The 56,773-nt window shown below is 73.9% G+C and carries 48 protein-coding genes, 1 tRNA gene, 1 pseudogene and 1 riboswitch (1 of these 51 only partly in view); of the genes and pseudogenes, 27 read left to right on the plus strand and 23 right to left on the minus strand.

Annotation, left to right across the window (positions count from 1 at the left end; all coding sequences use genetic code 11):
* A partial coding sequence (locus ACFYYN_RS01970; RefSeq protein ID WP_500544334.1) for a hypothetical protein occupies nucleotides 1–464 on the plus strand: 464 nt, incomplete at its 5' end.
* A gap of 12 nt (nucleotides 465–476) precedes the next feature.
* Here the strand turns inward: ACFYYN_RS01970 and ACFYYN_RS01975 are convergent.
* Nucleotides 477–1,598, minus strand: a complete 1,122-nt coding sequence (locus ACFYYN_RS01975; protein WP_500544335.1) for an Ig-like domain-containing protein — start codon at nucleotides 1,596–1,598, stop codon at nucleotides 477–479.
* Between the two features lie 345 nt (nucleotides 1,599–1,943).
* Between ACFYYN_RS01975 and ACFYYN_RS01980 the strand changes: the two genes are divergently transcribed.
* Complete coding sequence (locus tag ACFYYN_RS01980; protein ID WP_500544480.1) at nucleotides 1,944–4,322, plus strand: DUF8508 domain-containing protein; 2,379 nt, start codon at nucleotides 1,944–1,946, stop codon at nucleotides 4,320–4,322.
* A 69-nt stretch (nucleotides 4,323–4,391) separates the two neighbouring features.
* Here the strand turns inward: ACFYYN_RS01980 and ACFYYN_RS01985 are convergent, their stop codons facing one another.
* From ACFYYN_RS01985 to ACFYYN_RS01995, 3 genes are read right to left on the minus strand one after another with little or no spacing between them, the layout of a single operon-like run.
* A complete protein-coding gene (locus tag ACFYYN_RS01985) occupies nucleotides 4,392–5,276 on the minus strand; it encodes a helix-turn-helix transcriptional regulator (protein WP_500533716.1) in 885 nt (294 codons plus the stop codon).
* 59 nt (nucleotides 5,277–5,335) lie between these two features.
* The gene (locus tag ACFYYN_RS01990) at nucleotides 5,336–5,989 is read right to left on the minus strand and encodes a hypothetical protein (protein ID WP_500544336.1); all 654 of its coding nucleotides are present in this window, start codon (nucleotides 5,987–5,989) and stop codon (nucleotides 5,336–5,338) included.
* Nucleotides 5,990–6,024: 35 nt separating this feature from the next.
* Nucleotides 6,025–6,186 (minus strand): hypothetical protein, encoded by a 162-nt coding sequence (locus tag ACFYYN_RS01995; RefSeq protein WP_500544337.1) that lies wholly within the window; start codon nucleotides 6,184–6,186, stop codon nucleotides 6,025–6,027.
* A 190-nt stretch (nucleotides 6,187–6,376) separates the two neighbouring features.
* Here ACFYYN_RS01995 and ACFYYN_RS02000 point away from each other — a divergent pair, with 190 nt between their 5' ends.
* From ACFYYN_RS02000 to ACFYYN_RS02015, 4 genes are all read left to right on the plus strand, one after another.
* Entirely contained in the window at nucleotides 6,377–6,745 is a 369-nt protein-coding gene (locus ACFYYN_RS02000) for an effector-associated constant component EACC1 (protein WP_500359181.1), read from the plus strand.
* Between the two features lie 53 nt (nucleotides 6,746–6,798).
* Entirely contained in the window at nucleotides 6,799–9,276 is a 2,478-nt protein-coding gene (locus ACFYYN_RS02005) for a caspase, EACC1-associated type (protein ID WP_500544338.1), read from the plus strand.
* Nucleotides 9,273–10,673 (plus strand): extracellular solute-binding protein, encoded by a 1,401-nt coding sequence (locus ACFYYN_RS02010; protein ID WP_500544339.1) that lies wholly within the window; start codon nucleotides 9,273–9,275, stop codon nucleotides 10,671–10,673. The genes ACFYYN_RS02005 and ACFYYN_RS02010 overlap by 4 nt, the downstream gene beginning before the upstream one ends.
* A gap of 217 nt (nucleotides 10,674–10,890) precedes the next feature.
* A riboswitch (cyclic di-AMP (ydaO/yuaA leader) is annotated at nucleotides 10,891–11,030 on the plus strand.
* A 323-nt stretch (nucleotides 11,031–11,353) separates the two neighbouring features.
* Nucleotides 11,354–12,310 (plus strand): M23 family metallopeptidase, encoded by a 957-nt coding sequence (locus tag ACFYYN_RS02015; protein ID WP_500544481.1) that lies wholly within the window; start codon nucleotides 11,354–11,356, stop codon nucleotides 12,308–12,310.
* Between the two features lie 123 nt (nucleotides 12,311–12,433).
* Here the strand turns inward: ACFYYN_RS02015 and ACFYYN_RS02020 are convergent, their stop codons facing one another.
* Nucleotides 12,434–12,715 carry a hypothetical protein gene (locus tag ACFYYN_RS02020; protein ID WP_499512596.1) on the minus strand — a complete coding sequence of 94 codons (282 nt, stop codon included), beginning with the start codon at nucleotides 12,713–12,715 and terminating at the stop codon, nucleotides 12,434–12,436.
* Nucleotides 12,716–12,826: 111 nt separating this feature from the next.
* Entirely contained in the window at nucleotides 12,827–13,591 is a 765-nt protein-coding gene (locus ACFYYN_RS02025) for a DUF6227 family protein (protein ID WP_500544340.1), read from the minus strand.
* A gap of 161 nt (nucleotides 13,592–13,752) precedes the next feature.
* Between ACFYYN_RS02025 and ACFYYN_RS02030 the strand changes: the two genes are divergently transcribed.
* Nucleotides 13,753–14,622 carry a PfkB family carbohydrate kinase gene (locus ACFYYN_RS02030; RefSeq protein ID WP_500544341.1) on the plus strand — a complete coding sequence of 290 codons (870 nt, stop codon included), beginning with the start codon at nucleotides 13,753–13,755 and terminating at the stop codon, nucleotides 14,620–14,622.
* Nucleotides 14,623–14,647: 25 nt separating this feature from the next.
* On the opposite strand, the gene ACFYYN_RS02035 is transcribed toward ACFYYN_RS02030, so the two are convergent.
* From ACFYYN_RS02035 to ACFYYN_RS02045, 3 genes are all read right to left on the minus strand, one after another.
* Nucleotides 14,648–14,878 (minus strand): hypothetical protein, encoded by a 231-nt coding sequence (locus ACFYYN_RS02035; RefSeq protein WP_500436940.1) that lies wholly within the window; start codon nucleotides 14,876–14,878, stop codon nucleotides 14,648–14,650.
* Nucleotides 14,879–14,894: 16 nt separating this feature from the next.
* Nucleotides 14,895–15,407, minus strand: coding sequence for a hypothetical protein (locus ACFYYN_RS02040; RefSeq protein WP_500544342.1), 513 nt, complete (start codon nucleotides 15,405–15,407; stop codon nucleotides 14,895–14,897).
* Between the two features lie 151 nt (nucleotides 15,408–15,558).
* The gene (locus tag ACFYYN_RS02045; RefSeq protein WP_500544343.1) at nucleotides 15,559–18,699 is read right to left on the minus strand and encodes a DEAD/DEAH box helicase; all 3,141 of its coding nucleotides are present in this window, start codon (nucleotides 18,697–18,699) and stop codon (nucleotides 15,559–15,561) included.
* Between the two features lie 107 nt (nucleotides 18,700–18,806).
* On the opposite strand from ACFYYN_RS02045, the gene ACFYYN_RS02050 reads away from it, so the two are divergent.
* A complete protein-coding gene (locus ACFYYN_RS02050; RefSeq protein WP_500322645.1) occupies nucleotides 18,807–19,190 on the plus strand; it encodes a hypothetical protein in 384 nt (127 codons plus the stop codon).
* 25 nt (nucleotides 19,191–19,215) lie between these two features.
* A complete protein-coding gene (locus ACFYYN_RS02055) occupies nucleotides 19,216–19,434 on the plus strand; it encodes a DUF2277 domain-containing protein (RefSeq protein ID WP_431959213.1) in 219 nt (72 codons plus the stop codon).
* 178 nt (nucleotides 19,435–19,612) lie between these two features.
* Here the strand turns inward: ACFYYN_RS02055 and ACFYYN_RS02060 are convergent, their stop codons facing one another.
* From ACFYYN_RS02060 to ACFYYN_RS02090, 7 genes are all read right to left on the minus strand, one after another.
* Nucleotides 19,613–21,589, minus strand: coding sequence for a DUF6114 domain-containing protein (locus ACFYYN_RS02060; RefSeq protein ID WP_500544482.1), 1,977 nt, complete (start codon nucleotides 21,587–21,589; stop codon nucleotides 19,613–19,615).
* A 20-nt stretch (nucleotides 21,590–21,609) separates the two neighbouring features.
* Nucleotides 21,610–22,266, minus strand: coding sequence for a DUF6230 family protein (locus ACFYYN_RS02065; RefSeq protein ID WP_500544344.1), 657 nt, complete (start codon nucleotides 22,264–22,266; stop codon nucleotides 21,610–21,612).
* 86 nt (nucleotides 22,267–22,352) lie between these two features.
* Nucleotides 22,353–23,003, minus strand: coding sequence for a DUF6230 family protein (locus tag ACFYYN_RS02070; RefSeq protein ID WP_500544345.1), 651 nt, complete (start codon nucleotides 23,001–23,003; stop codon nucleotides 22,353–22,355).
* A 41-nt stretch (nucleotides 23,004–23,044) separates the two neighbouring features.
* A complete protein-coding gene (locus ACFYYN_RS02075; protein ID WP_500544346.1) occupies nucleotides 23,045–24,619 on the minus strand; it encodes a PrsW family intramembrane metalloprotease in 1,575 nt (524 codons plus the stop codon).
* Nucleotides 24,620–24,698: 79 nt separating this feature from the next.
* Nucleotides 24,699–25,457 carry a tRNA (guanosine(46)-N7)-methyltransferase TrmB gene (trmB, locus tag ACFYYN_RS02080; RefSeq protein ID WP_500322651.1) on the minus strand — a complete coding sequence of 253 codons (759 nt, stop codon included), beginning with the start codon at nucleotides 25,455–25,457 and terminating at the stop codon, nucleotides 24,699–24,701.
* Nucleotides 25,458–25,469: 12 nt separating this feature from the next.
* The gene (gene lhgD / locus ACFYYN_RS02085; RefSeq protein WP_500544347.1) at nucleotides 25,470–26,690 is read right to left on the minus strand and encodes an L-2-hydroxyglutarate dehydrogenase; all 1,221 of its coding nucleotides are present in this window, start codon (nucleotides 26,688–26,690) and stop codon (nucleotides 25,470–25,472) included.
* 375 nt (nucleotides 26,691–27,065) lie between these two features.
* Entirely contained in the window at nucleotides 27,066–28,478 is a 1,413-nt protein-coding gene (locus ACFYYN_RS02090; RefSeq protein WP_500544348.1) for an NsdA family TPR-like regulatory protein, read from the minus strand.
* 772 nt (nucleotides 28,479–29,250) lie between these two features.
* On the opposite strand from ACFYYN_RS02090, the gene ACFYYN_RS02095 reads away from it, so the two are divergent.
* From ACFYYN_RS02095 to ACFYYN_RS02125, 7 genes are all read left to right on the plus strand, one after another.
* Nucleotides 29,251–31,287 (plus strand): asparagine synthase-related protein, encoded by a 2,037-nt coding sequence (locus tag ACFYYN_RS02095; RefSeq protein ID WP_500544349.1) that lies wholly within the window; start codon nucleotides 29,251–29,253, stop codon nucleotides 31,285–31,287.
* A gap of 145 nt (nucleotides 31,288–31,432) precedes the next feature.
* Entirely contained in the window at nucleotides 31,433–32,095 is a 663-nt protein-coding gene (locus ACFYYN_RS02100) for a hypothetical protein (protein WP_500544350.1), read from the plus strand.
* Nucleotides 32,096–32,775: 680 nt separating this feature from the next.
* Nucleotides 32,776–33,987: a DNA polymerase III subunit delta' gene (locus ACFYYN_RS02105; protein ID WP_500360661.1), complete on the plus strand. Its 1,212-nt coding sequence runs from the start codon at nucleotides 32,776–32,778 to the stop codon at nucleotides 33,985–33,987.
* 256 nt (nucleotides 33,988–34,243) lie between these two features.
* Nucleotides 34,244–35,266 carry a hypothetical protein gene (locus tag ACFYYN_RS02110; RefSeq protein ID WP_500544351.1) on the plus strand — a complete coding sequence of 341 codons (1,023 nt, stop codon included), beginning with the start codon at nucleotides 34,244–34,246 and terminating at the stop codon, nucleotides 35,264–35,266.
* Nucleotides 35,267–35,367: 101 nt separating this feature from the next.
* Complete coding sequence (locus ACFYYN_RS02115) at nucleotides 35,368–36,939, plus strand: alpha/beta hydrolase (protein ID WP_500322662.1); 1,572 nt, start codon at nucleotides 35,368–35,370, stop codon at nucleotides 36,937–36,939.
* Between the two features lie 113 nt (nucleotides 36,940–37,052).
* Nucleotides 37,053–37,129, plus strand: a tRNA-Thr gene (locus ACFYYN_RS02120).
* A gap of 286 nt (nucleotides 37,130–37,415) precedes the next feature.
* Nucleotides 37,416–39,821, plus strand: a complete 2,406-nt coding sequence (locus ACFYYN_RS02125) for a PA14 domain-containing protein (protein WP_500544352.1) — start codon at nucleotides 37,416–37,418, stop codon at nucleotides 39,819–39,821.
* 216 nt (nucleotides 39,822–40,037) lie between these two features.
* Here ACFYYN_RS02125 and ACFYYN_RS02130 read toward each other — a convergent pair whose 3' ends face one another.
* Nucleotides 40,038–40,604 (minus strand): FxLYD domain-containing protein, encoded by a 567-nt coding sequence (locus tag ACFYYN_RS02130; RefSeq protein ID WP_500544353.1) that lies wholly within the window; start codon nucleotides 40,602–40,604, stop codon nucleotides 40,038–40,040.
* Between the two features lie 214 nt (nucleotides 40,605–40,818).
* On the opposite strand from ACFYYN_RS02130, the gene ACFYYN_RS02135 reads away from it, so the two are divergent.
* The 3 genes from ACFYYN_RS02135 to gdhA all read left to right on the plus strand — a co-directional run bounded on the left by ACFYYN_RS02135 (nucleotide 40,819) and on the right by gdhA (nucleotide 43,404).
* Nucleotides 40,819–41,361, plus strand: a complete 543-nt coding sequence (locus ACFYYN_RS02135) for an RNA polymerase sigma factor (protein ID WP_500544354.1) — start codon at nucleotides 40,819–40,821, stop codon at nucleotides 41,359–41,361.
* A complete protein-coding gene (locus ACFYYN_RS02140) occupies nucleotides 41,358–41,867 on the plus strand; it encodes a hypothetical protein (RefSeq protein ID WP_499512569.1) in 510 nt (169 codons plus the stop codon). Before ACFYYN_RS02135 ends, ACFYYN_RS02140 begins: the two co-directional genes overlap by 4 nt.
* 190 nt (nucleotides 41,868–42,057) lie before the next feature.
* Entirely contained in the window at nucleotides 42,058–43,404 is a 1,347-nt protein-coding gene (gene gdhA / locus ACFYYN_RS02145) for an NADP-specific glutamate dehydrogenase (protein WP_500544355.1), read from the plus strand.
* Between the two features lie 73 nt (nucleotides 43,405–43,477).
* On the opposite strand, the gene ACFYYN_RS02150 is transcribed toward gdhA, so the two are convergent.
* Complete coding sequence (locus ACFYYN_RS02150) at nucleotides 43,478–44,008, minus strand: TerD family protein (RefSeq protein WP_499512567.1); 531 nt, start codon at nucleotides 44,006–44,008, stop codon at nucleotides 43,478–43,480.
* Between the two features lie 230 nt (nucleotides 44,009–44,238).
* Between ACFYYN_RS02150 and ACFYYN_RS02155 the strand changes: the two genes are divergently transcribed.
* From ACFYYN_RS02155 to ACFYYN_RS02165, 3 genes and pseudogenes are all read left to right on the plus strand, one after another.
* Nucleotides 44,239–44,760 (plus strand): SigE family RNA polymerase sigma factor, encoded by a 522-nt coding sequence (locus ACFYYN_RS02155; protein WP_499512566.1) that lies wholly within the window; start codon nucleotides 44,239–44,241, stop codon nucleotides 44,758–44,760.
* Nucleotides 44,753–45,595, plus strand: coding sequence for a hypothetical protein (locus tag ACFYYN_RS02160; RefSeq protein WP_500544356.1), 843 nt, complete (start codon nucleotides 44,753–44,755; stop codon nucleotides 45,593–45,595). Before ACFYYN_RS02155 ends, ACFYYN_RS02160 begins: the two co-directional genes overlap by 8 nt.
* A gap of 22 nt (nucleotides 45,596–45,617) precedes the next feature.
* Nucleotides 45,618–46,260: pseudogene (locus tag ACFYYN_RS02165) on the plus strand (L,D-transpeptidase family protein).
* Here ACFYYN_RS02165 and ACFYYN_RS02170 read toward each other — a convergent pair.
* Nucleotides 46,250–46,594 (minus strand): hypothetical protein, encoded by a 345-nt coding sequence (locus tag ACFYYN_RS02170; RefSeq protein ID WP_500544357.1) that lies wholly within the window; start codon nucleotides 46,592–46,594, stop codon nucleotides 46,250–46,252. The pseudogene ACFYYN_RS02165 and the gene ACFYYN_RS02170 sit on opposite strands and share 11 nt — an antisense overlap.
* A 16-nt stretch (nucleotides 46,595–46,610) precedes the next feature.
* Entirely contained in the window at nucleotides 46,611–47,408 is a 798-nt protein-coding gene (locus ACFYYN_RS02175) for a hypothetical protein (protein ID WP_500544358.1), read from the minus strand.
* Between the two features lie 320 nt (nucleotides 47,409–47,728).
* On the opposite strand from ACFYYN_RS02175, the gene rho reads away from it, so the two are divergent.
* The 3 genes from rho to ACFYYN_RS02190 all read left to right on the plus strand — a co-directional run bounded on the left by rho (nucleotide 47,729) and on the right by ACFYYN_RS02190 (nucleotide 50,070).
* Nucleotides 47,729–48,883 (plus strand): transcription termination factor Rho, encoded by a 1,155-nt coding sequence (gene rho, locus ACFYYN_RS02180; protein WP_500544359.1) that lies wholly within the window; start codon nucleotides 47,729–47,731, stop codon nucleotides 48,881–48,883.
* 26 nt (nucleotides 48,884–48,909) lie between these two features.
* On the plus strand, nucleotides 48,910–49,575 hold the full coding sequence (locus tag ACFYYN_RS02185; protein WP_500544360.1) for a histone deacetylase: 666 nt from the start codon (nucleotides 48,910–48,912) through the stop codon (nucleotides 49,573–49,575).
* Between the two features lie 87 nt (nucleotides 49,576–49,662).
* Nucleotides 49,663–50,070, plus strand: coding sequence for an STAS domain-containing protein (locus ACFYYN_RS02190; protein ID WP_500436916.1), 408 nt, complete (start codon nucleotides 49,663–49,665; stop codon nucleotides 50,068–50,070).
* Here ACFYYN_RS02190 and ACFYYN_RS02195 read toward each other — a convergent pair.
* A complete protein-coding gene (locus ACFYYN_RS02195; RefSeq protein ID WP_500544361.1) occupies nucleotides 49,972–50,958 on the minus strand; it encodes a sigma-70 family RNA polymerase sigma factor in 987 nt (328 codons plus the stop codon). The genes ACFYYN_RS02190 and ACFYYN_RS02195 overlap by 99 nt on opposite strands.
* Nucleotides 50,959–51,053: 95 nt before the next feature.
* On the opposite strand from ACFYYN_RS02195, the gene ACFYYN_RS02200 reads away from it, so the two are divergent.
* On the plus strand, nucleotides 51,054–51,458 hold the full coding sequence (locus ACFYYN_RS02200) for a VOC family protein (RefSeq protein WP_500322677.1): 405 nt from the start codon (nucleotides 51,054–51,056) through the stop codon (nucleotides 51,456–51,458).
* 12 nt (nucleotides 51,459–51,470) lie between these two features.
* On the opposite strand, the gene ACFYYN_RS02205 is transcribed toward ACFYYN_RS02200, so the two are convergent.
* Both ACFYYN_RS02205 and ACFYYN_RS02210 read right to left on the minus strand, forming a co-directional pair.
* Nucleotides 51,471–53,918 (minus strand): SpoIIE family protein phosphatase, encoded by a 2,448-nt coding sequence (locus tag ACFYYN_RS02205; RefSeq protein ID WP_500544362.1) that lies wholly within the window; start codon nucleotides 53,916–53,918, stop codon nucleotides 51,471–51,473.
* 122 nt (nucleotides 53,919–54,040) lie between these two features.
* Nucleotides 54,041–54,820 (minus strand): SDR family NAD(P)-dependent oxidoreductase, encoded by a 780-nt coding sequence (locus ACFYYN_RS02210; RefSeq protein ID WP_500544363.1) that lies wholly within the window; start codon nucleotides 54,818–54,820, stop codon nucleotides 54,041–54,043.
* Nucleotides 54,821–55,566: 746 nt separating this feature from the next.
* On the opposite strand from ACFYYN_RS02210, the gene ACFYYN_RS02215 reads away from it, so the two are divergent.
* On the plus strand, nucleotides 55,567–56,773 hold the 5' portion of the coding sequence (locus ACFYYN_RS02215) for a sensor histidine kinase (RefSeq protein WP_500544483.1). Its footprint extends 377 nt past the window's final position; 1,207 of the gene's 1,584 nt are visible here — the first part of the coding sequence; its start codon is at nucleotides 55,567–55,569; the stop codon falls past the right edge of the window.

The following is a 56,773-nucleotide window of genomic DNA, read 5'->3' on the forward strand; positions in this document are numbered from 1 at the left end:
CCGAGCCAGCGCCTGCCGCCGAGCCCGAGCCCGAGCCCGAGGCGGAAGCCGTCGCGGAGCCCGTGACGGTGGAGGCACCTGCTCCCGCCGAGGCGGAACCTGTCGCCGAGGCGCCGGTGGTCGAGGAGGCCCCCGTAGTCGAGCCCGAGCCCGAGCCCGAGGCGGAAGCCGTCGCGGAGCCCGTGACGGTGGAGGCACCTGCTCCCGCCGAGGCGGAGGAGGAGCCCGCCGCGGCGAACCCGGTCGGACGGCGGCCGCGGAAGCCGTCGATCACGCCGGGGAAGGCCGTGACGGCGTACTCGGCGGAGGAACTGACCGCGCTGGTGCGGTGGATCGACGGCGACGGCGAGAAGCGGTCGGACGACGAACTGCTGCGTGCCGCGATGAAGGAGCTCGGCTTCGCCCGGCTGGGGCCGCGTATCAAGGAGGCCCTCGGCGCCGCCGTGGCCGAGGCGCGCGGCTGACGCGGCCGCGCGTCATCCGGCGCGCGGCAGGGGTTTCGCGACGACCCGCACCAGGACGGTGCGGGTCGTCGCGTTGTGGCAGGCGTCGGTGATGGTGGCGGTGAACGCGTCGGTGCCGGAGAAGTCCTCGTACGGGGTGTAGGAGAAGAGGCCGTTGCCCTGCTGGACGACGACGCCCCGCACGGGTTCGCTGTGGGCGGTGACGGCCGTACCGCTGCCGCTGACGCCCTTGAGGACGTCGCCGGTGGCGTGGCCGTGCGGGCCGGAGGTGACGCGCAGCAGGCCCGGTACGAGGACGGGGCGGGGGACGACCCAGACGCGGTGGGCGGTGGGGTCGGAGACGTACAGCCGCCCGTCCGGGGCCAGGGCGGTGCCCCAGCGGGTGCGCGGGGAGGGGTAGAAGAGGGAGCCGTCCTCCGTGACCGCCAGCCCGTGGACCTCGCCCGAGGAGACCCGGGCGGTGCCCGGTACGGGGGTGACGCGGCCGTCGCGGTCGAGGCGCCGGACGCGGCCGTCGACGACGGCGTAGACGGTGCCGGCCCGGTCGGTGGCGAGGGCGTCGACGGTGGCGCCGGGGAAGGAGCGGACCGGTGCCTTGCCGCCGGGTGGGAGCCGCCGCAGTCCGCCGGCCACGCCGCCCGAGACGTACACGGAGCGGTCGCCGCCGACGGCGATGGCGTCGTGCCGTCCGGCCTCGGTGAGCAGCGTGGTCGTCCGGTGGCCCTCGGCACCCACGGAGACGGCCTTGCCCTCGCCGGAGACGTAGACCGTGCCGTCCGGGCCGACGGCCAGGCCGTACGGGGCGAAGTCGGTGGTCGCGAAGGTCGTGATGACGGGTGCGGCGCCGGCCGCGCCCGGGGTGACGCGGCGGACGGCGCGGCTGGCGGAGTCGGCGATGTAGAGGCGGCCCGCGGTGTCGGTGGCGAGCCCGGCCGGGTCGTGCAGGGTGGCCGCGGTGGCGGCGGCGCCGTCCCCGCCGTGGCCGGGCGCGCCGGTGCCGGCGTAGGCGACCGGGGCGCAGCCCGGGGCCGGGGCGGCGGTGCCGGGGGTGAGCAGGACGGTGGCGGCCGCGAGCAGGGCGGCGGCGAGGGCGGGCAGGTGGCGGCGGCCGGGCCGTCCGAGGGGTGGGCGCACGTCGGGCTCCGCGGGATGAGGTGGGGCGACCGGTACTGACGGGACGTCATCAATGTGGCAATCCCCGCCGGTCCCGGCGCGCCGGGTGACCCATCGGGGGGTCGCCCGAACGGTGGCGCGTCCGCGCCAGGGCCTCCACCGGTGGGTCCGGTGTCGCGGTTACGCCACGGCGGACTCGCAGAATTAACCTCATTGCCCTTGTCATGTCCGCTTCTACGCGCGTAACTTGAGCCGGTCCGCCGTGCGCTGCCCGTGGTTGACGGGCTGTTGGACCCGATAGGAGAAACCCTCGTGCCGATCGCCAGACCGAGCCGACACCGCAGCCGCGCCGCGGCGCTCGCGCTCATATCGACCGGAATCGCCGCGTCCGTCGTGCTGACCGGGCTGCCCGCCGCCCACGCGACCCCCTCCAGCGAGGCGGTCGTCGCCGAGGTGTACGGCGGTGGCGGCAACTCCGGCGCGACGCTGACCAACGACTTCGTGGAGCTCGCGAACGCCGGTTCGGCCGCCTACGACCTGGCCGGTTTCAGCGTGCAGTACCTGCCCGGTACGCCGTCCGCCTCCTCCAAGTGGCAGGCGACCGCGCTGGCCGGGTCGATCGCCCCCGGCGGCCGCTACCTCGTGTCGGAGTCCGCCGGCACCGGCGGCACGACGCCCCTGCCGGCCGCCGACGCCAGTGGCTCCATCGCCATGAGCGCCACCTCGGGCACCATCGCCCTGGTCAACGGCACCACCCCGCTGACCTGCATCACCGCCGCCGACTGCACCGCCGACCCGCGCGTGGTCGACCTCGTCGGCTTCGGCACCGCGGTCGTGCGCGAGGGCAGCGGCCCCGCCGCCGGCGCGAGCAACACCGCCGCCGTCGCCCGCGGCGCGTCCCTGGCCGACACCGACGACAACGCCGCCGACCTCACCGCCGGCGCGCCGACCCCGGTCAACGCCGCCGGGCAGACCCCGGGCGGTGGCACCCCGGACCCGACGCCCACCCCCGAGCCGACCGAGCCCGGCACCACCCGGATCCACGACATCCAGGGCACCACCCGGGTCTCCCCGCTCAAGGGCCAGACCGTCACCAGGGTCCCCGGCATCGTGACCGGCGTGCGGACCACCGGCTCCAAGGGCTACTGGATCCAGGACCCCGAGGCCGACACCGACGCCCGCACCAGCGAGGCCGTGTTCGTCTACACCGGCTCCGTCACGCCCACCGTCGCCGTCGGCGACAAGGTGCTGGTGACCGGCAAGGTCTCCGAGTACTACCCGGGCACCGGCAGCCAGTCGGTCACCGAGGTCACCGGCCCGACCGCCACCGTGCTCTCGGCCGGCAACGCCCTGCCCGCGCCCGTCACGCTGGACGCCTCCACCGTCCCGGCGGCGTACGCGCCCGACGCCGGCGGCGGCAGCATCGAGGGCCTGCCGCTCGACCCGGCCGGGTACGCGCTGGACTTCTACGAGGCCCACGAGGGCGAGCTGGCGCGGTTCTCCGACGCCCGCGTCGTCGGCGGCACCACCCAGTACCACGAGGTCTGGGTGACGGTGAAGCCGGCCGAGAACCCCACCCGCCGCGGCGGCACGGTGTACGGCTCGTACGCCCAGCCCAACACCGGCCGCATCAAGGTCATGTCGATCGGCGCGGGCACCGACGTCCCGACCGCCGACGTCGGCGACAAGCTGGCCGGCACCACCACCGGAGCGATCGACTACGACGGCTTCGGCGGCTACAACCTCCAGGCCACGCAGCTGGGCACGCTGGTCGACAACGGCCTCAAGCGCGAGGTGACCCGCAAGCAGAAGGGCGGCGAGCTCGCGGTCGCCACCTACAACGTGGAGAACCTCGACCCCGCCGACCCCGCGGACAAGTTCGCGCGGCTCGCCGACGGCGTCGTCACCAGCCTCTCCTCGCCCGACATCGTGGCGCTGGAGGAGATCCAGGACAACAACGGCGCCACCGACGACGGCACGGTGGCCGCCGACCAGACGGTGCAGAAGTTCATCGACGCCATCGTCGCAGCCGGCGGCCCCCGCTACAGCTGGCGCTCCGTGGACCCCACGAACGACACCGACGGCGGTGAGCCCGGCGGCAACATCCGCCAGGTCTTCCTCTTCAACCCGCACCGCGTGCAGTTCACCGACCGCGCCGGCGGCGACGCCACCACCGCGGTCAAGGCGGTCAAGACCCGCAAGGGCGCGGAGCTGTCGGTCTCCCCGGGCCGGATCAACCCGGGCAGCGAGGCCTGGAACGCCAGCCGCAAGCCGCTGGTCGGCGAGTTCCGCTTCCACGGGAAGCCGGTCTTCGTCATCGCCAACCACTTCAACTCCAAGGGCGGCGACCAGCCCCTGCACAGCGTCAACCAGCAGCCGGTGCGCAGCTCCGAGACCCAGCGGAAGCTGCAGGCCACCGAGGTCAACACCTTCGTGAAGTCGCTGCTCGCGGCCGACCGGGACGCCAACGTCGTGGTCCTCGGCGACCTCAACGACTACGAGTTCTCCGGCACGGTGTCCACCCTCACCTCGGGCGGCGTGCTGAAGGACCTGCTGACCACGCTGCCGAAGTCCGAGCGCTACACCTACGTCTACGAGGGCAACTCGCAGTCGCTGGACCACATCCTGCTCAGCCCGGCGCTGCGCGACTTCGACTACGACGTGGTGCACATCAACGCGGAGTTCGCCGACCAGGCGAGCGACCACGACCCGCAGATCGTCCGCATCAAGCCGGACGGCTGCTGACGCACCCCTGCCGAGGGCGGCACCGGCGCGACGCCGGTGCCGCCCTCGCGGCGTCACGGCGTCAGCGCGTCACCGGGGGTCGGGCTCCGGGTCGGGGAACCCGCTGGCGGGCGTGTCGGCGCCGGTCCAGGCGGCCAGCAGCTGCAGGGCCGCCTCGGAGGTGGAGCCGGGCTCGGCCGTGTGGATGCACACGAGCTGGTCGCTGTCGCCGGGAAAGAGGACGTGCTCGTACGACAGGGTGAGGTCGCCGACGACGGGGTGGTGGTAGAGCTTCACCCCGTGCAACCTCTGCCGCACGTTGTGGTCGGCCCACCAGGCGCGGAACTCGGCGCTCTTGATGGTCAGCTCGCCGACCAGCTCGGTCAGCCCGGGGTCGTCGGGGTGGCGCGCCGCGTCCAGGCGGAGGGCGGCGACCGCCTCGGCGGCGTGCTTGTCCCACTCCCGGTACAGGTCGCGGGCCGCGTCGTCGAGGAACATGAAGCGGGCGAGGTTGCGGTCGCGGTGCGGCAGCGCGTCGAAGTCGGTGATCAGCGTGCGGGCCAGCCGGTTCGCGGCCAGCACGTCCGTGCGGCGGCCGATGACGAACACGGGGGTGCGGTCGCCCAGCAGGTCCAGCACGCGGTGGACCTCGGGGCGCACCCGTTGCGGCCGCTGCGGCCTGCGGCGGGGCGGGGTGCGGTGCCGCGCCAGCTCGAAGAGGTACGCGCGCTCGGCCGCGTCCAGTCGCAGGGCACGGGCGACGGCGTCCAGCACCGCCTCCGAGACATTCAGGTGCCTGCCCTGCTCCAAACGGGTGTAGTAATCGGTGCTCACCCCGGCCAGCCGCGCCAGCTCCTCCCGCCGCAACCCCGGCACACGGCGCGGCGCACCGCTGACGGTGATGCCGGCGTCCTGCGGGCTCAGCCGGTTCCTGCGGGCCCGCAGGAAGTCCCTGAGCTCGGCGTTGTGCTCCATGTGTTCCAGTATGGGCGGCCGATCATGAGGCGGCCCGGCGCGGCCGGACCCGCCGGCGGCTACCCGGACGGAGGCCTCTCCTCCAGGCGGTCCAGCCGTTCCAGCCGCTCCTGGAAGCGGTCCAGCACCTCCCTGAGCCGTTCCGCCTCCACCAGCAGCTCCTCGTGCAGCGGTTCCTCGTGCAGCGCTTCCTCGGCGGCGCCCGGCCCGGGCGGTTCGCCGGTCACGTTCACCCAGGGCCCGGCCAGCCGCGCGAACTCCGCCGGCCGCAGCACCCACAGCCCCGCGGCGCAGCGCCGGCAGGACGCCGTCAGCGCACGCCAGCCCGGCAGCCCGGTGCCGTCGCGCACGAACACCCGGGCGGCCCGCCCGCACCGGCAGGCGCCCATGCGCACGGTGCGCACCCGCTGCCGGGCGTAGCGCGTCCCGCGCTCGTACCGGGTGTACGCGCCCAGCACGCTCACCTGGAGCACCACCGCGTCCCGGCAGTCCGTCGCGCAGGTCAGGGCCTGTGCCTCGGCGGCCGTGTGCAGGCAGTAGAACCCGCAGTCGCAACCCCGGGCCGGGCTGCCGTGCCGCCGCCCGTAGCCGCACACGGCGTCGTCGAGGGCGCCGTACACGATCCGCCCGCCCAGCGACACGCCCCGGAAGCCCACGCGGGCGCCGTCGTGCGCCAGCATCGGGAAGGCCAGCTTGTACCCCGTGGGGGGCACCGCCGGCCGTTCCTCGGGCAACCGGCGGGCGAACCTCACCGTGCCGCGGCCTCGGCGGGCTCCGCCGCGGGGGCCGGGGCGGCGTCCGGGGCCCGGCCGGCGGGGGCCTTCTCCTCGTCCACGACCCGCTCCCGGCCCGTGAGCTCCTCGTCCGTCTCCTCCGCGTAGCCGTTCGCCAGTGCCCTGCCCAGTTTCATTGCGGCCTCCAAGATCGGGCGAATCCCCCGTACGGGGGGTACTCGGGCATCATGACGCACCGGGCCGCCGCCGGGGTAGGGCGCCTCGGCGCCCGGCCCGCCCCGATTTCCTGCCCGTTACACACAACTCCCCGCACGACCGGTGTGAATGACGGTACGTCAGCGTAGGCTGGGAATGAGGGGAGGCGTCATGGACACGTACGTGACCATCGAGCTGGAGGGCGGCAAGGACCCGGCCGAGGACCTGCGCAGACTGGAGGTCTGGCTGCGGGCCGAGGAGGAACTGGCGCCGCTGGTCGTCCGCAGGGAGCGGCCCGCGGACGAGAGCATGGGCGTCGCCTACGACCTGCTCCTCATGATCCTCCAGGAGACGCTGCAGGCCACCGCGCTCACACTGCTCCGCGCCCTGCGCAACCACCTGCGCAACCAGCCCGGCGACTCGCTCAGCGTCACCGTCCGCGCCGGGGACGTGGAGTGCGTCCTGACCGGCCGGGACGCCCTGACCCGTGGCGAACTGGAGGCGATGGCGGCCCGCATCCGCCAGACGCTGGAGAACTAGATCCGGGGAGAACCCGATCCGGAGGAAGACGGCCCTGGGGAGGTCCGGCGGGCATGCCGTACGAACCGTTCGCGTCCCGGTCGCGGGCGGTCCTGATCGGGGTGTCCCAGTACGAGCACGCCCGTGACTTCTCCAACATCCCCTCCGCCAGGGCCAACGTGGCGCGGCTGCGGGCCGCGCTCGTCTCCGGCGCGCACGGCCGGTTCATCCCGCGGACCGTGGAGACCCTCGCCGAGCCGCGCACCCGCGACCGCGCGCTGCGGCTGATCGGCACCGCGGCCGCCCAGGCCCAGGACCTGCTGCTGGTCCACTTCACCGGGCACGGCTACGTCGACCTCGGCACCGGGGAGCCCGAGCTGTACCTGATGACCCGGGAGTCCACCAAGGACGGCGCCCGCCTCGACGGCATCCCGTACCGGGACCTGCTGAGGCTGCTCGCCTCCTCGCGGGCCGAGCGTGTCGTCCTCGTCCTGGACTGCTGCTACTCCGGCAACGCCGGCCTGGTGCCGCTGCCCGAGCGGCCGTTCTCCCTGATCACCTCGTCGGCCGTCGGCTCCCGCATCCACAAGGGCGACGGCATCGACCCGACGCCCTTCACCGGGGCCCTGGTCCGGGTGCTGACCGAGGGCACCGACCCGTACGACCCGGTCACCGTGCAGCGTCTCGGGGTCCGGCTGCACGAACTGGCCGGGGAGTACGCCGCCACGCTCGACGAGCGGGTGGACTACGACCCCTGGTTCCCGACCGAGCGCTCCAGCAACAGCGCCGGCGACACCGTCCTGTCGCAGGCCCGGCTGACCCCGCGCCCCGCCCGCGGGACCCGCTGGCTGACGCCCTTGCGCCGGCTCGCCCAGTACGCCGGCTTCACCTGGACGTGGACGGCGGGACCCCACCAGCCGCTCTGGCACCGGGCCGTGGGCGCCGGCACCGCCCTGGCCCTGCTCGCGGGCGCCGTCACCGGCTGGACGTGGGCGCACCGCCCGGCACCGCTGTGCCCCGCCCCGCTCGAACTGCGGGTGCTCACCTCGCCGGAGACCCGCGCAGCGCTCACCTCCGTGCTCGACGCCTTCCAGGACAGCGACGCCGCCGGCACCACCGCAGCCCTCGGCGGCCGGCCCGAGGGCTGCGGCCAGATCAACACCACCGTGTACGCGGCCCCCACCGACCGCACCCTCGCCGCCTTCCGCGCCTCCGCCGCCTGGGCCGAACCGGAACGCGCCTGCGAGGACGGCGGGGACTGCGCGCTGCCGCTGCGGGACGTCGGGCCGCACCCGGACGTGTGGATACCGGCGGCCGGCACCGCCCCCACCCAGGTGCTGGCCGAGACCCGGCGTCCGGAGAGCGTCGTCGCCCTCGGCCGGCCGGTCACCCTCGCGCACTCCCCGGCCGTCCTCGCCGCGACCACCTCCCTGGAGGGCGTCGGGCGCACCGGCAGCACCGCGCAGCAACTGGTCGACGCCGCCCACGCGCAGGACGTGGTCGTCCGCAGCGCCGAACCGCACTCCTCGGACGCCGCCCTGGACCAGCTGCTGCACCTGACGCCGGGCACCCGGGTCACCACCGACGCCGTGCCCCCTGCGGACGACCGGGCCCTGGCCTGTTCCGCCCGCACCTGGCTGGTCGAACGGCGAGGCACCCAACAGGCCCTTGTCATCGCCGAGTCCACCCTCGCCGGCCTCGTCACCCCGGCCCTGGAGTCCCGTCCCCCGTGCCTGGGCAACCAGTCCGACCCCTACACCGCCTACTACCCCGCCGACGTGCCACCCCTGGACCTCACCCTCGTGCCGGTGACCTGGGAGACCGGCCGGGCCGACCGCGCCGTACGTGCCGAGGCGGTGCACCGGCTCGCCGCCTGGCTGCGCTCCGGTCCGGGACAACGGGCCCTGGCCGCACAGGGCTTCCGCACGGACGTCACCGGGACGGCCGCGGCCGGCGACACCCCGCTGGACAGCGCGATCTTCGTCGCCGATCCGCCGACGGGCGGCGCACCGCCCACCAGGAGGGCCATCGAGGCCGCCCTGCGGGACCACGGCGAGGCCACCGGCACCCGGCGCGACGTCCTCTTCGCCGTCGACGTCTCCAGCTCTTCCTACTCCGGGGCGAACGTCTCCGTCGTGCGCTCCGTCCTGGCCCGCGCGTCCGGCTACCGGTACGGCATCGCCGCGGTGCCCGGCCGCACCCTGCTGGCGCCGGGGCCGAACGACGCGGCCTCGCGGGACGCCGCGATCCGCGCGCTGGCACCGGTCGAGCGGGACGCGCCCGTGGCCGCCGCCCTGCGCCGGTGGTCCCGCGCGCTCGCCGACTCCCCCGGCGCCCTGATCGTCCTCATCACCGACGACGAGGACAGTGCCCGAGCGGAGCCGCCGGACGTGGACGTCCCCGTACTGGTGGTCTCCCTGGAGAGCTACGGCTGCTCGCTGCGCTTCAACAAGGCGGTGACGGAGGGCGGCGGCGCCTGCCTGGCGGCCACGCAGGACCTTCCGGACCGGGTCGCGGAGACGATCACCCGCCTCACCTCGGGAGGGTCATGACAGCCCCGGGCCCCAGGAGCACGGGCGGCACCCTCCCGCCCCCGCGCTCCGTCCGCCGCCGGCGCCGCACCCTGGGCGTCCTGCTCCTGCTGGCCGTCGCGGCCTGCAGCGGCCCCGCCGCGGCGCCGGGCCCGGCACCCGACCGCTCCCGGCCGCTGATCGTCGCCAGCGACGCCGACCTCACCGCCGGCGGGCAGCCCGGGGTCCGCCGTGCGCTGATCGACGCGTGGAACCGGCGCAACCCGGACCGGCCCGCCCGGCTCGTCGAGCTCCCCTCCGCCTCCGACGAGCAGCGCAGCGAGCTGATCGGCGCCTTCCAGTCCGGCACCGCCGCGTACGACGTGGTCAACCTCGACATCAGCTGGATCCCCGAGTTCGCCGACAGCGGGCTGCTGCGCCCGCTCGACCCCGCCCTCGTCGACGGGGACTTCCTGCCCCAGGCCGCGGACGCGGGCCGCTGGAAGGGCCGCACGTACACGGTGCCCTTCAACACCGACGTCGGCCTGCTCTACTACCGCACCGACGACCTCGCCAAGGCCGGTCGCCGCCCCGCCGACCTGCGCGGCTACGCCAAGATCAGCGACCTGCTCGCCGACGTCCGCCCGCTCGGCCACCCCGCCTACACCACCCAGCTGCGCGCGTACGAGGGGCTGACCGTCAACACCCTGGAAGCCTTCTGGACCGCGGGCGTCGCACTCGTCGACGGCGACGGCCGCTACATCGGCACCGAGGACGGGCTGCGCGAGGGCCTGGATGAGCTCGGCCGGCTGGGTGCCGCCAACAACCTCAACCCGGAGTCCCTGGAGGCCGACGAGTCCGTCACGCTCGCCCAGTTCACCGAGGGTCAGAGCGTGCTGATGCGCAACTGGCCCTACGCCTACAACCGGCTCGACGCCACCCTCGCCCCCGGTGTCCGCTTCGGTGTGGCCCGGCTCCCCGGCGTCGCCGCCCTCGGCGGTCAGAGCCTGGGGGTGGCGGCGACCAGCGACCGCCCGGACGACGCCGCGGACCTGATCCGCTTCCTGACCGGACGCGGCGCCCAACATGCCCTGCTCGGGGCGGGTTTCGCCCCCGCGCGGCGGTCTGCATACGGAGCCGGGGATGTCAACTGTGACGATCCTCACGACCCCCGTGCATGGTTCCACGACCGTCCCGCGGGGCACGGCTCGGAGCCCTCGCCCTCGCCGTCCGTCGCGACCCCCGGTTACACGACCGTGCTGTGGTGCGCGCTGCAGGCCGCCAGGGCCCGTCCGGCGACCGCGCACTACGTCACGTTCACCCGGGTCCTGCAGCGTGAAGTGCACGGAATGCTCGCGACGCACCGCAGCGCCGACGCCACGGCGGAGCGTCTGGGCGGCCGTCTGGGGCGCGCGCTCGGCGGCCGGGGTCCGGGGTGACCATCACTCCTCGTGAGCGCGGCACTCCCTTCCGCATAACGACTGATGCACACTCACATTTCCCGTAGGTCACGGCAGTCACGGCCCAATGTCCACGTATGTCCTGTCCATCCCCATAGATTCCCGTCATGAACTCGCTTGAGTGGCTTGGAATTGGCGGGCGCCTCTATTAACGTTCGATAACGCAGCGCGGTCATCCCGCCGCCGACAGGGCGGCGCCGTGCGCTTGCCGAATCCCGTCCGCGGGAACCGGGGAACCACTTCCTGGGGTGAATCGGGGGCCCTCCGCGGTCCTCGTAGGAGACCTTCCTGCTCCGAACCCGTCAGCTAACCCGGTAGGCGAGAAGGAAGGAAAGGAGCGCGCCCGCGTGGCGTCGAACGAGCCTGCCCTGATACCCGGGCAGCAACAGGGGTCCGCAACCGCGTACTCCGAGTGGGACACCGCCGAGTGGAACATCGCCGCCGGCTGGAATCCCCCGGCAGCCGAGCAGGCACCGCCGACGAAGAACGCGATCGACGGCTGGGACACCGGCCAGTGGAACATGGCCGCCGGCTGGTTCGACGCGGCAGCCGCCGAGGCGACGACCTCCCACGACACCACGTCCGCGGGCTACGAGGCCGCGGGCTATGAGGCGCCCGAGGCCGCTGCCCCCGCACCCGCCCAGCCCCTCCCCGAGCACATCGAGGCCTTCGACGGTACGGGGGACCTCGAGGACCCCGACACCTTCGAGAGCGCGCCCTACGAGGGCCCGCAGGCCGAGCCGTGGAACCCCACCGAGGAGTCCGCCGGCCCCCGTCGCGCCCGGCACCGCGTCGCCAAGCAGCGCTCCATGGGCCGCGGTTCGGCCGTCTTCGGGGTCGCGGCCGTGGCCGTGCTGGGCGTCGGAGGGGTCGCCACCGCCGAGGGCAAGAACCCGCTCCCCGTCTCCTTGCCCGAGGTGTCCCACCTGCCCGGCATCGGAGCGCTCGTCGGCGACGACAGCGCGCCCGAGGCCAAGCAGGTCGCCGAGGCACTCAGCCCCGACGCGGGTGAGGCCCTGCGCAACCGCATCCTCGACCAGGCCCAGCAGCAGCGGAACGCCGCCGACCGGTCCGCCAGGAACGCCGCACAGCAGGAGGCGGCGGCCAAGGCCGCCAAGTCCGCGGCGGCGGAGCGGGTCCGCGCTGAGGCCGCCGCCAAGAAGAAGGCCGTGGCGGAGGCCGCGAAGAAGCTCGAGGCCGCCCGCCTGGCCGAGCTCGCCAAGAGCTTCGTCAAGCCGGTCACCTCGTACACGCTGACCGCCGGCTTCGGCGAGTCCAGCTCGCTGTGGGCCAACACCCACACCGGCCAGGACTTCGCCGCCCCCACCGGCACCCCGGTCAAGGCCATCCACAGCGGCACCATCACCGAGGCCGGGTGGGCGGGTTCGTACGGCTACCGGATCATCCTGACCCTCGACGACGGCACCGAGCTCTGGTACTGCCACCTCTCCTCGATGATCGTCACCTCCGGCAAGGTCAACACGGGTGACACCATCGGCCGTGTCGGCGCGACGGGCAACGTCACGGGCCCGCACCTGCACCTCGAGGTGCGCCCCGGTGGCGGCGACCCGATCGGCCCGATGGGCTGGCTGCGCAGTAAGGGCCTGTCCGTCTGAGCGACCGGCCCCACGGACTCCGGCGGTCCTGGTGACACCCCCCGTCACCCAGGGCCGCCGGTCCGTTTCGCGGGACGCCCACGAGACGCCCATACGGGATGCCCACGGGACGTCTGCGAACGCTTACGGGACGACGAAGTTGTAGAGCTCCGCGATCCTCGGCGGTCCGCTCGGTTCGGGGAAACCGGACTCCTTGGCGGCGGGCAACATGATCTCCATGAAGGCCTCGAGCGCCTGCGCGGACTGCCAGACGTTCACCAGCCGCAGACCCTCGTTGGTGATCACGGCGGCATGCGAGAGCAGCCCCGCGGGAGGATGCTCGGGCCCGAACCCCGCGCGGTGGTTCGCCTCCTCGTACTGCAGGGCCGTCACACCGGGGAACTCGACCTCCGCCAGGACCGGCATGGGGACCTCCCGCTTCCCACCGACACGCCTACGCCCCAATTTCCTCCGGCTGCACCCCGGCCGCAATCCGGCCGGGGTCCCGCCCGGGGTCCGGCGACGAGGCCGGCGAGGCTAGAGAGCCTCCAGCCGGACGTCCGCCGAGTCGCACGCCGCCGTCTCGTCGGAGTACACCTCGCACACCGGACGTCCGTCGGGGGTCATCGTGTGCTCGACCTCCCAGAGGCTGATCTCCTCGCCGGTCTCGAGCAGGAAGGCGTGCTCGTACAGCGTCCAGCCGGCGACCCGGCCGGTGCCGATCCGCGTGTGCCGCCCGGTGACGTACGCGATGTCGTGGCCCACCGCCGAACCCAGCCGGCTGCGCAGCTCCTCGCCCGGTACGTCCGTGTTCTCGGCCCGCCGGAGCACCCGCCACGCGTGCTCCGCGGAGTGGTCCGCCGTGTACTGCCGGGGCCCGGGCGTCAGGTCCATCGCCATCTGCGGCAGCCGCGCCAGCCAGTCCGCGGCCTCCGCCTCCAGCTCCTCCGGAGAGGGCTCGCCGAAGCGGGCGTCGATCGCGTGCTGGGCGGCGGCCAGCTCGTCCGGGTCGGAGTACACCTCGTACAGCGGTTCGTCGTCGCCCGGGCCGGTGTTGTGCTCGATCTCCCACAGCAGCTGCGTACTGCCGTCGGCCAGCAGGAACGTGTGCCGCAAGGTCCTGCGGCTCAGCCTGCGCGGCGGGCCCTTGCGCTGGCGGATGGACGCCAGCTCCGTGCAGCCCATCAGCGCGGTGGCCAGCCGCCCCAGCACGCGGTCGTCGACGTCGAAGGCGTTCTGCGCCCTGGCCAGCACCACCTCGACGTCCGCCGGACCCGCCCCACCTGGTCGCGCGTTCCCCATGCGGTCCTCCTGCTCACGGCATTCCCCGCGCACCATTGCGAGCACTCAGCGTAGTGGCATCGACGCTCTGCGCGTCGGGTCTCCCGGAAAAATGGTGCACCCCCACCCTTAGGAGGCGCGTAAGACGCGAAACGCACGCTCCCTGCTGCCACTATGCGCCCATGCGCGCACTCTTCGTAGGCCTCTGCACCCTCGATGTCATCACCCTCGTCGACCACGTCCCGGCCCCGAACGAGAAACTCACCGCCCGCACCCAGACCGTCGCCGCCGGCGGCCCCGCGACCAACGCCGCCGCCACCTTCGCCCACCTCGGCGGCGAGGCCGTCCTGCTCACCGCCTTCGGCGGCCACGCCCTCGCCGGCGCCATCGACGCCGACCTCGCGGCCCTCGGCGTCGACGTCATCAATCTCACCGCGGACTCCCCCGAACCCCCCGCGGTCTCCACCATCCTGGTCACCGCCGCCACCGGCGACCGCGCCGTCGCCTCCACCAACGTGGCCTCAGGGACCTCCGTGTCCCCGCCCGGAGACCTCTCCGTCCTCGTCGGCGACGCCGACGTCGTGCTCGTCGACGCCCACCACCCCGCCCTCGCCGTGCCCGCCGCCCGCCTCGCCCGCGCCGCCGGGGTCCCCACCCTCCTGGACGCGGGCAGCTGGCGCCCCGCCACGCCCACCCTGCTGCCCTACGTCGACGTCGCCGTCTGCTCCGCCGACTTCCACCCCCCGGGCACCTCGACCCCGGCCGAGGTCCTCGCCTACCTCCACGACGCCGGCGTCCGCTGGACCGCCGTCACCCAGGGCCCGTCCCCCATCCTCCGGCCCGAGGGGCAGATCCCCGTCCCCGCCGTCACCCCCGTCGTCGACACCCTCGGCGCCGGCGACGTCCTCCACGGCGCCCTCGCTCACCACCTCGCCGCCCACATCACCCCCCGCCTCACCCCACCCGCCTTCGACACCGCCCTCGCCTTCGCGGCCGACATCGCCTCCCGCTCCTGCGCCTCGTTCGGCACGCGTGCGTGGATGCGGGCGTGAGCCCGTCCGTTCCCGGGACCGTCGTTCAGGACCGCCCGCGGTCCTTCGTTTTGTTGGCGATCAGGGCGAACAGGACCCCGCTGACACCGAGCACGAGCCAGCCGACCGCCGACTCGGACACGGTCATCTGGGTGCGTTTCGGCAGCAGTGACAAGCCGCCGAGGACCATGAACATCGCGAACATGTAGCTGAGCCCGGCCATCAGCAGCCAACGCAGCAGCCGGCTTGTTCGTACGTTCGGCGACTTATCGGTCATCGGGGTTCCGCCTCGCTCATTTGACGATGTTGTGGCACTGGGTTCCGCGCTTCTCTCCGCTAGCGAAGAAGTCTGCGCATGCTTTCCCGTAGTGCTTCAACGTCCGCCTAGAGTTGTCGACACGCCCTACGGACTTCATGAAAGTGCACGAGTGGTGCATGGGACCCCGCCGAATGAGGTATGTCTTGCCGTCGGTGTCCGCGTAGCGCCAGTCGATCCGCCAGTTGCACCACTTTCCACCTGCGGAGTCCGCGCCGAAGATGTCCTGTACGGAGGCTTCTTCCCTTGTGATGCTCAGGCCCTGGCCCTTGATGATGTGACCGATCGTGGCGCCCGGCGCGCAGAGCTGCACACCCTTCACGTCAAAGCAGAAGCTCCCCACCTTGCCGTATCCGACAGCGGTGGCCGATGCTGGCGCAGCCGCGGCCACCAGAGCGGTCACGGCCGTCGACGTCAAAGCGACCCACTGCCTGGCCCGTCCCCCGAAAACGCGCCGAACCGGCAGGGTGCGGTCTTCATTACGGCTCATTTGACACTCCGATGCTTGCTGCCTACGTACGCATCGGAAACGCCGCCCTCCCGCGGCGCGATACGTGGTGTTGCGTGCCGGTGACACAAGGTCGCTCGGGGGAGTGGTGCAGGAACCTTAAGGCATCAGTTCCGCAACAGGAGTTGGGGCGTCAGCCTGCGGCGATGGCGGAGTACGTCCAGACGTCCGCGGGCAGTTCGTGCTGGAGGCGCCAGACGATGCCCATGGGGTTGCTGCCCTTGTGTTCGGCGTATTCGGCCGGGCCGAGGAGCATCCAGGGCTGGGGGCCGCCGATGTCCGTCTTCTTGTAGCGGCGGACGAAGAGCAGGACGTGACTGCCGCGGGCGCGGTGCTGCTGGTAGCGGAGACCCGTCGGGGACGTGCTGGAGGTCTGGTTCTGGGACTCCCAGTGGAACTCGGTCTCGTTGCGTGCGTAGTCGTGATAGCGCGTCTGCGGGGAGAAGTCCTTCTCGTCCTTCTCCAGCGTGATGAAGAGCGCGTCGGTCCCAATCGACTCGCACCACTTCACGCCTTCCCGGAAATGCCCGGGCAGGAAGCCGCCCAGTGCGGACTGCCTCAAGGCCGGGAGGATCTCCTCGCGGCTGTAGGAGGCGTGGATGGTCAGGGGCAGTTCGCCGAGTGTCCCGCCGAGGGGGATGGGGACGTGGTCGGTGCGGTCCAGGCCGTGGGCGAGGACCTGGCGGAGTTCGTCGCGGACGTGGGGCTGGGCATGGAGGGCGTCCAGGCCGTCCTGGTAGGTGGGGAAGCCGTTGCCCAGGGGCCACAGGGAGAAGAAGAGCATGCGGGCGTAGTCCTGCACGCGCGGGTCGAATTCGTCGTACGTGGGGGCGTCGTCGGCCAGCACCTGCTGGTAGGCGGCGATCCGGGCCGGGTCGTCGACGTGGAGGAACGCGGGAACGCGCTTGAGGAGCGCGGCCTCGCCCTCGGGGTGGGTGGCGGGCAGGAGCCTGGCCCGGCGGAGGAGGCCGGTCCAGGAGTTGCCGCCGCGGTAGATCTCCTTGACCTCGCGGCGGCTCTCCGCGAGGTACTCCGCCAGTGTGGGGCTCGCGTACGTGGCGACCTCACGCGCCAACTGGGTGACGTTGACGTTGATCTGGCTGCGGATGTTGTCGATGACGAGTTCCTTGGCCTTGGGCTCAAGGATGATCTGGCAGCCGGAGGGGAGCTGGGGGAAGTCGTGCTCGATGTTGCTCAGCAGCCGGTTACGCGTGAAGTTGGTGAGCGCGCGGAACTGCTCCTCGAAGCGGAACTCCTTGCGGTGCTGGCCGATGAAGTCGAGGACGGTGAGGACGGCCTTGCCTTCGCTGCGGCGCAGGCCGCGTCCCAGCTGCTGCAGGAACACCGTGGCGCTGGACGTGGGACGCAGGAGCAGCAGCGTGTCGACGTCGGGGATGTCCAGCCCCTCGTTGAAGAGGTCGACGGAGAACAGGATCTGCAGCGACCCGGCCCTCAGCTCTTCCAGGGCGGCCTTCCGCACGTCCCGGGGCGTCTCGCCTGACAGGGCCTTGGCCTTGAGGCCGGCCCGGCAGAAGAAGCCGGCCATGAACTCGGCGTGCGCAACGGACACGCAGAAGCCCAGGGCCCGCATGGAGCCGGGGTCGGTGACCTTGTCGCGGACGGCCTGGACGACGAGGCGTGCGCGAGCGTCGTTGCCGGTGAAGAGGTTGTCAAGGCCGTTGCGGTCGTAGGCGCCTGCCTTCCACGCGACGGCGCTCATGTCAGTGTTGTCGGTGATGCCGAAGTAGTGGAAGGGGCTCAGGAGATCGTTTTCGAGGGCTTCCCACAGCCGCATCTCGGCCGCGATGTGTCCGTCGAAGAAGTCGTCCTGGACCTTGTGCCCGTCCATGCGCTCCGGGGTCGCCGTGAGTGCCAGCAGTTCGCGCGGGGCGAAGTGGTCGATGATCTTCCGGTAGGTGGGGGAGACGCCGTGGTGGAACTCGTCGATCACGACGACGTCGAAGTGGTCGGGCGCGAAGCGGTCGAGCGACTGGGTGTTGAGGGACTGGACGCTCGCGAAGACGTGCGTCCAGTTGTCCGGGATCTCGCCGCCGACCAGGAGTTCCCCGAAGTTCGCGTCGACGAGCACGTCCTGGTAGGTGCGCAGGGACTGCTCGAGGATCTCCTTGCGGTGAGCGACGAAGAGGAGCTTCAGGTCCCGGCCGAGCTTCTGCCGCAGGTGCTTGTAGTCGAGGGCGGCCATGACGGTCTTGCCCGTCCCCGTGGCGGCTACCAGGAGGTTCCGATGCCGATCGTGGACCTCGCGCTCCACTTCGAGCCGCTCCAGCATGTCGCGCTGGTGCGGGTAGGGGCGGACCTCGAGACCCGAGAGGCTGAGCCTGCGTCCGAGGATGCCCGGTGCGCTGCCGCCACCCGCGGTGGCGAGTGCCTCGTCGAGCCGCACGGCGTCCCGGTCGGGGTCGTACGACTCGAATGCCGGCTCGCTCCAGTAGGAGTCGAAGGTCGCCTCGAACTTCCGCAGCACGCTGGGCGTGGCGACCGACGACAGCCGCACGTTCCACTCCAGGCCGTCCAGCAGTGCGGCCTTGGAGAGGTTGGAACTTCCCACGTACGCCGTGTCGTAGCCGGTGTTGCGCCGGAAGAGCCACGCCTTGGCGTGCAGTCGGGTGGAGCGCAGCTCGTAGTTGACCTTCACCTCGGCGTCGAACTCCCGGACGAGGCGGTCGAGGGCGCGGCGCTCGGTGGCGCCGACGTACGTCGTCGTGATGACGCGGATCGGTACGCCGCGCTCGTGCGCTGCCCGGAGGGACTGCTCCAGGACCCGCAGGCCGTGCCATTTGACGAAGGCGCAGAGCAGGTCGACGCGGTCCGCGGTCGCCAGTTCGGCGCGGAGTTCGTAACCGAGGCTGGGGTCCTCGGGGGAGTTCGTGATCAGTGCGGTCTCGGAGAGGGGGGTCGCCGGGCGGATCGCGTAGACGCCCTCGGCCTCCCGCTCGGCCAGCGCCAGAAGCTGCCGCGGCCCGTCGGAGATGAGGTCCGTCACCTGCCGGGCGCCCTCGAGGGAGCTCATCGACTCGAGGATGAGGTTGGCGGCGACCACCTGCTCGGCCGGCGTCAGCCCCGTGAGGACGCGCTCCACCCTGCTCGCGATGTGCCGGGACAGCACATGCGGCGCCGACTCACCGCCGACGACCTCGTCGACGGCGCTCCATCCGTCGGCCCCGAGCGCCTTGATGCGTTCTTCGAGGCTGTCGGTGATGAGCCTTTCGTGCAGCCCGGAGACGGGATCGAGGTCGTGGTTCGGATTCGTCACGTAGGCCCCCCTGAGGCGAATCGGCGTGATCCAGTTCTAACAGGAGCGACTGACACGTGTGGCGCCCAGTGCGCGACGCGCACGCCCCGCGGGCGGAGCATGGGGCCATGAGGCAGAGCGAGACGCCGGTCACGGATGGGTTCGAGCAGGCGATGGAGGCGTTGCGGAGGGCGCCGTACGGGGCGGTGGACGAGGCGTTGTGGGAGGTGGAGGGGAGCGTGTTGCGGGAGGTGCGGGGGCATTTGGAGGCGTGGGAGCGGGTGGTGCGGGGGCTGGAGGCGGGGCGGGGGGTGGCGCGGGGGGAGCTGGTGTGCCGGGACGGGGTGGCCGGGCTGGTGCGGAGGTTGCCGGGGCCGGTGGCGGAGTTGTGCGGGGAGTCGCTGGGGGAGGTGGACGGCCGGTACATCGAGCTGACGGTGGAGGACGCGGCCGCGCCCGGCGGTGAGGGCGGCTGGTGGTGGGGGCGGCGGCCGCGCGCAGGGTGGGCGTGACAGTGGGTGCGGGCACACTGGAGCCATGTGCCGAAGCATCAAGACCCTGCGCCCGCCGATGACGCCCGAGGTCGGCGAAGAGGACATCCGGGCCGCGGCCCTGCAGTACGTGCGGAAGATCTCCGGGTTCCGGGCGCCGGCGGCGCACAACCGGGAGGCGTTCGAGGAGGCGGTGGACGCGGTGGCGGCGGCCACGCGGGAGTTGCTGGACGGGATCCAGGTGCGGGGCCAGAAGGCCTCCTAGTCCCTGCGAGTGGTTCCCTGCAGCGGCGTGACGGTGAGTGTCGGGTCGGTGACGGTAGGTTGTGGCCTGCTCGAAACAGTCCGCCGCTGCACTGAGGTGTGCCATGTCCGTTGTCCGTAGGGCCCTCGTCGTCACCGCTCTCACCGCCGTGCTGCTGGCCAGCGCCGTCGTGTGCCAGTCAGCGGAGTGACGCCTGCTGGTGCAGGCCGGGGATCGTGAGCCGCTGCGCGGTCAGCAGCTGGTTGTACGCCACGACCTGCGTGAAGAAGACCGGGATGGGGATCGTCAGCCCGGGCGGCAGCGGGGGCGGCGTGTCCGGGGTGAAGGTGACCGGGAGCAGGCCGAGGAGGTTGCCGCTGAGGACTCGGGTGAGCAGGACGACCGGGCGTCCGGTGGCGGTCGTGGTGCTCCAGGGCCGGGCGTCGGACTCGAGTTCGCCCTGGCAGGGGGCCCACGGCGGCGGCTCGGGGGAGACGTGGCCGATGCCGGGCAGCCCCATGTCCAGCAGCGGCAGGCCGATCCCGGGCAGGCCGTGGAAGGGCGGGGTCCAGTCGCGGGCGTGGTGCCGGGCGCAGGCGGGGGAGAGCAGGCCCGCGGTCTGGCGGAGGCTCGCGATGTCGGCGCGCCAGGCGGTGAAGACCAGGACGCGTTCCGCGCCGGCGCGGGTGGGGACGGCGGTGATGCCGTGGTACGTCAGCCCGGTCAGGACCAGCAGCGGGGTGCGCACGCGGAACGGCTGCTCGGCGGTGATGACGCGGTCGCGGTAGCGGGCCGCGCCGATCGACAGCTCCAGGGAGACCTTCGGCAGGCACCAGGGGGAGTCGGGGGTGCCCAGGCGGATGCGGGCGGGGAGCAGGGAGAGCGGTTCGTCCATGCCGCCGTCGGAGGGGTGGCGGGGGACGACCAGGTCCAGCAGCGAGTCGGGGCCGATCTTGTTGCCGGACAGGATGCCGGTGGGCGGCGCGCCCGCGGACGGCGCGGGGACCTCGGGCCGGGTACGGCGGGCGGACCCGCCCGCGCGGGGTGCGGGCGGCGCGTACGGCGTGGCGCCCGGCCGCCGCGGCGCCGGTGCCCGTGCCGACGGCTGCTTGCCGCGCAGGCCCAGCAGGTCGCCCACCGCGCCGAGCAGCCCGCCCGACGGCTGCTGCGGGGCCGCGCGCTGGGACGGTACGGGGCTCGGGCCGGCGCCCCTCGGGGTGCCGCCGGGCGAGACGTCGAGCGAGCCGCGGACCGGGAGCGGGGCCTGCGCCTCGACGCCGACGTGGAGCCCGCCCCGGGCGTGGTTCCTGGCCTTGCCGGTCGCGGTGCCGGTGCCGGTGCCGTGCACGGTGGGGTTGCGGGCCTGGTAGAGGCCGTCCAGTACGTCGCACACGGCCTCGCCCGCGCTGCGGTAGCCCTCGGCGGACTTCGCGGTGCCGTCGCCCTTGGGGGCGCCGGCGTCGTGGGCCATGGCCATGGGTGCCATCGGCTGCAGTCCGCCGGCGAGCAGCGCCCCGCCGACCGGGAGGGCGCCGATGGCCCGCAGCCGTACGGCGCGGTTGCGGACGGCCGAGCGGACCGCTGGGGTGCCCGCACCGTCCTGACCTGGGGCGTCCTGACCTGAGGCGGAGCCCGTGGCCGTGGGCGGCGCCGGCTCCGTACCGCCTGCGGGGGCGGCGGGCGGGGCCGCCGGGGGCGGGGCGACGTCCGGGGTGCCGCCCTGCGGTGCGCCCGCGCCGGGCCCCGTGGTGCCGCCGTGCCCGCCGCCCCAGTCGGGCACCGGCCGGGCGCGCCTGCCGCGGCCTCCGTCGCCGTCCCCGTCCGGTACCCAGCTGACGGCCATGGCCCCGCCGATGACGCCCAGCAGGAAGCCGATCAGGAAGCCGCCGAAGTTGGACAGCACGAGCGAGGCGACGGAGAAGATCAGGGTCGCGATGCCGGCGAAGGCGCGGTAGTGCGGGGCGAGCCACAAGGTGAGGCCCAGGATGACCAGGAAGACGCCCATGAGCAGGCCGGAGACACCGGCGATGCCCTCGTGGATCATGAGCGCGAGCGGGGCGAGCGGGATGGAGAGGATCTCCACACCGGCGAGCAGGGTCCACACGCCGGCCCAGAAGGGACGGCTGCGGCGCCAGGCGCGGAAGCGGGACCGGAGGGCTCCGGCGCGGCTCAGCATGCGGGTCACGGCGGCCTTTCCTAGAAGCAGGAGTGGTCGCCGCGCAGCACCTGCAGGTGCAGGTCCGGCAGCCTGAACGTGGCCGCGCTGACCGACCGGTTCGTCTGCCGCAGGTCGCGGACGCGGATGGAGGTCGCCTGCTGGGCGAAGGCCCCGGCCGGGCCCCGCACGCCGGGGACCTGGTCCACCGTCGAGGCGTCCTGTCCGATGTGGATGTTCTCGAAGACGGCGTCGCCCTTGATGTCGTGGGCGTCGGCGATCAGCCGGTCGGCGCTCGCCGGGTCCGCGGTCAGCCGCAGCGTGACCGGGCCGATGACCGGCACCTGCTGGACGACGGACTGGCACAGGTCGTGCAGGGTGGCCCGGCGGATGGCGGACAGCGCCTCCGGGTAGACCGCGTCACGCCCCCGGTCGAGGACGCCGAACTGGACGAAGCCGTCGCCCTCCAGGAGGGAGGAGGAGATCTGGAAGCTCTCTCCGGCGACGGTGAAGGAGTTGGCCGAGACCCCGAAGGAGGCGGCGAGCGCGCCGGTGGCCAGGCTCGCGACGACGGCGCCCGCGGCCGCGACGGTCGGCACCATGACGAGGGCGAGCCGCTTCCAGCTGGTGCGGCCGGAGACGGCGACGGCGGCCTGGGACGTGGCGGGCCGGTACCCGGTGGGCTCGGTGGTCAGCACGTCCCGTCAACCGTGGGACAGTCTGATCGGTCGCTCGGGGGCGGTACGTAATCACCCCGATGGTCGTACGCACTCGCCCATTCGGGTCAGAAGCAGGGGTCGGCGCCCTTCTTGACCGTCATGTGCAGGCCGTTCAGCCGGAAGGTCGCCGCGCTCACGGACTTCGTGGTCTGCCGCAGGTGGTCGATGGTGACGCTCTCGGCCTGCTGCCCCAGGGCGCCGGCGGGGCCCTTGGCCCTGCCCTCGGTGTCCGTCGTGGAGGCGTCCACACCGATCTGGATGTCGTGGAACTCGGCGTCGCCCGCCAGGTCGTCGGTGTCGACGATCAGCTGGTCCGCGTGGACGGGCTGGTCGCCGCCACCCGCGGTGATCAGCAAGGTGACCTGGCCGATGCCGGGGACGGTGCCGACCACGGACTGGCACATGTTGTGCAGTTCGGCGGAGCTGATGGCGGAGACCGCCTGGGGGAAGTCGCCCTCGGCGGTGTGGTCGACGGTCACGTACTGCGTGAAGCCGGTGCCGGTCAGGCGGTCGGCGGCGATCTGGATGTTCTGGCCGGACAGGGCGGTCGTGGTCGGTGAGATCGCGAGGGAGACGGGCACCACCCCGGCGCCCGCGCCGACGGCCACGGCGGTGGAGACGGCGAGGGTCGGTATCAGGACGACGGCCGTCCGCGTCCAGCTGGTGCGGCCGGACGGACGGCCGATGCGGCTCGTGCGTCGTATCAGCGGGCTCACACGGTCATTGCAACCCCGGCCACGGGGCCCGGCAACCGGAGTCAGCGGTGCTGTCCGCCCCGGGGGTCCTGGTAGGGGGCCGCGGCCTGCGGGTGCCACCCCTGCTGCGGCGGCACCTGCGGTTGGCGCGGGCCCCACCGCTGCGGGTGCGCCCCCGGCTGCGCGGGCTGCTGCGGCCACGCGTGGGGGCCCTGGGGCTGCTGCGGCCAGGGCCGGCCGTACGGCTGCTGCCCGTAGGGCTGCGTGTACGGCTGCACCTGCGGGTACGGCCCGTACGGCGCTCCGGGCGGGGGCGCCGCCCAGGGGTACAGGGGCGGGAACGCGGGGCGGATGGCGTGGGCCGCGTGGGTGAGCGCGGGCTGGGCGACGGCCTTGCGCTCCCACAGGTGGTGGAGCAGTTCCTGCTCCCGGGCCTGGAAGTCGGCGCCGGCGGCCCCGCGGTTGGCGCGGGCGCGCAGGAAGGCGAGCGAGGTCGCGAAGGACACGTACTCGCGGACGGTGCGGGCGGCGTCCTTGCCCTGTGCGCCGCGGGCGGCGGAGCGGGCGAGGCTGCGGCCCTTCATGGAGCCGATGGCGGCGGGCTCGGGCAGGCTGAGCCAGCCGGCCACCGCGTACAGCGGCAGCTGGGTGCGGATGGTCTTCAGCTCGTTCGAGCGGGACCAGATCGCGAGCCAGACCAGCAGGCCGAAGAGCGGGATCATCAGCGTCGCGTAGACGGCGAGGAAGCCGAGCGGGCTGAGCGAGGCGGAGCCGTTCCAGGTGCCGTGCAGGACCATCGCGAGCAGCCAGCCGCCCAGCGGGGCGAGCCAGCGGCGGGCCTGGCCGGGGCGTGAGGTGGCGGCGATGGCGAAGCCGATGCCGGTGAGCGAGGTGAACAGCGGGTGCGCGAAGGGCGTCATGACGATCCGGACGACGAACATCGCCGCGGTCGTGCCCAGCCCGCCGTCGGTCCCGTACGCCTGGTCCTCGGCGAAGCCGGAGCCCAGGTAGAGGATGTTCTCGGTGAACGCGAAGCCGGTGGCGGTGAGTCCGGCTATGACGACGCCGTCGACGATCCCGGTGAAGTCACGGCGGCGGAAGAGGAAGAGCAGCAGGACGGCGGCGCCCTTGGCGCTCTCCTCCACGACGGGGGCGACGAAGGTGGCGCCCCAGATGTCGCTCTGCGAGTCGCTGGCCGTGAAGGTCGTGGCGAGCAGCTCGGTCGCGTACTCGTTGGCGAGGATGGCGACCAGCGTGGCGGCGCACGCGCCCCAGGCGAAGGCGAAGACCGCGTCGCGCAGCGGGGTCGGCTCCACCCGGTCCAGCCACAGGAAGGCCCCGCCGAGGAGCGGGACCGGCAGGACCGCCAGGAGGAGGCCGACCAGGAGGCCCTCAGTGCCGGTCTGCCGGCGCACCAGCGCGAGGATGATCACCCCGCACAGCGCCAGTACGGAGAAGAGCACCACGAGCCGGAACGTCCGGTTCTCCCAGAAGTGCCGGCGCGGCTTGTAGTGCCACTGCCCGGGGGCGGGCAGTGCGAACTGCGGTTGCTGCTGGTGATCCGGATACTCGGGTACGGCCGGCCGGGCCGCCGGGCTCGGGAGGGGCGAGTCTGGCGAATGCGAGTACGAGGACACCCAATGACCTTACGGGGCGGTGGCCGCGTGGCGCGATGGTGTTACGGATAACCGCCCTGCGTACCGCCCGGCCGGACGTTCAGCGGCGCTCGAAGAGCAGGTCGTGGACGACGTGGCCCTTGGCGATCCCCTGGCGCTCGAACTTGGTCATCGGGCGGAAGGCCGGACGCGGCTCGGCGTAGCCGCTGCCGGTGGGGTAGGCGTTCGCCAGGCCGGGCTCCGCCGTCAGCACCTCGAGCATCTGCTCGGCGTACGGCTCCCAGTCGGTCGCGCAGTGCACGGTCGCGCCGGGCCGCAGCCGTGACACGGCGAGCGCCACGAACTCCGGCTGGATCATGCGGCGCTTGTGGTGCCGGGCCTTGGGCCAGGGGTCGGGGAAGTAGACCCGCAGGCCGGCCAGCGAACCCGGGGCGAGCATGTCGCGCAGCAGGACGACGGCGTCGCCGTTGGCGACCCGGACGTTGCGCAGGCCCTCGCGCTCGGCGAGGTGGACGAGGTTGCCCTGGCCGGGGGTGTGCACGTCCGCGGCGAGGATGCCGGTGCCCGGGTCGGCGGCGGCCATCGCGGCGGTGGCGTCGCCCATGCCGAAGCCGATCTCCAGGACCACCGGGCGGTCCGGGGCGAGGTCCGCGTCGGCGAAGAGCTTGTCCAGGTCCAGCGGCGTGCCGTCGAGGTCGACGCCCCAGTCCGCCCAGCGCCGCTCGAGCGCCGCCCGCTGGCCGTGGGTTACCCGGCCGCGGCGCGGGTGGAAGGTGCGGATGCGCTGCTCGGTGTGCGCGTCCGGATGCGGGTGGGAGGCGGGGCCGCCCGGGAAGTGGGGGGTGCGGGGCTTCGACATGATGCGTCGATTTTACGTACGCCCCAGCACCGCCAGTGCCCTGCGGGCGATCTCCCGTCCGATCGGCAGCGAGGCCGTCGCGGCGGGCGAGGGGGCGTTCAGCACGTGGACGAAGGGCCCGTCGCCCGTGATGAGGAAGTCGTCGACGAGCGTCCCGTCGCGCAGCACGGCCTGCGCCCGCACCCCGGCCTCGGCCGGCACCATGTCGTCGGCGGTCACCGCGGGCAGCAGCCGCCGCACGGACTCCACGAAGGCCCGCTTCGACAGCGACCGGCGGATCTCGCCGGCCTCGTAGCGCCAATGGCGGCGGGCGATGCGCCAGGTGCCGGGGAAGGCGGCGGTCTCGACGAGGTCGCGCGGGCGCACGGTGCGCCGCCGGTAGCCCTCGCGGGCCAGCGCGGGGACGGCGTTCGGGCCGACGTGCACCGAGCCGTCGAAGCCGCGGGTCAGATGCACGCCGAGGAACGGGAACGCGGGGTCGGGGACGGGGTAGACCAGTCCGCGGACGAGGTCGGCGCGGTCCGGGCGCAGCTCGTAGTACTCGCCGCGGAACGGCACGATGCGGACGCCGGAGGTGTCCTCCCCGGCCATGCGCGCGATGCGGTCGCAGTGCAGGCCGGCGCAGTTCACCAGCGCCCTGGCCCGGACGGGCGGGCCGTCGTGGGGCTCGACGATCACGCTCGGCCCGTCGCGGTGGATCGCGCGGACCTCCGTGCCGTACGCGATGCGCGCGTCGGCGCGGCCGCCCTCGGTCGTGAGGCGGGCCATGGCCGCGGCGACCGCGGTGAAGTCGCAGACCCCCGTCGTGCCGACGTGGATCGCCGCCAGGCCGCGTACATGCGGCTCCCGCTCCGCGATCCGGGCCGGGCCCAGCTCCTGCACCGGGATGTCGTTCTGCCGCCCCCGCTGGACGAGGGCGTGCAGCCGGGGGAGCTCGTCCCGCTCCGTGGCGACGATCAGCTTGCCCGTCACGTCGTGCGGGATGTCGTTGCCGGCGCAGAACTTCACCATCTCGGCGGCGCCCTGCGTCGCGTACCGCGCCTTGAGGGAGCCGGGGCGGTAGTAGATGCCGCTGTGGATCACGCCGCTGTTGTGGCCGGTCTGGTGGCGGGCGGGGCCGTCCTCCTTGTCCAGGACCAGGACGGACGTGCCGGGGGCGGTGCGCGTGAGCGCGTACGCGGTCGCGAGGCCGACGATTCCGGCGCCGATGACGACGACGTCCGTGGTGTCCATGCGCGCGGTCACCTCCCCCGTAAGGCTTGGCCCGTCCGCGCCGCGTGCAAACCTGTCGGCGGGGCGTGTTGTTCGCGCCAGGTCGTTGCGTGCGGGTCGTTTGCGCCTGCGGGCGGCTGTGCCGGGCTGCCCGGTGGCTGCGTGCGGGTGCGTTGCGCCTGCGGCGGGCATCCCCCGCCCTCCCGCAGCCTTCGGCCGGGGGAGACGAGCGGCGGACCCGGGCGCCGAATGATGTGGACGTAAACCGCGAGCGCTGTGGGGGTCCCCCCGGCCGAAGGCTGGGGGAGGGCGGGAGGGCGGGGATGCCCGCCGCAGGCGCAGACAACCCGCACACAACAACCGGCCGCAAGCGGGCACCCCCCGCACCCCGGAGGGCTACGCGGGGGCCGCCAGCAGGGGGCGGGCCCGCTCGCGCAGCTCCGCGACGCGGGGCTCGTTCCCGTACGGCTCCAGCCGGTGCAGGAGGTCCCGCACGTACTCCGTGGTCCGGGCCGACGAGATCCGCCCGGCCACCTCCACCGCCTTGACCCCGGCCGCGCAGGCCGCGTCCAGGTTGCCGGACTCCAGTTCCGCGACCGCCGAGACGACGAGCCGCAGCCCGTGCGAGCGCACGAACTCCTCCGTGGGCCGGGCGAGGGCCGTCTCCGTGAAGCGGCGCACCTGCCCGGGCATGCGCAGGTCGCGGTAGCACTCGGCGGCGTCCGCGGCGAGGCGGTCGTAGGAGTAGAAGCCGAGCCAGGGCGGGTCGGCGTCCCCGTCGCGGGCGCGGTCGAGCCAGGACTCGGCGGCGGCCAGGGCCGTGGCGCACGCGGCGCTCTCGCCGGCCTTGGCGTGGGCGCGGGCCTCGACGAGGTGGAAGAAGGACATCGTGCGCGCCGTGGCGAGGCCGCGGTTGCGTTCGAGGGCGGCCTGGGCCAGGTCCACGCCCTCGTCGGCGAAGCCGCGGTACGTGGCCTGGAGCGACATCGACGCCAGCACGTAGCCCCCGAGGGGGACGTCGGCGGCGGCGCGCGCGAGCCGCAGGGCCTGGATGTAGTAGCGCTGGGCGGCCTCCTGCTGGCCGGTGTCGAAGGCCATCCACCCGGCGAGCCGGGTGAGTTCGGCGGTGGCGCCGAAGAGGGAGCGGCCGACCTCGTCGCTGTACGACCCGAGCAGCAGCGGGGCCGCCTCGACCCGCAGGCACTCGGGGACCATGCCGGAACGCCAGTCGCCGCCGCCGTACTTGGAGTCCCAGCGCCGGGCGTCCTCCGCGGCCTCGCGGAGCTTGGCGACGTCGGAGTGGCCGACGTGGTGCGTGCCCGGGGCGGGGTCCTCGCGGGCGACGCGGGCGTCGGCCGGGGTTATCAGCCAGCGGGAGGCCGGCGTGACGTAGGCGCTGACCGCGAAGGAGCCGGCGAGGCTCTGCCAGATGCCGCCGCCGCCCGGGCCGCGCCGGCCGGGGTCGAGCTTCCACAGGTCGGTGGCGGACTTGACGGCCTCCCCGACGTCGCGGGGGAAGGCGAGGCCCACCTCGGGCGCGGGGTCGGCGTCGGCGAGGCCGATCTCGTGCAGCGGCACGGGGCGGCCGAGCTTGCTGCCGATGGCCGCCGCGATGAGGTGCGGGGCGGCGCCCTGCGGCACCATGCCCTTGGTGACCCAGCGGGCGACGGAGGTCTTGTCGTACCGCAGGGTCAGACCGCGCTGGGCGCCGAGGTCGTTGACCCTGCGGGCGAGTCCCGCGTTGCTGATGCCGGCCAGGGCGAGAAGGGTGCCGAGTTTCTCGTTGGGCCCTCGGGGTTCTTTGGTCATGACCACTACCACCTCTCGCCGTAAGCGCGAGGGCCGCGTACGCCTGCCACGCCTGTCACACCCTCTCGACGCACAACAACGGCTGGCCCGGCGCCTCTTGTGGAGGCGTGCCGGGTCCGCCGCAGCCCGCCACCGGGCATGCGCCGGACCCCGAGCTGCCGGGACCATCGCTTCTCGGGTGAACCCAGCGTAGTTCGCCGTATCCCGCCCGTTAAGAGCTGTTGTCCCGGATGGCGAGATTCCTGCCCTGAATGCGGCCTGGCGACTCCTGCTGGTGGCGCGTGCTACCGGCGTATGCGGCTGTGCGCCCATCCGCGCGCTCTGTGCCGGTTCGGGCGGTAGGGGTTCCATGGTGGGGTGGGTTGGCCCGCGGCTCTCATGTGCGGCTATGGGGGGTTGTGGCGGGTCAGGGGGCTCCGCCACCACAATCCCCGCGGGTGGCGGACCGGTCCGGGAGGTGCGCCACGCCTCCCGGACCGCGACCCCCACACGTCGCAGAACGGACGAATGCGGGCTGCCCGGACATTGACCGGAAGATGACGTTTGAAATCCGGTGGCCCGTTCCAAGTGACCATGATCAAGGGGGAGTTGGGCCGAACCGGCCCGCGCCGGACCGCGCGTGACGCGCGGTCCGGCGCTCAACCATGTCCTCATGCGCCTCTTTGTGCGCCGCTCCGTGGCAGCATGTTCCTCGGACGGGGCGGCAGTTCGGCCTGCCGCGGGGCCGGTTGGCCACGGTGGCCCACGTAATCCACGACCTGTGGAGGCGGCGATGCGGTGGTTGGTGGGGTGGAGCAGCGCTGCCGTGGGACAGGTTCCCGGCACGCGCGCCGGCCGCACCCTGCAGCCCGTCGGCGCACAACTCCTGTGGGGCGACCCCGATCCGCTGTGGATGGTGGGCGACTGGCGCCCCGACGAGGTGCGGATCGCCCACGCCGAGAACGGTTCCGTGGCGCGGCTGGCCGTGCTGGGCCGCTGCGCCGCTTCCGACGCCGACCTGCGGGTGGGGCTGTTCGCGGCACGCGGCGGGGCGCTGCGCCATCTGACGGCCTGGGCCGGTAGCTACACCTGCGTCCTGCAGATCGGCCGCCGCGTCACGGTGCTGGGCGACCTCGCGGGCGCCCGGCCGGTGTTCCACACCCAGTGGGCGCGGGGCACGGCGTACGGCACGGCCGCGCTGCCGCTGGCCGACCTCACCGAGGCCGCCCTGGACGTGACCTACCTGGCGGCGCTGCTGGCCTGCCCGGACTCGCCCGAGGCGCTCGGCGAGGGCACCCCGTACGCCGGGGTGCGCCGGGTGCCGCCCGGGCACGCGCTCATCATGCGCGACGGGGTGCCCGAGGTCAGCGGCTACGAGCCCACCGCCTCCCTCGCCGTCGCCGGCACCCCCGCGGCCTCCGCCGACCCGGACCGGGCGCTCGCCGGCATACGGGACGCCCTGGTCGACGCCGTCCGGACGCGGCTCGCACAGCCCCGCTTCGTACCGGACCCCGGCGAGGCCCCGGCGCCGGGCATCGGCGCCGACCTGTCCGGGGGCAGCGCCTCCTCCACGCTCGCCCTGCTCGCCGCGGGCCTGCCGGGGATGCCGGGCACACCGCTCGGGCACGGCTCCGCCGCGGGGCAGCGCCTGCTGGCGGTGACCTTCAACGACCTGGCCACGGGCGGGGTCCACGGGCGCGAGGCCGAGCTTGAGCGCGCCCGCAGCATGGCCGCCGACCCCCGGCTGCACCACGTCGTCGTACCGGGCGGGCCGGAGTCCCTGCCGTACGCCGACCTCCTGGACAGCGGGCCGCTCACCGACGAGCCGGGCCCCTCGCTGGTCACCGCGGAACGGCACCGGCGGCGCCTGGCGGCCGGCGGCGCCGACCACTTCGTGGGGCATGGCGCCCGGCAGGTGCTGGACGCCCATCCGGCCCGCCTGGCGGACCTGTTGATGGACCGTCGGCGGCGCGGCCTGCTGCGTCCCGTCACGGCCCTGGCGCGGGCGGACGGGCCCTCGGGGCGCTCGGTGTTCGTGCCGTTCACGGTGTACCGGGCGGCGCGGCGGCTGGCCCGCACCAGTTACCGGCAGGGCGTGGAGGACGCCGCGGCACGCCTGCTGGCCCGGCGCTTCGAGGAGCACGGGGACGCCCTGGCCGCGTCGCTCGCGGCCCTCGCGTGGTGCCGGCCGGGCCCCGCGGCGCGCTGGCTGACCGGCGAGGCGCTCGCCGAAGTATCGGTTCGCCTGCAGGAGGCGGCTTCCCGGCCGGGCACGACGGTGGAGCGCCCCGGAGAGCGCCGGGCGCGCGCCGCGCTCGCCCGGCACGCCGCCGACCACCGGGTCTTCGAGCAGGCCGCCGAGGTGCGCAGCCAGCGGCTCCACGCGCCCTTCCTGGACAACCAGGTGGTGCGGGCCTGCCGGGCGCTGCCCGAGACGCTGCGCGTCCAGCCGGGCGCCCGCACCACGATCCTGCGCTCCGTCCTGGCGGGCGCGGGCATCCGCGAACTGCCGCCCGGCTGGGGCGCCAACTCCCACGTCTCCACGGCCGTCGCCGTCCGCGCGGGCCTGCGGGCCGCCGTCGACGACCTGCTCGACCTCTTCGAGGCCCCGCTGCTCGCGGACGCCGGGCTCGTCGAGGCCCGCGTCGTACGGGCCGCCCTGCGTGCCGCCGCGGACGGCGAACCGGTGCCCGTCGACGGGCTCACCGACCTGGTCGCCACGGAGGTGTGGCTGCGCCGGCTGCTGGCCCGGCGCGGTTCCTGCTGGACGGGCACGGAGGTGCCGGAACAGCGCGCGGTCGCCACCGGGGTGCAGCGGCTGTCGCTGTAGGCCGGCGCCGGCGGTCATCTGACGGGACGTGCGCCCCACGGATGCGCCGTCCGGGGGGATATGGACGCCGTTGCTCCACATATGTCACTGGCCGGAAAAGGACCCCGGCGCAGCCCTCCGCGCGAGTCTCCGGGACACTCTCAACATGCGCATCCGTACCACGGCGGCGGCCCTCGCCGCCGCTGCCGCCGCCGCGGCCCTCCTGGGCCTGGCCGCGCACGCCTCCGGCGCGCCCGCCGACCGGTCCGGGGTCCGCCTCTACGACGAGGCACTGGGCAGGACGCGCGAAGACGGCGCCACGGTGTGCACCTTCTACTTCAAGGCCGAGGGCTTCGGCCCCGACCAGCCGGTCAACTGGACGGTCTCGTACGCCCGGGGCGAGGACGCGGTCGTCGGCACCTTGGTCACCGGCGCCCGGGGCACCGGGAGCACCGGCCGCGTCGTCCTCGCCGACGGCGACTACCGGTTCCGGTGGGCCGGTTCCGACGCGGACCCGCAGCGCTTCACGGTGGCCTGCCCGGCCGGGACGGCGACCCCGTCGCCGGGCACCGCCGCGGCCGCCCCCTCCGCCCCCGCGGGTGCCGTGCCCGGGGTGACGGCGGCGGCGTCCACCGGGCCGGGCACGGGCCTGCCCGCCGCGGGGCTCACCTCCGCGTCGACCTCCACCGGCCCCTCCGACGTCACCGCGGGCGTGGCCTCCGTACTGGTCGCCCTGGGCATCGCCGCGGTGGCGGCACTGGTGATGCTCCGCCGCAAGCCCGTCCGGGCCCCTGCCGCGCCCCGCCGCCACCGGCGCGCCTCCGGCTGACCTGTCGGCGGCCCGTCTTTGTGTGCGGCGCCGCGGTGGTTGCGGTTGCGGTTTCTCCCCCGCCCTCCCGCCCTCCCCCAGCCTTCGGCCGGGGGGACCCCCATCCGGCGCGGTCAGCGCGGGCCTGCGCATCGTGTGCCTGGGTCGGGGCCGCGCCGGCGCACTCCCCCAGCCTTCGGCCGGGGGGACCCCCACAGCGCTCGCGGTTTACGTCCACATCATTCGGCGCCCGGGTCCGTCGCTCGTCTCCCCCAGCCTTCGGCCGGGGGGACCCCCATGGGCGCACCCCGCCACACCCCCTCCGGTTGTCAGGGCGCATGACGGCCGGTGGGGGTTCAGAAAGGCACTTGCGGCAACCCCGGACCGCCTTCTGAACCCCGTCCGGCGCCGCGTGCTCCGCTCGTCGCCTGTGGGGGCACCCCGCCACACCCCCTTCGGTCGTGTGGGCGACTGACGGCCGGTAGGGGTCAGCGCCGCGAGCGCCGAGGTGGGGGTCCCCCCGGCCGAAGGCTGGGGGAGGGCGGGAGGGCGGGGGGCGCCCGCCGCAGGCGCAAACGACCCGCACACAACAACGGGCCGCAAGGGGAACCCCCGCCCGCCCCGCAGGGTGTCCGTGGCGTACCCGACAATGGTGGGGCCGGACAACGCAAGGGCAGCGGCACCACAGGACGGGCGGGCAGATGGCGGTATGGGACGACCTGGTCGGCCAGGACCGGGTGACGGAGCAGTTGGCCGCCGCCGCACGGGACGCCGACGCCTTCGTGACGGCGGCTGCCGCGCGCAGCGCGCTGCCGACGGCGTCGAAGATGACGCACGCCTGGCTGTTCACCGGCCCGCCCGGCGCGGGCCGTGACACGGCCGCCCGCGCCTTCGCCGCCGCGCTGCAGTGCGTGAGCCCGGACCGGGCGCTGGGCGGGGCGCCGGGCTGCGGCTTCTGCGACGGCTGCCACACGACCCTGGTCGGTACGCACGCCGACGTCGAGGTGGTCCGCACCGACCTGCTCTCGATCGGCGTCAAGGACACCCGCGACCTCGTCCGCCGCTCCACGCTGTCGCCCGCCTCCGGCCGCTGGCAGGTGATCGTGCTGGAGGACGCCGACCGCCTCACCGAGGGCGCCGGCAACGTGCTGCTCAAGGCGGTGGAGGAGCCCGCGCCCCGGACGGTGTGGCTGCTGTGCGCGCCCTCCATCGAGGACGTGCTGCCGACGATCCGCTCGCGCTGCCGGCACCTGGTGCTGCGCACCCCGCCCGTGGACGCGGTCGCCGATGTGCTGGTCCGGCGCGACGGCATCGACCCCGTGATCGCCGAGGCCGCCGCCCGTGCCACGCAGGGGCACATCGACCGCGCCCGCCGGCTCGCCACCGACGAGGGGGCGCGCACCCGCCGCGCGGCCGTGCTGAGGCTGCCGCTGCGCGTGGACGACGTGGGGGGCTGCCTCAAGGCCGCGCAGGAGCTGGTGGACGCGGCGACCGAGGACGCCAAGCAGGTCTCCGAGGAGATGGACGCCAAGGAGACCGAGGAGCTGCGCACGGCGCTCGGCGCGGCCGCGGGGGCGGGCAGCCGGATGCCGCGCGGCACGGCGGGCGTGATGAAGGAGCTCGCCGACCGGCAGAAGCGCCGGTCCACCCGTACCCAGCGCGACACCCTCGACCTGGCCCTCACCGACCTGGCGGGCTTCTACCGGGACGTGCTGGCGGTGCAGGTCGGCACGTCCGTCGCCATCGCGAACGTCGAGGCGCGGGACGCCGTCGAGCGGATCGCGGCGGCTTCGCGGCCGGAGAACACGCTGCGCCGCATCGAGGCCGTGCTCGCCTGCCGTGGGGCCCTGGACAGGAACGTCGCGCCGTTGCTGGCCGTCGAGGCGATGACGCTGGCCCTGCGCGCGGGCTGACCGCCGGCGCGCGGGACCGGCCGCGCGGACCGCCCCCGCGCCTTGATCATCCGGCGGACGGGTGATCGTTTGCGGCGCTCGCGCGTCGCCGCTCCCCGGTGCGCCCGGCCTTGCCGCAGGCTGCTGTGCGGTGCCCCCGGCCGCTGTCCCCGCGGGGGTGATCCCAGCGCACGGGGTGCGCTCCCCCCTGCCTCCGGCGCGGGTGCCGCGCCCGTGCCCGAAGCACCGTGGGGGACCTGCCGAGGTGGTGCCGCACGTGCCCGAGGTGGCCGAGGTCGTCGTTCTGTACGCGCTGCTGACCGTGGCCGGGGCCGTGGCGGTGGCGCTCGCCCGCTCGGCGCTGCGGCACTGGTGGGAGCAGCGCGCGGGCCGCGCGTACGAACTGCCCGTCGAGCGCAGCGGCACGGTGCTGCGCGGCGCAGGGTCCGTGCTGGCCGCCGCGGTGGCGGTCACGCTGGCCGTCTGGTCGCCGTCCGGCCCGGCGGATCCGTCGCTCCCGCCGCCCCGCCCGGTCACCGCCGCCGCGCCCCCGCCGTCCCGGCCGCCGTCCGCGCCACCCCCGCGGCCGGTGCCGTCCGACCCCGTGGACGCCGGGCTGGAGCCGCCGCGCACCCTCGGTCACCCGGCCGGGGGCACGCTCCAGGAATTGTCCGACGGCACGCGGGTCTGGCTGCCCCCGCAGTACGACTACCCGGACTCCGTCGGGGTGTACTTCCCCTTGGTCGTGGCCCACATCGACCCCGCCGACCCGGATCTGTTCGCCGGCTTCGCCGCCCAGTCGCTGCGGGGCATCGCGGACCCCTTCGTGGTCGTGCTGCCCGCCCACTGCGACACCGGCCCGGGCGCCCGTCCCGCGGCCGTCCCGGTCGCGGTCGCCCGGCTCTACCGCGTCCTGCCCGGCCGCCCCGCGCGGGCGTTGCTGGGCGCCGACGGGGACGCGGCCTGCGTCGTACGGCAGCAGCTGACCGACCCCGAGGGGTACACCGCGGCGATCGGCGTCTCGGGCGGCTACGACGGGATCGACCGGTCCGGCCCGCCGCCGTACTACTCCTCCACCGACCGCGGGTACCCCGGGGGTGACATGCCGCGCCCCGCGCTGCTGCTCGCCGTACCCTCCGGAGAGGAGGACGCGCGGCGCTCCGCCCTCGCCCTGCGGGAACGGGTGCGTGGCGTGCCCGCCGGGGTCCGGGTGCTGGACGGCATCGCCCCGCGGCGGCGGCTCTTCGCCCTCGTCGCCGGGTACGCGACCGAGAAGCTCGACGGTCCGGACCGTCCCTGACGGCGCGGGCCGGAATCACCCGTATGAGGACTGTGGAGGACGGTTCGCCACCGGCCCTCCGGATACGCTCCAGATGACCACCACGAGGAACCGAGGCTCCGATGCACACCCCGCGCCTGCTCCGTACCTCCGGCACCGTCCTCGCGGTCGCCGGGCTGATGCTGTCCGCGTGCACGACGGGTGGCAGCACGCACAGTGCCGCCGCCTCGTCCCCGGCGGGCTCGCTCGGCGGGCCGCCGCCCTCGGGCGCTGCCGCGGACGCCTACGGCAACCTCCGGCCGTACTACGAGCAGCGTCTGTCCTGGCGCGAGTGCAAGGACATGCCGGGCATGCAGTGCGCCACCATGCGGGTCCCCCTCGACTACGCCCACCCGTCCGCCGCGAGCGACCTCAAGCTCGCCGTCACCCGGAAGCGGGCCGAGGACGGCGGCAAGCGGCTCGGCACCCTGCTGGTCAACCCGGGCGGCCCCGGCGGCTCCGCGATCGACTACCTGCAGTACGCGGCCTTCGGCTACCCGTCGGCGGTCACCTCCCGCTACGACATGGCCGCCATCGACCCGCGCGGTGTGGCCCGCAGCGAGCCCGTCGAGTGCCTCAGCGACCGCCAGATGGACGCCTTCACGGCGACCGACGTCACCCCGGACGACGGCGCCGAGGTCAACGCCCTCGTCGCCGCCGACAAGGAGTTCGCCGGCGGCTGCGAGCAGCGCTCGGCCAAACTGCTCAAGCACATCAGCACGGTGGACTCCGCTCGCGACATGGACGTCTTCCGCGCCCTGGTCGGCGACCGCAAGCTCAACTACGTCGGCAAGTCCTACGGCACCTTCCTGGGCGCCACCTACGCCGAACTGTTCCCCGACAAGGCCGGCCGGCTCGTCCTCGACGGCGCCGTCGACCCGTCGATCTCGGCCCTCGACGCGAGCCGCGGCCAGGCCTCCGGCTTCGAGACCGCCTTCGACGCCTTCGCCCGGGACTGCGTCGGCCACCGCGACTGCCCGCTCGGCACCAAGAGCTCCGCCGACGCCGGGCACCGCCTCGACGCCTTCTTCAAGCAGCTGGACGCCAAGCCCCTGAACACCGGCAGCGACCGCAAGCTGACCGAGGCGCTCGGCACCACCGGCGTGATCGCCGCGATGTACGACGAGTCGATGTGGCCCACCCTGCGCACCGCCCTCACCAAGGCGAACAAGGGCGACGGAAGCGGTCTGCTCGCGCTGTCCGACACGTACTACGAGCGCGACGACCGCGGCCGCTACGACAACCTCATGTACGCCAACGCCGCCGTGAACTGCCTCGACCTGCCGCCGGCCCTGTCCGGCCCGCCGGCCGCCGAGCAGTCCGTCTCCGCGTTCACCGCCGAGTCCCCGCACTTCGGCAAGAACCTCGCGTGGTCCAGCCTGATCTGCGCCTACTGGCCCGTCGCGCCGACCGGCAAGCCGCACCGCATCGAGGCCACCGGCGCCGACCCCATCCTGGTCGTCGGCACCACCCGCGACCCCGCCACGCCGTACGCCTGGGCCAAGTCCCTCGCCGGCCAGCTCGACTCCGGCGTCCTGCTCACCTACAACGGCGACGGCCACACGGCGTACGCCCGCGGCAGCAGCTGCATCGACTCCGCCGTCAACCGCTACCTCCTCGAGGGCACGCCCCCGGCGGACGGCAAGACCTGCTGACCCCGTGAGGGGCCCCGTCGCCCCGCCCCGACCCGACGGCACCCTGGTCAGGGGCCCCTCAAGAACTGTGTAGACTTGTGCCCGCTGCCGATGCGAAGCTGTCTCGGCAGCCTGCCGCCTTAGCTCAGTCGGCCAGAGCGACGCACTCGTAATGCGTAGGTCAAGGGTTCGATTCCCTTAGGCGGCTCCACGAAGAAGGGCCCAGGTCACCTCGGTGACCTGGGCCCTTCGACATTCCTGCACTTCGCATGGCTGAGGCGAGTCCGTCGTCCCGGAGGTCCTCGTCGGGCGGGGCCGGCAGCCCTTCCGTGTGTGCCAGGGCGTGCCACCCGGGCGGCACGAGACCTTGCACCGAAGAACCGGGCCGTCATCGCTCCGGTGTACGGCTGAGGTTCGTACAACCAATCGACGCTCTTGTCGGTCCTGTTCCGCGACGTCTGATCGACGTCTGTCGCCGAACAGGCCTGAAGGACTCGATGAAGCCCAGACGCATCACCGCCACCGCCCTGGTTCTGGCCGCGGCGGGCGGCGTGCTCACCGCCACCGCCGCGCCCGCCTCCGCGGCGGTGAGCTGCGACTCCCCCGTCTTCAAACGGCAGTTCTTCGCGAACACGACGTTCTCGGGCACACCGAAGAAGACGGACTGCGACTCCGTGATCGACCAGAACTGGGGCACGGGCGCACCCGTCTCCGGCGTACCGTCCAATAACTTCGGCGTGCGCTGGTCGGTGACGCGCGATTTCGGCTCCGGTGGCCCCTTCACGTTCACGGTGTCCGCCCGGGACGGCATACGGGTCTACCTCGACGGCGTCCGCAAGATCGACGTGTGGAAGAACGTCTCCGCCACCGTCAAGAAGACGGTCAACGTGACGATCCCCAGCGGCAAGCACGCGCTTCGCGTCGACTTCGTCAACTGGACGGGCGCCGCGAACGTCAAGTACGCCTACACGCCGCGCACCTCCGTCGGCACCGACAAGGTCAAGCCGCTCGCCCCGACGGGCGCCGCCGTCTCCTACGACACGGCGACCGGCGCGGCCAAGTTCACCTGGTCCAGGAACAGGGAGATGGACCTCGCGAACTACCGGGTCTACCGGCGGCTGAAGGGCGCGTCGTACGGCGCCAAGGCGCTCGCGACGACCACCGCGACGTCGTACACCGACAGGACCCTGCTGAAGACCGGCGCGGCCTACTACTACGAGGTGCGGGCCGTCGACAAGACAGGCAACGTCTCCGGCGGCAGTGCCGACCGGCTCGTCACCACCGTCGACAAGACGCCGCCCGCCGCGCCGTTCGTCGAGTTGGACTCGTGCCCGGCCGACCAGCCCTACGCGGGCCCTGAGCTGGTCACCACCGCGGCGAACGCCGCCGACATCGCCTGGTACGAGATGCAGCGGCTCGACGCCGCCACGAACAGCTGGAGCACCATCCACGCCGGCGCCAAGGGTGCGATCTGCGACACCGGGTACCGGGCCGACGGGAGCAAGGTCACCTACCGGGGCCGGGCCCGGGACGCCGCCGGGAACTGGTCGGCCTACTCGGCCGCCGCGACGTTCACCACCCCCGACCGGACCCCGCCGCCCGCCGTCGAGAAGGTGCGCGTGGAGTACCGGTCGGGTGTTCCGCATCTGGTGTGGTCGCCCGTGGCCGGAGCCGCCTCGTACCAGGTCGTCCAGTACGACCCGGCGAGCGGCGGCTACGTCGACGCCCTGGCCGCGAGCACCACCACGCAGACCGACGTGCTGCCCCGCCAGTCGGTCGCCGTCGCCGACAGCTACCGGTACGCGGTGCGCGCGCTGGACGCCGTGGGCAACGCCGCCGCGCCGACGGAGATCACGCTGAAGATGGCCGACCGGCCGGAGGCGATCGCCGCGTTCCAGACCACCGCCCGCGGGTTCGACGAGGGCGTGATCGTCTCGTGGAGCAGCGTCGACCCGTGGACCGTCGACGAAACGCCCCTTCCCTCGTACAAGATCGTGCGGACCGACACCGCGACCGGCGAGACCCGCATCGTGGACAAGTGCAAGCCGACCACCTCGTGGGACGAGCCGTCGCAGGACCCGAAGACGTACTGGACCTGGACGGGCGGCGACGCCCCCTTGTCGGCTCACAAGCAGGTCAACGGCAGCTGCTGGGACGTCCAGGGCGCGTCGGAGACGACGTACGAGTACCGGGTCGTGACGACCGACCGGTACGGGCACGTCTCCCAGCCGGGCCCGGCCGCCACGGAGACCACCCCGGACACCGAGCGTCCCGCCCCGGTGCAGAACCTGACCGCGGAACGCGTCCCGCTCGGTGTCCGCCTGACCTGGACGCCGCCCGCCGATGCCGACGTCCGCGGCTACCACGTGTGGCAGGGCAGCACGGACCCGGACAGCGGCGAGACGGTCTGGAAGGAGAACTGCTGGAGGGGCAGCTCCCTGGCCGGGACCGAGATCCTCTGCCCGACGGTCCCCGACGGCGCCACCCACGTCTACAAGGTGGCCGCCACGGACGACCGGCTTCTGTACGACGACGAGCCGCTCGACGTCCTCCACCCCGCCGAGGTCTCGGTCACCCTGCCCGACACGCGGCCGCCGGGCTGGACCCAGACCGAGGTCGGTGAGGGGCAGTACCCGAACCTGTACGTCGGCTGCTCCGAGAGCTCCGGCTTCGGGGACTGCTCCCGGTTCGCGAGCTACCGTGTGGAGCGCTGGGACCCGGCCACGGCCGCTTACGTCACCCTGGCCGAGGGCACGATGGGTGACACGCCGTTTTTCGTGGACACCACGGTGCACGAGGACCGGCTCGGCCTGTACTACTACCGCGTCGTACGCCAGGACGCTTCCGGCGCCGAGGCCCTGACCCGGTCGGTGGCGTGCGGCATCTGGAACGACTGGCTCTGACCGGACGCGTGACATGAGAGGGGCCGGGAGGGTTCTCCTGGCCCCTCTCCCACGTGAGCGTCAGCGACTGCTGCTTCCGGCTGCCTCGTGGCGTGCTTGCGCGGCTGGAACCTGGGGGAGTCGCTGCTCAGCGATGTTCACGGGAAACGATCTCCGTCGGCTCGAAGCGAGCTCCCGAACAGCGCATTTCGTCGGTGCCCCCTGCTGTACCCGTGCTCAGGAGGCGTAGCGCGTCACCTCGGTGACGCGGCAGGTGACCTTCCCCTTCACGTCGCCGGTGCCCTGCGCGGTCTCCTTCGCGACCTTGCCCGGGCCGAGGTTGTTCGTCGCCGCGAAGCCCTCGCCGATGCGTGTGCCGCCGGCGTCCACGAACTCGACCTGGACCGCGTAGTTGGACGTCTTCGAGCTGCGGTTGGTGATGGTCAGCTTCGCGCTCGGCCAGTGCATGACGTCGTCGACCTCGCATGAGTCGATCCGCACGTCGCCGGTGGGGCCGGCCTGGCGGCCCTCGCCGCCGCTCTTCCCGCCCCTGTCGGTCGATGCCTTCGACGCACCGGGCTTCGGGTCGCTGCTGCCGCCGCCGCTGCTCGCCACCGTCGCGAGGACTGCGACGACGATCACCAGGACGACGACGCCGAGACACCCGAACCCGATGATCTTCCCCGTGCTGGACTTGCGCGGCTGCGACGGCGGCCCCGTCCATCCCGGGCCCTGCCAGCCGCCGGGCGGCTGCGGCGGTCCCGCGGGTGGTCCGGGTGGCTGCGGGTGCTGAGGCGTCGACATGGCGTCCCCCTGAGTCGTGTGGGTGTGGGGGAAACCGTGCCAGAACATCACGGTCCGCACGGGCGTGATCGCGGTCTGTGACGTCGTCGTGACCGAACCGGGACGGATCGGTACTCGTCGGACGTGCCGACGCGCCGCCGGGGTGGCGCTGTAATCGGCGGGGCCGTGCCGGACATTCCCCAGTGACAGCCTGTTCTGGGAGGGAAGGGTGCGCATGACGGCACGTGAGGGTCCGCGAGGGCACGGGATCGTGGAGGAGTGGTTCGAGGCCCATGCCGACAAGGTGATGGGTTACCTGATGCACCGTACGGATCGCGAGACCGCGCAGGACGTGCTCTCGGAGACCTTCCTGCTGGCCTGGCGCAAGCAGCGGTCCGTACCGGAGGACGCGTTGCCCTGGCTGCTGGCGGCGGCGCGCCGGCTGCTCGCCAACCGGGTGCGGTCGGACCTGCGGAGGCAGGCGCTCGCGGCACGGATGGCCGCGGTGATGGACCGCGCGCCGCAGGAGGTGTTCGAGGACCGCATAGGCGACCGTGAGCGCGTGTTCCGGGTGCTGATGTCGCTGTCCGAGAGCGACCGCGAAGTGCTGCTGCTCACGGGCTGGTACGACCTGAGCGCGCAGCAGGCGGCCAAGGCCCTGGGTTGCAGCAGGGCGGCCTACGCGCTGCGGCTGCACCGGGCCCGCAAGAGGTTCCGCGCGGCCCTGGAGCCGCGACCCGCATCCTTCACCCCGCTCGATTCGGAGGTACACGCATGACGAACGACCCTGTCCTGGACGCCGTCCGGGAGCTGCGCCCGCAGGGTGCCGACGGCTGGGCGCGGTCGGCGGACGGGCGGGAGACGCTGCGGTCCGTGCTGGACCGGGCGGCGCCGCGGAGCACGCGGCGGCGGTCGCTGCGGGTCGCCGTGGCCGGCGGCGCGGTCGTCGCCGCGCTGGCCGGCGGCGGGGTGGTCGCCGTCGCCGGGGGACTGCCGTGGGGGAAGGACGCCGGGGCGCAGGTGATGTGCGCCCGGACGCTGTCGCGCGACGCGGACCTCTCGGGTCTGCCGTCCGACGCGATCAAGGCCTTCGACCCCAGGGACCCGGGCAAGGCCTGCGCCGGGCGCTGGGAGCAGATGTGGGGCCCGTCCGAGCCCGTCCCCACGTCCTTCGCGGCCTGCTACCACCCCGGCGCCGCCGGCAAGGTCGTCTGGCCCGCCGACGGCCTCGACCAGGACCAGGCCTGCGCCCGCATCGGGGCCCGGCCGATCCCCGTCGGGTAGCCCGTCCGCGTCGCGGGGCCGCGCCCCTACCAAAAGGGCGCGGCCCGTACGGGTGACCCGGTGACTTTCGGTGTGCGGAGTTGCTCCGGGTGACACCTTGCTTTCTTCCATCCGTACTCGTTGACACGGCAACGGCCGGACGCGGCGCCACGGCGAGCGCGTCCGGGACATCGGACGAGGGAAGGCGCGCATGAACGTCAGTGCTCACATCGAGGCCGTCTACGCGGACGTCTGCCGGCGCAATGCCGGCGAGACGGAGTTCCACCAGGCGGTGGGGGAGGTGCTGCGCTCGCTGGCGCCGGCGCTGGAACGGCACCCGGAGTACCTGGGGACCCGGATCGCGGAGCGGATGTGCGAGCCGGAGCGGCAGGTGATCTTCCGGGTGCCGTGGGTGGACGATCAGGGACGGGTGCAGGTCAACCGGGGCTTCCGGGTGGAGTTCAGCAGCGCGCTCGGCCCGTACAAGGGGGGTCTGCGCTTCCACCCGAGCGTGGACCTCGGCATCGTGAAGTTCCTCGGCTTCGAGCAGATCTTCAAGAACGCGCTGACCGGGCTGGCGATCGGCGGCGGCAAGGGCGGCTCCGACTTCGACCCCAAGGGCCGTTCCGACGGCGAGGTCATGCGCTTCTGCCAGTCGTTCATGACCGAGCTCCACCGGCACCTGGGCGAGCACACCGATGTGCCGGCCGGGGACATCGGCGTGGGCGGCCGGGAGATCGGCTACCTCTTCGGGCAGTACAAGCGGATCACCAACCGCTTCGAGGCGGGCGTGCTGACCGGCAAGGGCGTCGCCTGGGGCGGCTCGCACGCGCGGACCGAGGCGACGGGGTACGGGGCGGTGTACTTCGCGGCCGAGATGCTGGCCACGCGCGGGCAGGGCTTCGAGGGGCGCAGGGCGGTGGTCTCCGGGTCGGGCAACGTCGCCGTCTACGCGATCGAGAAGGTGCGCGCGCTGGGCGGCTCGGTGGTGGCCTGCTCGGACTCCGGCGGCTACGTCGTCGACGAGGCCGGCATCGACCTGGAGCTGCTGAAGGAGATCAAGGAGGTGCGCAGGGCGCGGCTGTCGGCGTACGCGGAGGCCAAGCCCTCGGCGCGGTACTCCGAGCGCGGCTCGGTCTTCGACGTGCCGTGCGACGTCGTGCTGCCCTGCGCCACGCAGAACGAGCTGGACGGGCAGGACGCCGGGACGCTGGTGAAGAACGGCGTGCTGGCGGTCGCCGAGGGCGCGAACATGCCGTGCACCCCGGAGGCGATCGAGGTGTTCCGGGAGGCGGACGTGCTCTTCGGCCCGGGCAAGGCGGCCAACGCGGGCGGTGTGGCGACCTCGGCGCTGGAGATGCAGCAGAACGCCTCCCGTGAGCTGTGGACCTTCGAGCGGACCGAGGCCCGGCTCGCGCAGGTGATGCGCGACGTCCACACCCACTGCCGGGCCACCGCCGCGGCGTACGGCGGCACGCCGGACGACTACGTCCTCGGCGCCAACGTCACGGGCTTCCTGCGCGTGGCCGAGGCCATGACGGCGCAGGGCGTCGTCTAGAGCCCGCCCCCAGTGGTGGTGCCCGTGCCCTCCCGCGACGCGCGCGGGAGGGCACGGGCGTTCCCGGCGGCGATCAGGAGGCGTCGCCGCCCATCACACGGGCGAAGGCCACCGGATCGGCGTCGTACCCGCGGACGCCGGAGCGGAAGCGCCACTCGCCGGAGTCGCCCCGGCGGAACTCGCCGACGGTGGCGGCCGTGGCGGCCGCGACCTCGCCGAGGTCGGAGGCGGCGAGGTCGGTGTGGCCCTCGACCACGTGCACGCCGGTGCCCGCGACGTCGCCGAAGGTCATCCGGCCGTCGCGCTGCTGCACGACGACGCCGACGACGACCCGGTGGTAGGCGGCACCGAGCCGGTCGAGTTCGAGGGTCATGATCTCGTCGAAGCCCAGCCCCTTGCCGGTCTTGCTGTCGCGGTTGAGCGTGATGGTGCCGTCCGGGGAGCGGCTGTCGAAGTGGACGAGGTACGCCGGGACGCCGTGCGGGTCGGCGGCGCTGTAGGTGGCCGCGACGATGTCCAGGTCGCTGGCGGGTGCGCCGAGCGGGCTGGGGTCCCACTTGAGCCGGACCTCGACCTTGCCGAGGCCTTTGGTGACATTGCTCACTGGCTGGCTCTCCTTGCTTCCGGCTGGTCGGCTGCGGAGGCGGCTGTCACAGGGAACGCCCTTTCATCTGCCGTCAGTTGGGGGACGAGCGCGTGTCGCGCGCCCGTCCGAGGCGGCAACGAACGAGGGCGATCCCGGATTCCTGGCAACCGGTCCGGGGTCCCAGACGGTTCATGCGGGTGTGAGGCTGCTGGGAGCACGGACAGGAACACGATGGCAAGGACACCACGGTGAGGGATGCGGAGACGGACTTCGAGGAGTTCGTCGCCGCGCGCGGGCCGCGGTTGCTGCGGGTCGCCTGGCTGCTGACCGGGGACACGCACCTGGCGGAGGACCTGCTGCAGACGGTCCTGGCCAAGGTGTGGCCGAAGTGGCGGGGCATAGCCGCGGAGAACCCGGAAGCGTACGTGCGCAGGGCCCTGGTGAACACGGCCTCGTCGTGGTGGCAGCGCCGCTGGCGGGGCGAGGTGCCGCACGGCGAGGTGCCGGACACGGTGACGGCGGTGGCGGACCCCTTCGCCTCGGTCGACCTGGAGCAGTCGCTCGCGGTGCTGATACGCCGGCTGCCCGCGCGGCAGCGGGCGGTGGTCGTGCTGCGCTACTTCGAGGACCTGAGCGTCGAGGAGACCGCCGAGGTGCTGGGCTGCCGGCCGGGCACGGTGAAGAGCCAGGCCGCCAAGGCGCTGGCCATGCTGCGGGGGCAGGTCGCGGCGGTGCCGAGCCTGGCGAAGGGTGGTGAGCGGTGTGGATGAGGAGCCAGAGCCGGAGGAGGAGTGGGAGCTGAGCGTGCTGCTGGAGCGCGCCGTGCCGCAGCCGACCGCGCCCCACGACCGGATGGCGCAGATCAGGCGGCGGGTACGGCGGCGCAGGCGGCGCCGGGTGGCCGCCGGGGCGCTGGCCGCGGTCGGCGGCGTCACGGCGGCGGCGGTGGTGGCCGCTGCGTTGCTGCAGCCCGCGGGTCCCGTGACGCCCCGGGGGCAGCAGGTCCTCCCCGCCGCTTCCCCGTCCCGCGCGGTGCCCGCCCCGGGGTCCCCCCTGCCGACGTCGACGGGGAGCACGCACCCCGGCTACGCGCTGGTCAGCCTGGACGCGCTGTCCGGGCTGACGCTGAAACTGCCCGGCGAGGGCTGGCGGTCCCTCGTGACCACCGACCCGCGGGGCCTGGTGGTCGGGTTCGTCGGCTCCGGACCGCTCCACGAGCGCAGCGGGTGCACGAAGCAGGAGATGATCCGCTACCCGGTCTGCCCGCCCGTGGACAAGGTCGCCGAGGGCGGGGTGCTGATCGCCTTCGAACAGGTGGGGGCGCCCGTGGGCGACGGCACGGGGTCCGGCCGGTTCGTGGTGAAGGGCGTGGCGTCCGCGGGCGAGGGCTGCCGCGCGCTCGGCGGCCAGTGGGAGCTCACGGCCTGGGGGGAGGACCCGGACCCCGCGTCCTCCGTCGGTCTCGTGGTCAGCGCCTGTTTCAACCGTACGACGAAGGACACCATCGCCGCGGTCACGGCCGGCCTCAAGGCCGCGAGCTACACCTCGGCGTCCCCCGGCGGGCCGACCGGTCCGGACCGTCCGACCGGTACGGGCACGGGCTGACCCACTGGGCTGACCCACTGGGCTGACCGGCCGGGGACCGGGCCGTCCGCTCCACGGAGTCCCTCCGGCCAGGTGCTTCTCTTCGATCGCTCTCTCCCGTGGTCGAGACGAAAGGCGTCGTCATGCCCGAATTCGTCCGCCGCGGTCACCTCCGGACGACGCGCGCCAGGTCGTCGTGGTGACCGGCGTGGCCGGAACGCGTCCCGGTCGCGGGTCGTGGTGTACGAGGGGATCCACGACGGCTGGCGCGGCGGCGCGAGATGGCCCGCGCGCAACGGGCAGCGCGGGTGGACCGGCGACCACCGCAGCGGCGACGAGCGCTCGCCGATCGGGGTGTTCGGCCTCACCGACGCCGGGGGCCTGATGGCCGACCCGGGCACCCGGCTGCCGTACGACCACTCCGGTGGGTTCTTCATCAGGGGCACCGGCCTGGAGGGGGAACCGCCGGCGGGTTCGTTCGACTCCCGGCACGTCGCCGCGGGACCGGACCCGGCCGATGGGCGCGGACAAGGGCGGTGGCACCTGGTTCCACGTCGACCACGAGGGGCCCACGCAGGGGTGCGCCGCGTTGTCCGAGGCCCACATGCGGCGGTTGCTGCGGACCCTGGACCCGGCCCTGCAACCCGGTCCTCGTGATGGGGGACGCGGCCTCGCTCACGCGCTGAGACGTGCCGCGTGCGCGGCCTCGTCGGGGCGTGGCTCGCCCGGCCGGGAGCCGCCGAACGCCCAGTGGGTGGCGCCGAGTCCGCCCGCCGCCAGGGCGGCGTCGATCCGGCGGCGGACCTCGGCCTCGTCGCCGGGCGCGGACGCGAACAGCACGCGCAGCCGCAGTGCGCCGCCGGGCCCGGCCGTGACGGCGGTGTGGTGGGGCGCGAGGGGGCACGGCGGTTCGTGCTCCCAGTGACCGCACAAGGCGACGGTGACCGCGGCACCTGGGGCGCGCTCGTCGCCGCCGGGGGCGAGGGTCACGACCGCGTCGTGGGCGAAGGTCCGGCGCACGCGTCCAGTATCGGTGTCAGCCGTCCTGCTCGTGGCGGGGACGCATCGCCTGCCGCTGGACGCGCCGCCCGAACGCGGACAGCAGCGGCTCCACGGCGGCGCGCGGGAGCACGACCTTCTGGCGGCCCGTGGGCGGGGCCGCCACCTCGCCCCGGTCGAACGTCACGACCAGGTTCCCGCAGCGGGTGAAGGCCAGGTCGTCCAGGAGGGCGCGGCGGGCCGCCGGGTCCTGCAGCGCGCGGAGCCCGCGCGGGTCGTGGCCGGCGCGGGCGGCGAGCACCCGGACCAGGTGCCCGGCGAGGTCGCCGGCCGCGTCCGGAGCGACCATGGCGAGGGCCGGCAGCACCTCGCCGGAGCGGCCGTCGTACCAGTACGTGGCCGTCGTGGTGCCGCTCCCGGAGGTGGTGCCGTCCCCGGCGGCGGTGCCCTCGGCCGTCGTCAGCTGGACGCCGAGCACGTCCCCGGAGGCGGCCAGGAACGTGTACGAGATGGTGAACTCGCCCGCGCAGCCGGCACCGTGCCCGTGTGCGGTCAGGAAGTCCCGCAGCCCGCGCCGCACCTCGCGGTCGAGCGTCCGGGTCAGCGGCCGTGCGCCCGGCACGGACGGGTAGCTCGTCGACCAGCGGCAGGCGCCGCCGGTGCCCCGGGCGCCGATGACCCGCAGCCCGTGGATCCAGGTGGGCATGACCGCCCTGACCTCCTGTCCGTCGGCGGAGGCGGTCGCGGGGGAGGGTCGTCCGCCGGAGGGCGCCGTGCACGCGGGGACGGCCAGCAGCGCGGCCACGGCGACGGCGGCGATCGGCACGGACTTCACCCGGCGACCGTAACCGCCCCCGGGGCCGGGGCGGTTGGCCGTGCCGTATCCGGACCGGGGTGTGACAGGTTCGCGACATTGCGGCGGTCCCCCGCCCGGGGTCGTGGTGCTACAGTGCGAGGAGCACGGCTGTGCGCCCCTCTTCGGCGCCGGTGCTCCCCGCGTGACCGCCCGGCGGTCCGCTCCCGCAGTCCACTGCGATGTTCCCCTTCGCCCGCGCCCCGCGTCGGCGATCTCCCCGAGGCTCCGCCTCTTGCGCCGCGTGTCCCGGCGGCCGGCCGATTCCGCCGCCGTACGCGCCCTTCCCCCGAGGACCACGTATGTCCACAGCTCCCACCACCACCCCCACCCCCGCTCCTGCTTCCTCTCCCTCGGGCGAACGGCACGTCGCCGTCGCCGGGGTCCTCGACGTCGAGGGCGGGCGCGGCTTCCTGCGCACCGCCGGTTACGCGCAGGGTCCGCACGACGTCCCGGTGCCGCCGGAGGTCATCAGGCGGCACGGGTTGCGCAAGGGCGACGCCGTCGAAGGCGTGGCCACGGCCGGTCGCTCCCGCGCCCTCGTACGGGCCGACCAGGTCGGCGGGCTGCCCGCCGGCCTGGCCCGCGGGCGGCGGCACTTCGCGGACCTGACCCCGCTCCACCCGTCCGAGCGGCTGCGCCTGGAGTGCCCGCAGGGCGGCCTGACCACCCGTGTCGTGGACCTGCTGGCCCCCGTCGGCAAGGGCCAGCGCGGGCTGATCGTGGCGCCGCCGAAGGCCGGCAAGACGATGCTGCTGCGGCGGCTGGCCGACGCCGTCGCGGACAACCACCCCGAGTGCCACCTGATGGTGGTGCTCCTGGACGAACGACCTGAGGAGGTCACCGACATGCGGCGGGCGGTGCGGGGCGAGGTCGTCGCCTCGACCTTCGACCGCACGCCCAAGCAGCACATCGCCGTTGCCGAACTGGCCGTCGAGCGGGCCAAGCGCCTGGTCGAGACCGGCCGGGACGTGGTCGTGCTGCTGGACTCCCTCACCCGGCTGTGCCGGGCGCACAACAACGCGGCGTCCTCGGGCGGACGGACGCTGTCCGGCGGTGTCGACGCGGCGGCGCTGCTCGGCCCGAAGCGGCTGTTCGGCTCGGCGCGCCTCGCGGAGGAGGGCGGTTCGCTGACCATCCTCGCCACCGCGCTGGTCGACACCGGCTCGCGCGCCGACGACTACTTCTTCGAGGAGATGAAGAGCACCGGCAACATGGAGTTGCGGCTGGACCGGGGGCTGGCCGACCGGCGGGTCTTCCCGGCGGTGGACGTCGGCCCGTCGGGGACCCGGCGTGAGGAACTGCTCCTCAGCCCTGCGGAGCTGGCGGCCGCGCGCGGTCTGCGGCGGGTGCTGCGTGGTGCGGGGAGTTTCGAGACGCTGCTGGAGCGGATGCGGGCGACCCCGGACAACGCGGCCTTCCTGCGGCAGATCCGCGGCACGGTGCCGGCCGCCTGACCCCGCGGCGCCCGCATCATGGAGCGGTGACCACACCGCAGCGCGTGGGGCCCCGGGGTGCCGTGCGGCCGGACCGGCCGCCCGGTTTCGTCTGGTACGCGGCCTACGGCTCCAACACCCACCTCGTGCGCCTCAACAGCTACCTCGCCGGCGGGGTGCCCCCCGGCGGCGGCCGGGAGTACCCGGGCTGCCGGGACGCGCGCCCGCCGCTGCGGTCGGTGCCGCTGGAACTGCCGGGGCGGATGTACTTCGCGACGCGGTCGCCGGTCTGGTCGGGGGGCCGGGCCTTCTACGACGGCGACGTGCCGGGCGGCGGGGTGCGCGCCAGGGCCCACCTGCTGACGGTCGGTCAGTTCTCGGACATCGCCGCCCAGGAGATGTACCGGTCGCCGGGCTCCGACCTCGACCTCGCCGAGGTGCTCCGCTGCGGCAGGGCCCGGCTGGGCGACGGGCGGTACGAGACGCTGCTGTACCCCGGGGACGTGGACGGGCACCCGGTGCTCACCTTCACCGCCCCCTGGGGCTCCGGCGGGGCCGAGCACGTCAGGCCGTCCGGGACCTACCTGCGGCACATCGCCGAGGGCCTGGCCGAGACGGGCGCCTGGGACCTGCCCGGCATCGCGGCCTACCTCGCGGAGTGCGCCGACGGGGCCTGGGACCCGCGGGAGATCACGGCGCTGCTCGGACGGTGACGCGCGGCGCCGATGGATTACGGCGCCGCCGCCGGTCCTAGGGACGTACGCGGTACGCATCCCCGCATCCGCCCCAGGAGGTCGCCCATGGCCCGGCCCGCGCCGCCCCCGCCCGCGTCCCGACCGGGCGGTGGGCCCGCCGTGCTCGTCCTGACCGGGAGACTCGACCGCGCGGGGATCCCGCCGCTGGTCGAGCGGCTGCGCGCGCTGCTGGCCGAGCGGGGCGGCGGGACGGTGCTGTGCGACGTGGGCGGGCTCGACGGCGCTCCGGACGTCGTGCTGGTCGACGCCATCGCGCGGTTGCAGCTGACCGCCCGGCGCCACGGCGGCCGGATCAGGCTGCGGGGCGCCGGGGGCGCGCTGCGGGAACTGCTGGTGCTCACCGGGCTGGGCGGGCTAGCGGGCCTCGGGTGCGAGGCGCGCGGGGAGGCCGAACAGCGGGAAGAGCCGCTCGGTGTCGAGGAAGGAGTTGAGCCCGGTGATCCGGCCCTCTGATATCTCGATGACCTGCAGCGCCCACGGCTCGTGACCCCCGTCGGGGCTGGACCGGTACTGCCCGAAGCCCGGTGTGCCGTTGGCCGTGACCGGGACGAGCCGCGAACCGCGGCAGCCGGAGCCGAGCCCGAGCATCCAGGCCTTGATGTCCGCGGATCCGCGCAGCCACAGGCCGAAGGGCGGCATGGACAGCGTGGCGTCCTCGTGGAGCAGTGAGGTGAGGGCGTCGAGGTCGTAGGACTCGAAGGCGGCGACGTAGCGGCCGAGCAGGGCGCGCTGCTCCTCGTCGAGCGGACGGGCCGGGTCGGTCGTGGCGGGGCCGGCCGCGGCGAGGGCGGCGCGGGCCCGCTGCAGCGCGCTGTTGACCGAGGCGACGGTGGTGTCGAGCAATTCGGCGACCTCGGCCGCCTTCCAGGCCAGCACCTCCCGCAGGATGAGCACGGCCCGCTGGCGCGGCGCGAGGTGCTGCAGGGCGGCGACGAACGCCAGGCGCACGCTCTCGCGCTGGTCGGCGAGGTCGGCGGGGTCGCCCGTCTCGGGCAGGACGCGGCCGTCGGGGGCGGGGGAGATCCAGGTGCTCTCCGGCAGGGTGCCGGGCAGTGGGCCGTCGGCGCTGCCGGGGGAGGCCAGGTCCATCGGGCGGGCCCGGCGCCCCGTGCCGCCCAGGATGTCCAGGCACGCGTTGGTGGCGATGCGGTACAGCCAGGAACGCAGGCTGGAGCGGCCCTCGAAGCGGTCGTACGCCCGCCAGGCCCGCACCATCGTCTCCTGGACGGCGTCCTCCGCCTCGAAGGCCGAGCCCAGCATCCGGTAGCAGTAGCCGGTCAGCTCCGCGCGGTAGCGCTCCAGCTCCTGCGCCACGTCCGGGGGTGCAGCGAGATCGCTCATGGTTCTCCTCCGCCTTCCGATGAGTTCCGGAGCGTCCACGGGTCTACTTCAGCACAGACCACTGACACAAACCCCGGAACGGAACGAGGCGGACCATGCCGACCCAGATCTTCGTCAACCTCCCCGTGCAGGACCTGCCCAGGTCGAAGGCCTTCTTCGGCGGCCTCGGCTTCTCCTTCGACCCCCGGTTCACCGACGACAACGCCGCGTGCATGGTGATCGGCGAGGGCATCTTCGCGATGCTGCTCGTCGAGCCCTTCTTCCGGCAGTTCACCAAGAAGGAGGTCGCGGACGCCACGAAGACCACCGAGTCCATCCTCTGCCTGGGCGTCGAGTCGCGGGAGCGCGTGGACGAGCTGGCCGACGCGGCCCTGGCCTCGGGCGGGTCGCCCTCGAACGAGCCCATGGACCAGGGGCCGATGTACGGCCGCAGCTTCCAGGACCCGGACGGCCACCTGTGGGAGGTCGTGCACATGGACCCGGCCGCCCTCCAGGACTGACGCGCCGCGCGCTCAGCCCGGGTGGACGTCCGGGATCTCCTGCTCCGCCCAGATCAGCTTGCCGTCCGCGGTGTAGCGGGTGCCCCACCGGCGGGTCAGCTGGGCGACGAGGAAGAGCCCGCGGCCGCCCTCGTCGGTGGTCCGGGCGTGCCGCAGCCGCGGCACGGTGTTGCTGCCGTCGTAGACCTCGCAGATGAAGACCGACTGCCGGATCAACCGCAGCCGGATCGGGCCCGAGGCGTGCCGGATGGCGTTGGTGACCAGCTCGCTGACGACCAGTTCGGTGGTCGTCCGCAGCTCCTCCAGCCCCCACTCGGCGAGTTGGCGCGCGGCCAGCGCCCGGGCCCGGCTGACGACCGCCGGGTCGACCGGCAGGTCCCAGGCGACGAACCGGTCCGTGGTGAGCGCGTGCGTACGGGCCACGAGCAGGGCGACGTCGTCGGCGGGCGGACCGGGCAGCAGACGCTCCAGCACGGCCGAGCACAGGTCCTGCAGCGGCAGTTCGGGGTGGGCCAGGGCGTGCGCGAGCCGCTCCAGGCCCACGTCGACGTCCTCGCCGAAGGTGTCGATCAGGCCGTCGGTGTAGAGGGCGATGATGCTGCCCTCGGCCAGTTCGAGCTCGGCGGACTCGAAGGGCATGGCGCCCAGGCCGAGCGGCGGGCCGGCGGGCAGTTCGGCGAAGGTGACCCGGCCGGAGGGGTCGACGACCGCGGGCGGCGGGTGCCCGGCACGGGCCATCGTCAGCCGCCGGGTCACCGGGTCGTAGACGGCGTAGAGGCAGGTGGCGCCGGTGACGGTGGTGGCCACCGACGCGTCGGCGCTCTCCTCCTCGGTGAGCCGCATGATGAGGTCGTCCAGGTGCGCCAGCAGTTCGTCGGGCGGCAGGTCCATGTCGGCGAGGGTGTGGACGGCCGTCCGCAGCCGTCCCATCGTCGCCGCCGCGGTGAGCCCGTGCCCGACGACGTCCCCGACCACCAGCGCGATCCGCGCCCCGGACAGCGGGATGACGTCGAACCAGTCGCCGCCCACGCCGTCCTGGATGTCGGTGGGCAGGTAGCGGGAGGCGACCTCCAGCGCCGTGCCGCCGGTCAGGGTCTGCGGCAGCAGGCTGCGCTGCAGGGTGAGCGCCGCCTCGTGCTCGCGGGTCCAGCGCCGGGCGTTGTCCACGCACACCGCGGCGCGGGCCACGAGCTCCTCGGCGAGCAGCAGGTCGTCCGGCTCGAAGGCGCCGGGCCTGCGGTGCCGGATGAAGGTCGCCACGCCGAGGACCGTGCCCCGGGCCCGCAGCGGCACCCACATCACCGACCGCATCCCGAACTCGCGGATCTTGGCCGCGCGGGCCGGGTCGTCGGTGAGCCACGACGCGCGGTCGATGGCGATGTCGGCCTCGATCTCGGGCCGGCCGGAGGTCATGCAGCGCACGTGCGGCGAAGTGTCGCCGGCGTTGATCCGCTCGCCGAGCGCGACGATCGACTCCGGGGTGCCCGGGTGCACCGAGCGCATCCCGGCGCGGCGCAGCGGCACGCGGGCCAGCCCGCCGCCGGCCGGCGGCTCGTCGCCGCGCAGCACCGGCTCCAGCAGGTCGACGGTGACGAAGTCGGCGAGCCGCGGTACCGACACGTCCGCCAGTTCCTGGGCGGTGCGGGTGACGTCCAGGGTGCTGCCGATGCAGGCCCCGGCCTCGTTGAGCAGCGCGAGCCGGCCCCGTGCGCGCCAGCGGTCGGTGACGTCCATGCCCATGTAGCAGACGCCCATCACCCGGCCCTCGGCGTCGTCCAGGCGGTAGAAGGAGGTGGAGAAGGACCGCTCCCGGTAGGGGGCGGCCAGCGTCCAGCCCTGGTACTCGTGGTCGATCACCGGCTCACCGGTCAGCAGCACCTCGCGCATGATGTTCTCCAGCGCCTCGGTGTCCAGACCGGGCAGGGAGTCGCTCATGCGCATCCCGATGCGGTGCTCGCGCGGCACGCCGGCCAAACGCTCCAGGGTGTCGTTGACCCACACGTACCGCAGGTCGGGGGTGAGCACGGCCATGCCGATCGGGGACCGGCTGAGGAAGCCCTCCAGGATGGCGCTGCTCACCGCCCACGACGGGGTCCTGGCCAGGTCGATCGCGGACACCAGCCAGCGTTCCCGCCCGTCGGGCGACGCCAGCGCGGACACCCGAAGGCCCAGCTCGATCCGGCGTCCGTCGCGGTGCCGGGCGGCCACCAGGCCGCCCCAGATGTCCTGGTCGTGCCACTGGGCGGCGACCTCCGCGGCCCTGGCGGCCTGGCCGGACGAGGCGAGCAGCAGCGTGGCGGGGCGGTGCAGCGCCTCCGCGGCCGGGTAGCCCAGCAGGTGCTCCGCGGCGGCCGTCCAGCCGACGATCGTCCCCTCGCCGTCGATCAGCGCCGACGCGGCGTAGGCAAGGTCGAACGGCGCCTTCGCCGGCGCCGCCGCGCTTCCCTCCGGCATGACCATCAGGGGCGTCCCATTTCCGCTGATCCGTGTCTTTCATGCTAGGACGTCCCGTCCGCGGGGGCTCCTCGCGCTGACCGGCTTCGGACGGGCTCCGGGCGGGCCCCGGCCCGGTCCGGCACCGCTCAGGGCAGTGGCCCCGGGGGAAGGGGCGGAGGGGTGGGGCGCAGCGCGTGCAGGCCGCCGTCCACGGGGAGCGCGGTGCCGGTGACCGCCGCGGCCGAGGGTCCGGCGAGGTAGGCGACGGCGTCGGCGACCTGCTGGGCGGTGACCAGGCGCCCGCTGGGCTGGCGGGCCTGGAGCGCGGCCCGCTCGGCCGCCGGATCGGGGGCGGCGGCGATCAGCCGCTCCACCCAGGGCGTGTCGACGGTGCCGGGGGTGACGCAGTTGACCCGGACGCCCTCGGGCAGGTGGTCGGCGGCCATGGCCAGGGTGAGCGCGAGGACGGCGCCCTCGCTCGCCGCGTACAGCGCCTGGCGCGGGAGCCCGGCCGTGGCCGTGACCGAGGAGATGTTGACGATCGACGCGTAGCGGGAGCGGCGCAGGTACGGCAGCGCCGCCCGGCTCGCCCGGACCACGCCGAGGAGGTTGACCTCCAGAACCCGGCGCCACTCGCCGTCCGGGTTCTCCTCCACGGTTCCGACGGCCCCGGTGCCCGCGTTGTTGACCAGGATGTCCAGCCCGCCCAGGTCCTCCACGGCACGGCCGACCGCCCACCGCACGGAGGCGTCGTCGGCCATGTCGGCGGCGAGCGCGTGCAGGTGTGCCGGTGCCCGGCCGGGGGCCTGGTCCAGCACGGCGACCCGTGCGCCGCGCGCCGCCAGGGTCTCCGCCGTGGCGAGCCCGATCCCGGTGGCGCCGCCGGTGACGATCGCGGCGAGCCCCCGCAGTTCCCCGGCGGTCATCGGCCGGCCCCGGTCTCCGCGCGCGTGACATTGCTCCCCGAACGGGCTGGGCGCAAGTACCCATCACTCTTAAGAGTGAAGCCAATTTTCGCGCCCCTCCGGGGTCCCGCGGCGCGGGCGCATCGCGCGCGGCCGGACGGCGCACGCCGGGGCTTTCCCGCCGTGCCGCCTGGGGGCCCGCCGTACCGCCCGGGCGCATGCCGTGGAGCCGGTCGCTCCGGTTCGGCCCCGCTGCCCTCCGCGGCGCCCGCGCGTACCGCCCGAAAGCGCCCGCGGCCCGGCCCGGTGCGCATCCCGCGGGGGGCGCGTGACGTGGGGAAGCGGCGTTCCGGGGTCCTCGCTGGGGGGTTCGGCCCGGCGTGTTCCTGCTCGCCCATGAGGGCCTCCCGGGGCGCGGGGACCGGCGTCGCCGTCGATCGAGCCATCCGTGGTCAAACAGTTTATATCGGTCATTGCTCATGATCGAATCGTGGACGCACAGATGGTGAGGGAGCGCCCGGGAGGGGTTTGCGCCGACGCTGAAGAACCGATAACCATACGTCAAACGGCATGTGCCAAAGGCATCGTGAGGCGGCATCAGCCAGGGAATGGAAGCGGCTATGCTACTTGCGGCTCAGCGTGTTGTAGCAATTACGCCAGGTCAGGCGGATATGCCGACCGAGTGCCGATTGCCCAGGTCGCTGAGGCCGGACTCCGCCTGCTCGTGTCGTGTTCGTTCCATGACTAGCGATCACCTGAGGATGCTGATGGTTCGTGCTGGATCGTCCCCCGGAGACCGCCGGCCTACCGCCACGTCCGCGTGGTTATTGCCGGTCGGCATAGTCGCGGCGGTGACCGCCGTCGCCGTATGGACCGTCCCGTCGGCCGCCCGGGAGGCGGTGCTGTGGTGCGGGGTGACCGCCACGGTGGCCGTGGCCGTCCTCGGCGCCGAGACCGCCCGCCGGGGCACTGCCGTACGGGCGCTGCGCGAGCAGCTCGTACGGCGCGAGGAAGAACTGCAGTTCCGGCTCTCCCGCCAGGAGGCGGAGACCGAACGGCTGGCACGGGAGCAGCTGCCGAACGCGGTGGCGCGGTTGCAGCGCGGCGAGTTCGTCGCCGACGTGCTCAAGGACATCGAAGAGGACGCCGAGGGCGTCACCCCCGGATTCCAGCGGGCCCATCAGCGGATGCTGCGCTCGGTGCTGGAAGCCGTGTCCGCGGAGGAGGACGTCCGCGAGTCCTCGCAGCGTGCCTTCGTCAACATCGCCCGGCGCGTGCAGGCCATCGTCCACCAGCAGGCCAGTGACCTGCGGGAGATGGAGGACCGGCACGGCCGCACCCCCGACGTCTTCGGGGACCTGCTCAAGCTCGACCACGGCACCGCCCTCATCGGCCGGCTCGCGGACAGCATCGCCGTCCTCGGCGGCGCCCGCCCCGGACGCCAGTGGCGCCGGGCCGTCCCCCTGTTCAGCGTGCTCCGCGGCGCCATGTCGCGCATCACCGACTACACCCGCGTGGAACTGCACTCCGTGACGGAGGTGGCCGTCGTCGGACCCGCGGTCGAGCCGCTGATCCACGCGGTCGCCGAGCTGCTGGACAACGCCACCCGCTACTCCCCGCCGCACACGAGGGTCCACCTCACCGCCGTCGAGGTGCAGTCCGGCATCGCCATCGAGATCGAGGACGGCGGCGTCGGCCTCAGCGAGGAGTCCCGGACCCGCGCCGAGCGCGCCCTGGCGGAGGCCCAGGCCGGCTTCGACCTGGGTGACCTGGGCGAGACCCCCCGCCTCGGCCTCGCCGTCGTCGGGCGCCTCGCGGCGACGTGGAACTTCCAGGTGTCCCTGCGCTCCTCCGCCTACGGCGGGGTGCGCGCCGTGGTGATCGTCCCGCAGGACGTCATCACCACGGTGGCGAACGCCACCGGTCTGGCGCACGGCATCGGCTCCGTCTCGGGCCCCCGGCCCGTGGTGCCGG

It is taken from the genome of Streptomyces sp. NPDC001902, assembly GCF_042891295.1.
Taxonomy (GTDB): Bacteria; Actinomycetota; Actinomycetes; order Streptomycetales; family Streptomycetaceae; genus Actinacidiphila.

Bases quoted from the DNA above. Each gene is read 5' to 3' on its own strand.
- ACFYYN_RS01985 (WP_500533716.1), bottom strand. From the start codon at position 5,276: ATGGAGCACAACGCCGAGCTCAGGGACTTCCTGCGGGCCCGCAGGAAC.
- ACFYYN_RS01995 (WP_500544337.1), bottom strand. From the start codon at position 6,186: ATGAAACTGGGCAGGGCACTGGCGAACGGCTACGCGGAGGAGACGGAC.
- ACFYYN_RS02000 (WP_500359181.1), top strand. From the start codon at position 6,377: ATGGACACGTACGTGACCATCGAGCTGGAGGGCGGCAAGGACCCGGCC.
- ACFYYN_RS02005 (WP_500544338.1), top strand. From the start codon at position 6,799: ATGCCGTACGAACCGTTCGCGTCCCGGTCGCGGGCGGTCCTGATCGGG.
- ACFYYN_RS02010 (WP_500544339.1), top strand. From the start codon at position 9,273: ATGACAGCCCCGGGCCCCAGGAGCACGGGCGGCACCCTCCCGCCCCCG.
- ACFYYN_RS02020 (WP_499512596.1), bottom strand. From the start codon at position 12,715: ATGCCGGTCCTGGCGGAGGTCGAGTTCCCCGGTGTGACGGCCCTGCAG.
- ACFYYN_RS02025 (WP_500544340.1), bottom strand. From the start codon at position 13,591: ATGGGGAACGCGCGACCAGGTGGGGCGGGTCCGGCGGACGTCGAGGTG.
- ACFYYN_RS02030 (WP_500544341.1), top strand. From the start codon at position 13,753: ATGCGCGCACTCTTCGTAGGCCTCTGCACCCTCGATGTCATCACCCTC.
- ACFYYN_RS02035 (WP_500436940.1), bottom strand. From the start codon at position 14,878: ATGACCGATAAGTCGCCGAACGTACGAACAAGCCGGCTGCTGCGTTGG.
- ACFYYN_RS02040 (WP_500544342.1), bottom strand. From the start codon at position 15,407: ATGAGCCGTAATGAAGACCGCACCCTGCCGGTTCGGCGCGTTTTCGGG.
- ACFYYN_RS02050 (WP_500322645.1), top strand. From the start codon at position 18,807: ATGAGGCAGAGCGAGACGCCGGTCACGGATGGGTTCGAGCAGGCGATG.
- ACFYYN_RS02055 (WP_431959213.1), top strand. From the start codon at position 19,216: ATGTGCCGAAGCATCAAGACCCTGCGCCCGCCGATGACGCCCGAGGTC.
- ACFYYN_RS02060 (WP_500544482.1), bottom strand. From the start codon at position 21,589: ATGCTGAGCCGCGCCGGAGCCCTCCGGTCCCGCTTCCGCGCCTGGCGC.
- trmB (WP_500322651.1), bottom strand. From the start codon at position 25,457: ATGTCGAAGCCCCGCACCCCCCACTTCCCGGGCGGCCCCGCCTCCCAC.
- lhgD (WP_500544347.1), bottom strand. From the start codon at position 26,690: ATGGACACCACGGACGTCGTCGTCATCGGCGCCGGAATCGTCGGCCTC.
- ACFYYN_RS02090 (WP_500544348.1), bottom strand. From the start codon at position 28,478: ATGACCAAAGAACCCCGAGGGCCCAACGAGAAACTCGGCACCCTTCTC.
- ACFYYN_RS02095 (WP_500544349.1), top strand. From the start codon at position 29,251: ATGCGGTGGTTGGTGGGGTGGAGCAGCGCTGCCGTGGGACAGGTTCCC.
- ACFYYN_RS02100 (WP_500544350.1), top strand. From the start codon at position 31,433: ATGCGCATCCGTACCACGGCGGCGGCCCTCGCCGCCGCTGCCGCCGCC.
- ACFYYN_RS02105 (WP_500360661.1), top strand. From the start codon at position 32,776: ATGGCGGTATGGGACGACCTGGTCGGCCAGGACCGGGTGACGGAGCAG.
- ACFYYN_RS02115 (WP_500322662.1), top strand. From the start codon at position 35,368: ATGCACACCCCGCGCCTGCTCCGTACCTCCGGCACCGTCCTCGCGGTC.
- ACFYYN_RS02125 (WP_500544352.1), top strand. From the start codon at position 37,416: ATGAAGCCCAGACGCATCACCGCCACCGCCCTGGTTCTGGCCGCGGCG.
- ACFYYN_RS02130 (WP_500544353.1), bottom strand. From the start codon at position 40,604: ATGTCGACGCCTCAGCACCCGCAGCCACCCGGACCACCCGCGGGACCG.
- ACFYYN_RS02135 (WP_500544354.1), top strand. From the start codon at position 40,819: ATGACGGCACGTGAGGGTCCGCGAGGGCACGGGATCGTGGAGGAGTGG.
- ACFYYN_RS02140 (WP_499512569.1), top strand. From the start codon at position 41,358: ATGACGAACGACCCTGTCCTGGACGCCGTCCGGGAGCTGCGCCCGCAG.
- gdhA (WP_500544355.1), top strand. From the start codon at position 42,058: ATGAACGTCAGTGCTCACATCGAGGCCGTCTACGCGGACGTCTGCCGG.
- rho (WP_500544359.1), top strand. From the start codon at position 47,729: ATGTCCACAGCTCCCACCACCACCCCCACCCCCGCTCCTGCTTCCTCT.
- ACFYYN_RS02190 (WP_500436916.1), top strand. From the start codon at position 49,663: ATGGCCCGGCCCGCGCCGCCCCCGCCCGCGTCCCGACCGGGCGGTGGG.
- ACFYYN_RS02195 (WP_500544361.1), bottom strand. From the start codon at position 50,958: ATGAGCGATCTCGCTGCACCCCCGGACGTGGCGCAGGAGCTGGAGCGC.
- ACFYYN_RS02200 (WP_500322677.1), top strand. From the start codon at position 51,054: ATGCCGACCCAGATCTTCGTCAACCTCCCCGTGCAGGACCTGCCCAGG.
- ACFYYN_RS02205 (WP_500544362.1), bottom strand. From the start codon at position 53,918: ATGGTCATGCCGGAGGGAAGCGCGGCGGCGCCGGCGAAGGCGCCGTTC.
- ACFYYN_RS02210 (WP_500544363.1), bottom strand. From the start codon at position 54,820: ATGACCGCCGGGGAACTGCGGGGGCTCGCCGCGATCGTCACCGGCGGC.